Origin of the sequence: Acinetobacter wuhouensis (genome assembly GCF_001696605.3) — a bacterium.
Taxonomy (GTDB): domain Bacteria; phylum Pseudomonadota; class Gammaproteobacteria; order Pseudomonadales; family Moraxellaceae; genus Acinetobacter; species Acinetobacter wuhouensis.
On sequence record NZ_CP031716.1, the window covers coordinates 3,745,559 to 3,803,229 of the forward strand.

The 57,671-nt window shown below is 38.7% G+C and carries 51 protein-coding genes, 2 tRNA genes, 3 rRNA genes and 1 pseudogene (2 of these 57 running past the window's edge); 31 read left to right on the forward strand and 26 right to left on the reverse strand.

The window, feature by feature from the left end:
• Positions 1-430, forward strand: partial view of a DUF523 domain-containing protein gene (locus BEN71_RS18555; protein WP_068975548.1) — the 3' portion only. 41 nt of this gene lie to the left of the window's left edge; the window shows 430 of its 471 coding nt (coding positions 42-471); the start codon falls outside the window, past its left edge; it ends in the stop codon at positions 428-430.
• 49 nt (positions 431-479) lie between these two features.
• Here the strand turns inward: BEN71_RS18555 and BEN71_RS18560 are convergent, their stop codons facing one another.
• From BEN71_RS18560 to mhpT, 3 genes are all read right to left on the reverse strand, one after another.
• On the reverse strand, positions 480-1,433 hold the full coding sequence (locus tag BEN71_RS18560) for a bile acid:sodium symporter family protein (RefSeq protein WP_068975547.1): 954 nt from the start codon (positions 1,431-1,433) through the stop codon (positions 480-482).
• An 81-nt stretch (positions 1,434-1,514) separates the two neighbouring features.
• Positions 1,515-2,159: a bifunctional nicotinamidase/pyrazinamidase gene (pncA, locus tag BEN71_RS18565; RefSeq protein ID WP_068975546.1), complete on the reverse strand. Its 645-nt coding sequence runs from the start codon at positions 2,157-2,159 to the stop codon at positions 1,515-1,517.
• A gap of 191 nt (positions 2,160-2,350) precedes the next feature.
• Entirely contained in the window at positions 2,351-3,574 is a 1,224-nt protein-coding gene (mhpT, locus tag BEN71_RS18570) for a 3-(3-hydroxy-phenyl)propionate transporter MhpT (RefSeq protein WP_068975545.1), read from the reverse strand.
• Between the two features lie 634 nt (positions 3,575-4,208).
• Between mhpT and dapA the strand changes: the two genes are divergently transcribed.
• The 5 genes and pseudogenes from dapA to BEN71_RS18590 all read left to right on the forward strand — a co-directional run bounded on the left by dapA (position 4,209) and on the right by BEN71_RS18590 (position 8,125).
• A complete protein-coding gene (gene dapA / locus BEN71_RS18575) occupies positions 4,209-5,105 on the forward strand; it encodes a 4-hydroxy-tetrahydrodipicolinate synthase (RefSeq protein ID WP_068975670.1) in 897 nt (298 codons plus the stop codon).
• Positions 5,106-5,121: 16 nt separating this feature from the next.
• Complete coding sequence (locus BEN71_RS18580; protein WP_068975544.1) at positions 5,122-5,730, forward strand: lipoprotein-34 precursor (NlpB); 609 nt, start codon at positions 5,122-5,124, stop codon at positions 5,728-5,730.
• A 37-nt stretch (positions 5,731-5,767) separates the two neighbouring features.
• Entirely contained in the window at positions 5,768-6,487 is a 720-nt protein-coding gene (purC, locus tag BEN71_RS18585) for a phosphoribosylaminoimidazolesuccinocarboxamide synthase (protein WP_068975543.1), read from the forward strand.
• A 615-nt stretch (positions 6,488-7,102) separates the two neighbouring features.
• Positions 7,103-7,243, forward strand: a pseudogene (locus tag BEN71_RS19470) (GIY-YIG nuclease family protein); the annotation flags it as partial.
• A gap of 75 nt (positions 7,244-7,318) precedes the next feature.
• Positions 7,319-8,125 (forward strand): GIY-YIG nuclease family protein, encoded by an 807-nt coding sequence (locus tag BEN71_RS18590; RefSeq protein WP_068975669.1) that lies wholly within the window; start codon positions 7,319-7,321, stop codon positions 8,123-8,125.
• A gap of 80 nt (positions 8,126-8,205) precedes the next feature.
• Here the strand turns inward: BEN71_RS18590 and BEN71_RS18595 are convergent, their stop codons facing one another.
• Positions 8,206-9,345: a fatty acid desaturase family protein gene (locus BEN71_RS18595; RefSeq protein ID WP_068975542.1), complete on the reverse strand. Its 1,140-nt coding sequence runs from the start codon at positions 9,343-9,345 to the stop codon at positions 8,206-8,208.
• A gap of 116 nt (positions 9,346-9,461) precedes the next feature.
• Positions 9,462-10,481, reverse strand: a complete 1,020-nt coding sequence (locus tag BEN71_RS18600; RefSeq protein ID WP_068975668.1) for a ferredoxin reductase — start codon at positions 10,479-10,481, stop codon at positions 9,462-9,464.
• Positions 10,482-10,686: 205 nt separating this feature from the next.
• Between BEN71_RS18600 and BEN71_RS18605 the strand changes: the two genes are divergently transcribed.
• From BEN71_RS18605 to BEN71_RS18615, 3 genes are all read left to right on the forward strand, one after another.
• Entirely contained in the window at positions 10,687-11,343 is a 657-nt protein-coding gene (locus BEN71_RS18605; protein ID WP_068975541.1) for a TetR family transcriptional regulator, read from the forward strand.
• A gap of 130 nt (positions 11,344-11,473) precedes the next feature.
• The gene (locus BEN71_RS18610) at positions 11,474-12,055 is read left to right on the forward strand and encodes a TetR/AcrR family transcriptional regulator (protein ID WP_068975540.1); all 582 of its coding nucleotides are present in this window, start codon (positions 11,474-11,476) and stop codon (positions 12,053-12,055) included.
• 103 nt (positions 12,056-12,158) lie between these two features.
• Entirely contained in the window at positions 12,159-13,331 is a 1,173-nt protein-coding gene (locus BEN71_RS18615) for an MFS transporter (RefSeq protein ID WP_068975539.1), read from the forward strand.
• A gap of 139 nt (positions 13,332-13,470) precedes the next feature.
• On the opposite strand, the gene BEN71_RS18620 is transcribed toward BEN71_RS18615, so the two are convergent.
• Positions 13,471-14,088 carry a thiol:disulfide interchange protein DsbA/DsbL gene (locus BEN71_RS18620; RefSeq protein WP_068975538.1) on the reverse strand — a complete coding sequence of 206 codons (618 nt, stop codon included), beginning with the start codon at positions 14,086-14,088 and terminating at the stop codon, positions 13,471-13,473.
• Between the two features lie 184 nt (positions 14,089-14,272).
• Between BEN71_RS18620 and ubiG the strand changes: the two genes are divergently transcribed.
• The 8 genes from ubiG to argA all read left to right on the forward strand — a co-directional run bounded on the left by ubiG (position 14,273) and on the right by argA (position 20,617).
• Positions 14,273-14,989, forward strand: coding sequence for a bifunctional 2-polyprenyl-6-hydroxyphenol methylase/3-demethylubiquinol 3-O-methyltransferase UbiG (ubiG, locus tag BEN71_RS18625; RefSeq protein ID WP_068975537.1), 717 nt, complete (start codon positions 14,273-14,275; stop codon positions 14,987-14,989).
• Complete coding sequence (locus tag BEN71_RS18630) at positions 14,986-15,657, forward strand: HAD family hydrolase (protein WP_068975536.1); 672 nt, start codon at positions 14,986-14,988, stop codon at positions 15,655-15,657. Before ubiG ends, BEN71_RS18630 begins: the two co-directional genes overlap by 4 nt.
• Positions 15,658-15,783: 126 nt before the next feature.
• Positions 15,784-16,530 carry a YciK family oxidoreductase gene (locus BEN71_RS18635; protein ID WP_068975535.1) on the forward strand — a complete coding sequence of 249 codons (747 nt, stop codon included), beginning with the start codon at positions 15,784-15,786 and terminating at the stop codon, positions 16,528-16,530.
• Between the two features lie 182 nt (positions 16,531-16,712).
• Complete coding sequence (locus BEN71_RS19250) at positions 16,713-16,868, forward strand: hypothetical protein (protein WP_165382038.1); 156 nt, start codon at positions 16,713-16,715, stop codon at positions 16,866-16,868.
• A gap of 287 nt (positions 16,869-17,155) precedes the next feature.
• Complete coding sequence (locus BEN71_RS18640) at positions 17,156-17,557, forward strand: RcnB family protein (RefSeq protein WP_068975534.1); 402 nt, start codon at positions 17,156-17,158, stop codon at positions 17,555-17,557.
• A 419-nt stretch (positions 17,558-17,976) separates the two neighbouring features.
• Positions 17,977-18,360 carry an RcnB family protein gene (locus tag BEN71_RS18645; RefSeq protein WP_068975533.1) on the forward strand — a complete coding sequence of 128 codons (384 nt, stop codon included), beginning with the start codon at positions 17,977-17,979 and terminating at the stop codon, positions 18,358-18,360.
• 380 nt (positions 18,361-18,740) lie between these two features.
• Positions 18,741-19,118 carry an RcnB family protein gene (locus BEN71_RS18650; protein WP_068975532.1) on the forward strand — a complete coding sequence of 126 codons (378 nt, stop codon included), beginning with the start codon at positions 18,741-18,743 and terminating at the stop codon, positions 19,116-19,118.
• Positions 19,119-19,264: 146 nt separating this feature from the next.
• Entirely contained in the window at positions 19,265-20,617 is a 1,353-nt protein-coding gene (argA, locus tag BEN71_RS18655; RefSeq protein ID WP_068975531.1) for an amino-acid N-acetyltransferase, read from the forward strand.
• Positions 20,618-20,840: 223 nt separating this feature from the next.
• Here argA and BEN71_RS18660 read toward each other — a convergent pair.
• Positions 20,841-21,931 (reverse strand): IS4-like element ISAba1 family transposase gene (locus tag BEN71_RS18660; protein ID WP_100249713.1). Its coding sequence is split into 2 segments (ribosomal slippage): positions 20,841-21,391 and positions 21,391-21,931, totalling 1,092 coding nucleotides; the frame shifts between segments, so codons are not numbered across the junction.
• A gap of 209 nt (positions 21,932-22,140) precedes the next feature.
• Here BEN71_RS18660 and BEN71_RS18665 point away from each other — a divergent pair.
• The 6 genes from BEN71_RS18665 (at position 22,141) to BEN71_RS18690 (ending at position 27,953) form a co-directional block, all read left to right on the forward strand.
• On the forward strand, positions 22,141-23,103 hold the full coding sequence (locus BEN71_RS18665) for a sulfonate ABC transporter substrate-binding protein (protein ID WP_068975691.1): 963 nt from the start codon (positions 22,141-22,143) through the stop codon (positions 23,101-23,103).
• A 91-nt stretch (positions 23,104-23,194) separates the two neighbouring features.
• Complete coding sequence (locus tag BEN71_RS18670) at positions 23,195-24,127, forward strand: sulfonate ABC transporter substrate-binding protein (protein ID WP_227542691.1); 933 nt, start codon at positions 23,195-23,197, stop codon at positions 24,125-24,127.
• Between the two features lie 46 nt (positions 24,128-24,173).
• A complete protein-coding gene (gene ssuD / locus BEN71_RS18675) occupies positions 24,174-25,343 on the forward strand; it encodes an FMNH2-dependent alkanesulfonate monooxygenase (protein ID WP_068975689.1) in 1,170 nt (389 codons plus the stop codon).
• Positions 25,340-26,161 carry an aliphatic sulfonate ABC transporter permease SsuC gene (gene ssuC / locus BEN71_RS18680; RefSeq protein ID WP_068975688.1) on the forward strand — a complete coding sequence of 274 codons (822 nt, stop codon included), beginning with the start codon at positions 25,340-25,342 and terminating at the stop codon, positions 26,159-26,161. The genes ssuD and ssuC overlap by 4 nt, the downstream gene beginning before the upstream one ends.
• A gap of 9 nt (positions 26,162-26,170) precedes the next feature.
• A complete protein-coding gene (locus BEN71_RS18685; RefSeq protein WP_068975687.1) occupies positions 26,171-26,968 on the forward strand; it encodes an ATP-binding cassette domain-containing protein in 798 nt (265 codons plus the stop codon).
• A 367-nt stretch (positions 26,969-27,335) separates the two neighbouring features.
• A complete protein-coding gene (locus tag BEN71_RS18690; RefSeq protein WP_068975686.1) occupies positions 27,336-27,953 on the forward strand; it encodes a TetR/AcrR family transcriptional regulator in 618 nt (205 codons plus the stop codon).
• A gap of 70 nt (positions 27,954-28,023) precedes the next feature.
• On the opposite strand, the gene BEN71_RS18695 is transcribed toward BEN71_RS18690, so the two are convergent.
• Positions 28,024-28,587, reverse strand: a complete 564-nt coding sequence (locus BEN71_RS18695; RefSeq protein WP_068975685.1) for a 5'-methylthioadenosine/S-adenosylhomocysteine nucleosidase family protein — start codon at positions 28,585-28,587, stop codon at positions 28,024-28,026.
• 236 nt (positions 28,588-28,823) lie between these two features.
• Here BEN71_RS18695 and BEN71_RS18700 point away from each other — a divergent pair.
• A protein-coding gene (locus BEN71_RS18700; protein ID WP_223155595.1) for an IS3-like element ISAba14 family transposase occupies positions 28,824-29,956 on the forward strand; the annotation gives its coding sequence in 2 pieces (ribosomal slippage) (positions 28,824-29,076 and positions 29,076-29,956; 1,134 coding nt in all).
• A gap of 80 nt (positions 29,957-30,036) precedes the next feature.
• Positions 30,037-30,579: an NADPH-dependent FMN reductase gene (locus BEN71_RS18705; protein WP_068975183.1), complete on the forward strand. Its 543-nt coding sequence runs from the start codon at positions 30,037-30,039 to the stop codon at positions 30,577-30,579.
• 271 nt (positions 30,580-30,850) lie between these two features.
• On the opposite strand, the gene BEN71_RS18710 is transcribed toward BEN71_RS18705, so the two are convergent.
• The 13 genes from BEN71_RS18710 to BEN71_RS18770 form a co-directional block, all read right to left on the reverse strand.
• The gene (locus BEN71_RS18710) at positions 30,851-31,342 is read right to left on the reverse strand and encodes an NF045616 family extracytoplasmic (lipo)protein (RefSeq protein ID WP_068975184.1); all 492 of its coding nucleotides are present in this window, start codon (positions 31,340-31,342) and stop codon (positions 30,851-30,853) included.
• A gap of 139 nt (positions 31,343-31,481) precedes the next feature.
• Positions 31,482-31,748: a PAAR domain-containing protein gene (locus BEN71_RS18715; RefSeq protein WP_068975185.1), complete on the reverse strand. Its 267-nt coding sequence runs from the start codon at positions 31,746-31,748 to the stop codon at positions 31,482-31,484.
• Positions 31,749-31,794: 46 nt separating this feature from the next.
• Entirely contained in the window at positions 31,795-32,550 is a 756-nt protein-coding gene (locus BEN71_RS18720; protein WP_068975186.1) for an OmpA family protein, read from the reverse strand.
• A 1-nt stretch (position 32,551) separates the two neighbouring features.
• Positions 32,552-33,514, reverse strand: coding sequence for a type VI secretion system-associated protein TagF (tagF, locus tag BEN71_RS18725; RefSeq protein WP_068975187.1), 963 nt, complete (start codon positions 33,512-33,514; stop codon positions 32,552-32,554).
• Between the two features lie 34 nt (positions 33,515-33,548).
• Positions 33,549-37,460 carry a type VI secretion system membrane subunit TssM gene (tssM, locus tag BEN71_RS18730; RefSeq protein ID WP_227542692.1) on the reverse strand — a complete coding sequence of 1,304 codons (3,912 nt, stop codon included), beginning with the start codon at positions 37,458-37,460 and terminating at the stop codon, positions 33,549-33,551.
• A gap of 36 nt (positions 37,461-37,496) precedes the next feature.
• Positions 37,497-38,888 carry a hypothetical protein gene (locus BEN71_RS18735; protein WP_068975189.1) on the reverse strand — a complete coding sequence of 464 codons (1,392 nt, stop codon included), beginning with the start codon at positions 38,886-38,888 and terminating at the stop codon, positions 37,497-37,499.
• On the reverse strand, positions 38,889-39,881 hold the full coding sequence (gene tssG, locus BEN71_RS18740) for a type VI secretion system baseplate subunit TssG (protein ID WP_068975190.1): 993 nt from the start codon (positions 39,879-39,881) through the stop codon (positions 38,889-38,891). It lies immediately after the preceding gene.
• Entirely contained in the window at positions 39,845-41,653 is a 1,809-nt protein-coding gene (tssF, locus tag BEN71_RS18745; RefSeq protein WP_068975191.1) for a type VI secretion system baseplate subunit TssF, read from the reverse strand. Before tssF ends, tssG begins: the two co-directional genes overlap by 37 nt.
• A gap of 20 nt (positions 41,654-41,673) precedes the next feature.
• Positions 41,674-42,147: a type VI secretion system baseplate subunit TssE gene (gene tssE, locus BEN71_RS18750; RefSeq protein ID WP_068975192.1), complete on the reverse strand. Its 474-nt coding sequence runs from the start codon at positions 42,145-42,147 to the stop codon at positions 41,674-41,676.
• Between the two features lie 62 nt (positions 42,148-42,209).
• On the reverse strand, positions 42,210-42,713 hold the full coding sequence (locus BEN71_RS18755; protein ID WP_068975193.1) for an Hcp family type VI secretion system effector: 504 nt from the start codon (positions 42,711-42,713) through the stop codon (positions 42,210-42,212).
• 47 nt (positions 42,714-42,760) lie between these two features.
• Positions 42,761-44,245: a type VI secretion system contractile sheath large subunit gene (gene tssC / locus BEN71_RS18760; RefSeq protein ID WP_068975194.1), complete on the reverse strand. Its 1,485-nt coding sequence runs from the start codon at positions 44,243-44,245 to the stop codon at positions 42,761-42,763.
• Positions 44,238-44,747, reverse strand: coding sequence for a type VI secretion system contractile sheath small subunit (gene tssB / locus BEN71_RS18765; RefSeq protein ID WP_068975195.1), 510 nt, complete (start codon positions 44,745-44,747; stop codon positions 44,238-44,240). Before tssB ends, tssC begins: the two co-directional genes overlap by 8 nt.
• Before the next feature lie 32 nt (positions 44,748-44,779).
• Positions 44,780-45,370, reverse strand: a complete 591-nt coding sequence (locus BEN71_RS18770) for a hypothetical protein (RefSeq protein ID WP_227542638.1) — start codon at positions 45,368-45,370, stop codon at positions 44,780-44,782.
• 421 nt (positions 45,371-45,791) lie between these two features.
• Between BEN71_RS18770 and tssH the strand changes: the two genes are divergently transcribed.
• Genes tssH through BEN71_RS18800 form a run of 6 tightly spaced genes read left to right on the forward strand, consistent with a single transcriptional unit; the run spans position 45,792 to position 53,347 of the window.
• Positions 45,792-48,470: a type VI secretion system ATPase TssH gene (tssH, locus tag BEN71_RS18775; protein ID WP_068975197.1), complete on the forward strand. Its 2,679-nt coding sequence runs from the start codon at positions 45,792-45,794 to the stop codon at positions 48,468-48,470.
• A 17-nt stretch (positions 48,471-48,487) separates the two neighbouring features.
• Positions 48,488-49,594 carry a type VI secretion system protein TssA gene (gene tssA, locus BEN71_RS18780; protein ID WP_068975198.1) on the forward strand — a complete coding sequence of 369 codons (1,107 nt, stop codon included), beginning with the start codon at positions 48,488-48,490 and terminating at the stop codon, positions 49,592-49,594.
• A gap of 6 nt (positions 49,595-49,600) precedes the next feature.
• Complete coding sequence (gene tssK / locus BEN71_RS18785) at positions 49,601-50,965, forward strand: type VI secretion system baseplate subunit TssK (RefSeq protein ID WP_068975199.1); 1,365 nt, start codon at positions 49,601-49,603, stop codon at positions 50,963-50,965.
• 13 nt (positions 50,966-50,978) lie between these two features.
• Positions 50,979-51,779 (forward strand): type IVB secretion system protein IcmH/DotU, encoded by an 801-nt coding sequence (gene icmH / locus BEN71_RS18790; RefSeq protein WP_068975200.1) that lies wholly within the window; start codon positions 50,979-50,981, stop codon positions 51,777-51,779.
• Positions 51,780-51,794: 15 nt separating this feature from the next.
• The gene (locus BEN71_RS18795; protein WP_068975201.1) at positions 51,795-52,367 is read left to right on the forward strand and encodes a hypothetical protein; all 573 of its coding nucleotides are present in this window, start codon (positions 51,795-51,797) and stop codon (positions 52,365-52,367) included.
• Positions 52,364-53,347 carry a M15 family metallopeptidase gene (locus BEN71_RS18800; RefSeq protein ID WP_068975202.1) on the forward strand — a complete coding sequence of 328 codons (984 nt, stop codon included), beginning with the start codon at positions 52,364-52,366 and terminating at the stop codon, positions 53,345-53,347. The genes BEN71_RS18795 and BEN71_RS18800 overlap by 4 nt, the downstream gene beginning before the upstream one ends.
• A gap of 364 nt (positions 53,348-53,711) precedes the next feature.
• On the opposite strand, the gene rrf is transcribed toward BEN71_RS18800, so the two are convergent.
• From rrf to BEN71_RS18825, 5 genes are all read right to left on the reverse strand, one after another.
• Positions 53,712-53,826: ribosomal RNA gene (rrf, locus tag BEN71_RS18805) — 5S ribosomal RNA — on the reverse strand.
• A 196-nt stretch (positions 53,827-54,022) separates the two neighbouring features.
• Positions 54,023-56,914: ribosomal RNA gene (locus BEN71_RS18810) — 23S ribosomal RNA — on the reverse strand.
• A gap of 374 nt (positions 56,915-57,288) precedes the next feature.
• Positions 57,289-57,364: transfer RNA gene (locus BEN71_RS18815), tRNA-Ala, on the reverse strand.
• 73 nt (positions 57,365-57,437) lie between these two features.
• Positions 57,438-57,514: transfer RNA gene (locus tag BEN71_RS18820), tRNA-Ile, on the reverse strand.
• A gap of 59 nt (positions 57,515-57,573) precedes the next feature.
• Positions 57,574-57,671: ribosomal RNA gene (locus BEN71_RS18825) — 16S ribosomal RNA — on the reverse strand (it continues 1,441 nt past the right edge of the window).
• The 16S, 23S and 5S rRNA genes sit together here with 2 tRNA genes alongside, the layout of an rRNA operon.

A 57,671-nucleotide genomic window follows, 5' to 3' on the forward strand; every position in this document is an offset into this window, starting at 1 on the left:
TGTCCGCTACGATGGCAAAAACTGCTTACAACAGCAACTCAAACAACTGATTGAAACAGGTCAAGCTGTGACGATCTGTCCTGAAGTTTCAGGTGAATTGAGCACGCCTCGTCCTCCTGCTGAAATTGTCGGTGGTGATGGTTGTGATGTTTTAAATCATCGAGCGAAAGTAATGGATGCACAAGGCAATGATGTCACGCAAGCCTTTATTTTAGGTGCAGAAAAAACTTTAAAACTTGCGCAAAAATATCAAGTCACCCATGTCATTCTCAAAGCCAATAGCCCATCTTGCAGTTCAAACATGATTTATGATGGAACATTTACAGGACAAAAGACTCAAGGCGTAGGCGTCACCACAGCATTGCTTGAACAACACGGTTTTCAAGTCATGACTGAGGATGCGTTTTTAAAACAACTTGAGAATAAGTGACTGTAAATTAAAAAGAGTGCCTAAGCACTCTCTGGAAAATTTGAAAATATTATTCTTTATTTTCAGCCATTTTATCCGCCTTTGCCGCCCAATAGGTTGCCAAAGCAGGTCCTGAAATATTGTGCCAAAGACTAAAAATTGCACTCGGAACCGCTGTTACAGGTGAAGCTGCAAAATGAATCGCGGCGAGCGTTACGCCTAAACCTGAATTTTGCATACCCACTTCAATCGATACTGCTTTCGAGTCAGGATAAGACAGTTTAAACAAACGACTTGCCCAATAACCGAGTAAGAAGCCCAAACCATTATGTAGCATCACAACACCAAGAATCAGCAAACCCGACTGTAAAATCGATGCCTTACTTGCTGCAATAATCGCAGCCACAATCACCACAATCGCAATTACTGAAATCAAAGGCATGATTTGAATATATTGTTCTGTTTTTTGTTTAAATGCACTGCGTAGAATCACCCCGAGAATGATTGGGAAAATTACCACTTTTAAAATATCAATAAACATCGAGCCTGCATCAATCGGAATCCATTGACTGGCCAAAACATAGAAAATTGCAGGGGTCAGAATCGGGGCTAAAAAAGTTGAAACCGTCGTACATGCGACAGATAAAGCGGTATTTGCCTTCGCCATATACGCAATCACATTGGATGCTGTTCCACCAGGACAACAGCCAACGAGGATGACACCAACAGCAATTTCAGATGGAAGTCGAAATAATTGACAAAGTAAATAGGCAAGCCCTGGCATGATCACAAACTGTGCAACCACACCAATCAACACCGCTTTGGGGCTTTGCAAAACGCCTTTAAAATCATCCACAGTCATGGTCATGCCCATACCGAGCATGATAATCCCCAAAACCCACGGAATATAAGCTTTCATCCATACAAAAGCATTTGGGAAACACAATGCAATAAAGGCAAAGACCATGACCCAAAGTGCAAACGTCTTTTGTACGAATTTGCTAAACGCTAAGATTGCCGACATCGTCCCTACCTGAATACATTTTTACCCCTGATCAGGCTAATTTTAATCGAACTTAGACAAACGGATTGTATTTTTGTGATGTTACTGCGGTTTTTCTACATTTAAAATTTGATTTGCCACCACACGTTTGACCCCAACAGCAAGCATTTCCTGCCATGCATGTTGTAAAGAACCTTGTAAATCAATCGCTTTGGTTGCATCGGAAATCACAAAAGTTTTAAACCCTAACTTGGCAGCATCCATTGCTGTCCATGCCACACAAAAATCCGTCGCAATACCAACAATATAGACAGTATCAATGCCACGTTCTTTTAAATAACCTGCTAAACCCGTCGTGGTCTTATGATCCGCTTCCATAAATGCTGAGTAACTATCAATTTGTGAATGGAAGCCTTTACGAATAATCATTTGCGCAGTTGGAATATCGAGATCGGGATGAAACTCAGCATCCTGTGTCCCTTGTACACAATGCGATGGCCACAACACTTGCATGCCATAATCCAACTGAATCATGTCATAAGCTTGATGATCAGGATGATTTTCAACAAAGGAAATATGATTTTCAGGATGCCAATCTTGGGTCAGGATAATATTGTCAAAATGTTGTGCCAATTGATTAATGGTCGGAATAATTTGCTCTGCATGGGCAACTGCTAAATTTCCACCTGAGGTAAAACCATTTTGGACATCGACCACGATTAAAGCACTGCGTTCTGACTGTGACATTTCCCTACCCTGATTCATAAGCCTACTTCATCTAGGCTATTTTAATTTTGAAAATAAAAATACCAATGACTCAACATACAATAAAAAAGCCCGCAAATGCGAGCTTGTGATAGAAATCAATAACTAAGCCTTGAAATCCACTTTTAAAATCAGGTTTTCAAAAACCAAAGATAAAATCAAATGAATCAATACTATGCAGACTCTAAACGACGCGTTAATAACACCATGATAATCGCTGAAATCACAATACATGGAATCGCGGCACTGATCACCCCTGTTGCACCACTGCCCATTGCCAAAAGTTGCCCTGCGATAGCAGGTCCCATCATTGCACCAATACGTCCAACAGCCGAAGCCGCACCGACACCCTGACCACGCAAATGAGTCGGATAAACAAAACTACCAAAGGCATACAACACACCCTGACCACCGATTGTGAAAGTTCCCATGATCGCAGCCGCAACAAACATCAAATTTAAAGTGGTTGCTGAATTTAAACTGAATAAACCAATCAAAATACCCACATACATCAGAATAATGACATAGGCTTTATTGCAACGGTCAATCAACATTCCTAAAACCACTGTGCCAATCGCAGCGCCAATTTGGAAATACACCATCGCCATACTGCCATCTTTACGGCTAAAGCCAAGCTCAGTGAATAGAGATGGCAACCAACTCAACATGATGTACACCACCATTAAGGTGAAGAAATAACTCACCCACAACAACAGCGTGCGTGGTGCATATTCACGGCTGAACAAATCCTGATAAGATAATGGTTTTTGATCTGTATTTTGCACAGCTTGTTGTGCTTTTAAAAACTCACGTGACTCAGGTAAAAACTTGATCATCAATGGCACAACGATCAAAGGAAGCAGACCACCCACATAGAAAATTGTTTTCCAGCTGCTCGCCAAATCTGTCGAAGCCAACTGCGCTGCCAATAAAGAGACAATAATCGCCCCAATCGGCATACCACAATACATCAAACCTACCGCACGACCACGATTTTCAGGTGAGGTTGATTCGGATGCCAAAGCAATTAGATTTGGCATTGCAGCCCCTAAACCTGCACCTGCCAAAAAACGCACCAATAATAAAGAATAAAAGCTATTGACCCATACTGTACCTAAAGTAAAAATTGCGAAAATTGAAACGGATGCGATCAATACTTTCTTTCGACCAATACGATCTGCATAACGCCCACCCACCAATGCGCCAGGCAATAAGCCTAAAATCCCTGCACTGAAAAATAGACCCAGTTGCGTCGCATCCAAAGCAAAATATTCTTTAATCCCTGCTGCCGCTACCCCAGCGGCTTGAATATCAATACCCTCGATCACGGCGATCAAAAAGCAAATCAGCACAGTCACTGTGGCATGCTTTTTATCTAAAGAAACTGATCTATCCATTATGGAATATCCTTTTACGCGATATGAACAAAGGCGAATCTTCCAACAGTCAGAATAGATAGATAACTATCAAAAGGTGGTAGAAAATTGATGATGCTTAAAAGCTATATTGGAAAATTCTCACTTTGTTGAATGAATAAATAAGTGTTAGAACCAATTATTCGGTATAAGTTTCTACGTTTTTGGTCAGGAATATTGAAAATAGCGATGACTATTCTCACACAATAAGAACTGATTTCTGACTTCTATATATAAAAAAACGATTAAAAAATGAAAATTTATTTATGAAAAGAAATTTGTAGATCCTATTTTTTAAGAACATTTGCGTCTTTTATCATTCTAAAAAACACTAAATCCTTACTGTCCAATAAAACATCGGCATAGAACACTCAAAAAAAGCCAATAACAGAAAAATATGACGCTGATTCTGTGGATGATTTGTTGCTTTTGTTAAAGAATTTCCTAGCTTTGGCGAAAGTATATTGTTCTGTCACGCTGAATCAGTCATAATTTGCATAAGCATTATGCAATCCTCAATACGATTGTTTTTTGCTCAAATCAAAATACTGCAACTATCCCCAATCCTTGTTTACTCAAACGCATGGTGGATGGTCAAATAGGATGTTTTTTCAAAATGACTCAGCAAGCACAGACCATTCAAGGCTCAATTGTCGCAATCGTCACCCCCATGTTTGAAGATGGCAGCGTAGATTGGAAGAGTCTTGAGAAGCTCGTTGAGTGGCACATAGAACAAGGCACTAACAGTATTGTTGCTGTCGGTACAACCGGTGAAGCATCTACTCTTAGCATGGCAGAACACGCTGAAGTAATTAAAGAAATTATTCGTGTTGCCAATAAACGTATTCCAATTATTGCCGGTACTGGTGCGAACTCAACACACGAAGCGATTGAACTCACCAAAGAAGCAAAACAACTCGGCGCAGATGCCGCTCTTCTCGTGACCCCTTATTATAACAAGCCTACGCAAGAAGGTTTATTCCAACACTATAAGGCGATCGCTGAAGCAGTTGATCTTCCGATCATTCTTTACAATGTCCCAGGTCGTACAGGTGTAGATATGCACAACGACACTGCGATTCGTTTAGCGGATATTCCTCAGATTGTCGGTATCAAAGACGCAACGGGCGATATTCCTCGTGGTCAAGAATTGCTTGAAGGTTTAAAAGGCAAAAACATGGTCGTCTATTCAGGTGACGATGCCACTGCTGCTGAACTCATTCAACTTGGCGCACTGGGTAATATTTCAGTGACTGCCAATGTCGCACCTAAAATCATGAGCGAATTATGCGCTGCTGCATTACAGGGTGATGTTGCTACTGCAAAAGAGAAAAATGACCAAGTTGCAAAATTAAACAATATTTTATTTTGTGAATCGAACCCAATTCCAGTGAAATGGGCACTTCATGAAATGGAATTAATTGGTACAGGCGTTCGTTTACCATTAACTCCACTCGCAGAACAATACCGTGCTCCACTGCGTGAAGAACTCAAAGCAGCGGGTCTCATTTAATTAAGAGCTTATAATTATGCAATTACGTTTAGGTTTAGCTTGTGCCCTTTCAGCTTTAAGTTTGGCGGGTTGTAGTTCACTTGGAATCAACAATGGTTCTTTAGACTATAAAAATACAACCTCTGTAGAGCCGCTTAAATACCCTGAAGGGTCAACAGTTAGACCTGCAACGCCAATGTATCCTGCTCCGATTGTTGATCCACTTGCATTGAAACATGCACCAGTGTTCGAAAATAAACGTGGAAATCGGTATGAAGTTCCGCGTCCTGAAGTTGAAAAATCACGTGCAACTGCCAGTGAGACAGCAACATCCTCTGAAAGCGTCGGTCGTCCGCAACTTTTAACCGATGGAAATGGCAATCCATTGATCAAAATCGATGGAAATTCTGCTACAATTTGGCAGTACACACTTGCAACCCTCAGTAGTCTCAATCACAAGCTAATCGGTAAAAGCAAAAACGCCAATGAGGCGACTGTGAAAATCGACAATAGCACCTATGTGTTGAAACTTAGCTCCGTTGGTTCAAGTAACACGATCGCCGTGTTTAACGCCGATAATAGCTTTGCAGATAAAGAAAAATCTGCACAGTTATTAACCCAGATTTACCAAAACTGGCCAGCCTAGTCGTTCTAGGCAATTTTTTTTTGCAAAAGGTTCCCCCATGTTAAAACAAACCTTGCTCTATACTGGTAAAGCGAAATCCGTTTATGAAACAGATAGCGCTGATCATCTAATTCTAGTTTTCCGTGACGATGCTTCTGCATTCAATGGCGAAAAAATAGAGCAACTAGATCGTAAAGGTAAGGTGAACAACCGTTTTAATGCCTTTATCATGGAAAAATTGGCTGCGGCTGGTATCGAAACTCACTTTGAAAAACTTCTTTCTCCAACTGAAGTTTTAGTGAAAAAATTACAAATGATCCCTGTAGAGTGCGTAATGCGTAACTATGCAGCAGGTTCATTGTGCCGTCGATTAGGTGTTGAAGAAGGTTTAGAGCTTACTCCACCTACTTTTGAATTGTTCTTCAAAGATGACGCTTTAGGCGATCCTATGGTGAACGAATCTCAAGCGATTGCATTGGGTTGGGCAAATGCTGAACAATTGGCTCAAATGAAAGAACTTACTCAAAAAGTAAATGTCGTACTTAAAGACTTGTTTGCTCAAGGCAACATGCTTCTTGTTGACTTTAAACTTGAGTTTGGTGTGTTCCATGACCGTATCGTATTGGGTGATGAGTTCTCTCCAGACGGTTGCCGTTTATGGGATAAAGATACTAAGAAGAAACTCGACAAAGACCGTTTCCGTCAAGGTTTAGGCGGTGTTGTTGAAGCTTATGAAGAAGTTGCTGCACGTATTGGTGTAGATCTTTCAGACATCTAATTTTAGAATTTGATGCTTCTAAAAACCGAGTTAGAAATAACTCGGTTTTTTATTCTCAATAAAATTTTTTAAATTTAAATTGATGCGATAACTTAATTCAGTTGAAATAAAAAAGCCCAACATCCTGTTGGGCTTTTTTACATATTTGATGCTTGCGGTATAACTCCTGTCGTACCTCACATTCCTTGTTCTTCCTTTTCTTATTTTTGTCTGGAGCTTCCTGCTCTCTATGTGTTCATAATATGAAATTCTAAATAGTTCGTATATCGGCTAAACCCGCAAATCTTTGTACGTTTTGGCTTACAAACGTTAAGTCGCAGATTGTTTTAAAAATGGGATCTCTGAAAATCAAAATTTTCTCACCCAAATATTAATGAAAGCTATTCAGGTTAGCGACAAAATATGTCGCTTTAATTATGTTTGATTACTTTTCACCCTGATAAACTATTGTTTTTATTATAAATTACCTAAGAACACAGCTACTTAAGAAAATTAATGATGAATAATTTTGCATCTTTATTAGAACTTAGAACTGATTTAAAAAATCTGAACATGAATCAGAATACTTCTACTGAAGATATTGAAATTCGCTTTATTGAAGCAATGCACGATAAAATGATTTCAAACTATCAAGAAATTTTATCTATATATAATGAAATAGATGAAAAAGTAATTACTAACTTTAATCAAAATACAATTTTAGCATTTCTAACCTCAGCTATACGCACTGATCGGTTTAAGGAAGGAATGCTTTCTAATACTTTGCGTTCAGGTCTGGTTTTATTTGCTTTAGAAAAACTAAGTGAAATTTTGAACACTGAGAATAAAGTCATGCTAAATGACATATTACAAATTAAAGAACTAGAAAATGTTAAAATCAGACTTAACTTTGACTATGGTCCAGCAAATTGGAATGTTATAGAAGCCTTTAAAAATGGGGATATTGCAGGTCTTCTTAACGGGCACTATTGGAATTACAAAGGAAAAAAGTCCTACAAACAAAATCAGACAACAATTGGGCTACTTAGAATTAAACCTAAAGAAGATCTATGGTTGTTGTTTCATATTGGAAAAGTCACAAAAGATTTAAATCTACTAGAAGCAATGGGATATGAGTTTGAAACTCTAACTGAATATAACAAATTCGTAGGGCGTGTAATTGTAAAATATAAAAACACATCACAATCAGTTGTCCGAAATGCTAACTCTTTGATTAACCAGTGTGAAGTCTATCAAATACTCCCAGATGTCTTTGATAATGATATTTTTCCAGGCTATGAAAATGTCAATATTTCATGGAATGAACTCTCAAGAGTTATTGATAAAGAATCATGGAAAACAGCATTACAAAATCAAAAAGCCGTATATTTAATCACAGATATTTCCAATGGGAAGATGTATGTTGGTTCAGCATATGCTGAAAATATGTTGCTTAACAGATGGCAAAATTATGTTAAAAGTAGGCATGGTGGCAATGTCCAACTAAAACAACTCTCTCAGGAGCATATTGAAAATAATTTTAGATATTCAATACTCGACATTTTCAAATCAACAACAGACGATAAAGTAATATTAAGTAGAGAAAGTTGGTGGAAAGAAACATTACTTACACGGAAATTTGGCTATAACTCTAACTAAAAAATTTCCACTGTTAATCAAAAAGCCCAATATTCAAATTGGGCTTTCTCTCGTCAGAAGTCAAATTTCACCAAGAATGGCTAAGCAAAAATCCCCTTCACTTTTTGCACTGACTGCATAATTTTGGCAGTCATATTATTCGGCAAAGAACACTTCGCTAAACGCACCCACACACTACCAAACTGCTGAAAGAAATTCGCTTCATTATAGTTGATGCCATATTCTGCACATAAAGCTTTGATCTTTGGTGCAACTTCCGCATAACGATTGGCAGGCATATCAGGGAACAAGTGATGCTCAATTTGATGGCTTAAATTACCACTTAAAATATGTAGCCACTCTGTGCCTGTAAAATTACTCGAACCACGAATTTGACGTAGATACCACTCAGCACGGGTTTCATTTTCAATATTATCCACTTCAAAAGTTTCAGCATCTTCAGTGAAATGACCATTAAAAATCACCGCAGAAGCCCATAAGCTACGAATCACATTGGCAACAGCATTGCCTGCCAAAACTGGCAAAGCATTCGGCCCAGCGATCACAGGAAAAAATACATAATCCTTTAAAATCTGACGACGTGCTTTCTTGCGGAATTTGCTTGCATCCGCCCAGACTTGTTTCCACGTTTTGGTTTTATATACCAACGCATCTTCCAAATGTAGATTTTGCACCCCGACATACCATTCAAAAAACACCATCAACTGAATCGCCAAAGGAATATTGAACAAGAAGCGGGGTTCCCACTTTTGCGATTCACTGACACGCAATAAACCATAGCCCACATCATGATCCATACCGACAATATTGGTATAAGTATGATGCACATAGTTATGGGTATATTTCCAATCATCGCCAGTCGACATCGTGTCCCAGTCATAATTCGCGCCATTCAAACTTGGATCATTCAGCCAGTCGAACTGTCCGTGCATCACATTATGACCAAGCTCCATATTTTCCACGATTTTAGAGATACCCAATAACCCTGTACCGATCACCCAAACAGGTGGAATCCAACCACCAAACATCAACATACCACGGGAGGCGATTTCGCTATAACGGACAAAATTACGGATTTTATAAATATACTTAGCATCTTGTTCGCCTATACTTTCCATCACTTCACGACGGATTTCATCGACACGGCGACCAAATTCTGCAGTTTGTTCAGCGTTTAAATGTTTTGATTTACTGTTTGGAAAATTCACTGACATATTCATTGTTTTACTCCTCAGCACTTCATATTCAGAAGCCTTTGCTGAATTTTGGGTACAACTTCCCTCTCTTGACTCAATCGATCAAGAAGTTGTTTGAATGTAGTTAAAAAGACTTTAGTTTATAAATTAATGGTGACTGGACTGACTGCTTGACTGATACACAACTTAATTTGGGTATTGCTGTCATGGTCAATTTCACCGGTTAGCATATTCTTGGTCGAGCCACTGACTTTGGTGCAGGTACAGGTATTGCACATGCCCATACGGCAACCATGTGTTGGCTTTAAACCCGCCTGTTCAGCACTTTCAAGCAAGCTGGATTTAGCTTCAAATTCTTGCTGTGAACGTAAGAACACTACGGGTTGTGTTGCTAAATTTTCATCCACTGTGATTTGGAAATATTCCTGTTTCAAGCGATCTGCAATGTCCAAGTCTTGGAAAATTTGCTGAGCACTTTTCATCATCGTAGACGAACCACAAGCATAGCTTTGAGCTTGTGCAAAATCAGGCACTAAGTTTTGTATCAATTCCAAAGTCAAATGCTGTTTCTGTTCCACTGTATTGATGTAGTGATAATGGAACTGAGCATTTTGTTGATGCAATTGTTCCAAATCTGCGTGAAAAGCATGATCACGACTGAAATAAATCAAATTTACTGGACGATTTGAATGGGTCAATGTTTCCAGCAATAAGGAATAAATTGCGGTAATTCCACTGCCTGAAGCGATCAATAACAATGGTGCTGTACTTTGCTCTAACACAAACTCGCCTTGAGCTTGAGACAATTCGACAACATGACCAAAGCTTAACTGGGTTAAGGCATTGGATACTTTACCCTGCTGTTTCACGGCAATGATGATGTCACCATTGTCCAAAAACTTCACCACAGAATAACTACGCTGTTGGCGTACCCCTGCAATTTCTACAGTAACCAGAACACTTTGCCCTGCTTTAAACTGTTGATGTTTAAAGTTGCGATTTGGACGTAATTGAATTTGATAAAAATCATCGCTTAAAGCGCGTGTTTTAATCACAACCGCTTTAACTCTTTTCCAAGCCCAAACAGGATTGATTTTTTCAGCGATAAAATCGACAAAATCCTCACGTACCCATTGTGGCTGATATTGCATATTACTCATGGCAGCAATTTGACTCATGTGACGTTCCTCTTTGTGCTTGCTATTTATTGAGTGAACAAATGTTCTTTTAGTGAACACTCGTGCACTATAATTATTTTTATAAACTCAGTCAACACCTGTACACTGACATTCGTCGCTTAATTTAATGTGATTTTGTTGCGCTATTTTTGATAGACTCATCGCAACAATTTTTTCGGACAGCAATATGTCGATACGCGATGAACGTAAACAACAAAGTCGTCAGGCTTTACTTGATGCTGCTTTAAGCTTAAGCACATCAGGTCGTTCATTTTCGAGTATTAGCTTGCGTGAAATCGCACGTGAAGTCGGTTTAGTACCGACTGCCTTTTATCGCCATTTCCAAGATATGGATGAGCTAGGTAAAGAGCTGGTTGACCAAGTTGCGCTGTATCTAAAAAATGTCTTACATCAACTCGGTAAAGGTTTGGCGCATCCTGAAGCCAAGACCAAAACCAGTATGGAGTTGTTCTTTGAAGCTGTAGATACTAGCCCTCAACAATGGATTTTTATGATTGCAGAACGTTGGGGCGGTTCAGAGGTGGTTCGTCGAGCGATTGCGCTTGAAATAGACTTTTTAAATGATGACCTCGCCAATGATCTTAAAAAGTTTGAAGTCATTAAAAATTTTCAAAATCAAAATGACCTAAAAGCCATTACCAATATTTTGATTAATCTCTGTTTTACTTGGGCAATGTCTTGGATAAGCTTGTCACGTCAATATTCAGGCATCGAGCTTGAATTGCAAAAAATGGTGTTAAAAAAGCAAGCTGTAACGCAAATCCAACTTATTTTTAAAGGTATAAATCATTGGGAAAGTTCGCCTGATCTTTCTACAAATTAAATATAACAACTCTTTTTACAATACGTTCCAGTACAATTTGACCTCTCTATAAACTTGGATTATTATTTTTTGGAACATTCATTCCAGAATAACCTTCCTCAAATAATCTTTCAAAAAGACATCGACTAAAATGCGTAAAAAAGAATTTCAACCTGATGAAATCGTACAAGCTGCCATGCAGGTATTTTGGGAGCGTGGTTATGAAGCAACCTCTATCCAAGATCTCGTAGAAGGCACTGGATTATCCCGAAGTAGTTTATACAACACCTTTGAAAGTAAACATCATTTATACCTTGATGCTTTAAAATGCTATTCCTCAGTGACAGCAGCCAATATTGCTATTTTGTCAGTGCAAGGTCAGGCACGTGATCTGATTGAACAGGTTTTGATGAATATCCTGCATGATGAGTTAAATCCAAACCCTTCACGGGGATGTTTTGCTGCCAAAGCAAGTCTAGAAATATCCGCACAAGATCCTCAAATTGCGAGTGTATTGCAACAAAATTTTCAGTCACTCCGCCAAGCCTTTGCACAATTAATTTCTCGGGCACAAAGTACAGGTGAAATATCAACCCAACAAGATCCTGATGCTTTGGCACTATTTTTTGTCAATACCATGCAAGGGATGCGAATTCTAGCCAAGGGTACTGCTTTGCCTCAACGTCAAGAACATTTACAGAACGTGATCCAAACCGCACTCAAATTACTCTAAACATGCCTGCTTAAACATAATGCTGGAATTTTAGATTTAAATTTTTTTACTTATTTTTGGAACAATCATTCCAATATAATTTTCTGTAACAGGACATCCTGATATGACCCATACCGTTCAGAAAGAATCACTGCCTTATCTACAGCTGATTGCTTTTGCTATGGCAAGCTTTCTCGCCATTGTGACTGAAACCATCCCTGCTGGTTTGTTACCGCAAATCAGTCAGGGACTGCATATCAGTGAAGCACAAACAGGACAGATGATCAGTATTTTTGCATTTGGAGCGGTCGTCAGTGCTATTCCATTGATCACATGGACGCGTAATCTAAATCGTCGTCCAGTATTTATTAGTGGCATTGCTGGACTGCTAATCTTTAATCTATGTACTGCTTTTTCGACTAATTATTACTGGATTCTACTGTTTCGCTTCCTTGCTGGGGTATCTACAGCCTTAATCTGGGGACTATTTGCAGGCTATGCTCGCCGTTTGGTACCCATACATTTACAAGGTCGGGCGCTTGCGATTGCATGTGTAGGACAACCACTTGCGCTGTCATTGGGCATCCCTTTGGGCAACTGGTTAGGCAAACTGTTGGCATGGCAAGACATTTTCCTGATTTTGGCAGGCTTTGCCTTGTTGTTAATGTGTTGGATACGCCTCTTCGTGCCTGATTTTAAAGGGCAAACTGCTGAACAACAAAAATCTCTTTTCGAGGTTCTACATTTACCTGGTATCGCCTACATTCTTGCGACGCTTTTCTTGTGGATTCTTGCGCATAATATTGTCTACACCTATTTAGCACCCGTACTGATGAATGCAGAGATGACGACATGGATCGGAACAGCATTTATGATCTTCGGCGTAGCTTCCATTGTTGGGATTTGGATCACAGGTGTACTCACTGATCGTTGGCTCAGGAAACTTACCCTGATCAGTTTGCTCTTTTTTGCCGTGGCAATGCTGATTCTGCTACTGTGCGTGCAAACATCTTTTTTAATTTTTCTGAGTCTTGCGATTTGGGGCATCACATTCGGGGGAGCGCCAACCTTACTACAAACAGCGCTTGCTGATGCAGCAGGTCAAGATGCCGATGTTGCACAATCTATTCTAGTCACTGTCTTTAATTTTGCCATCGCTTGTGGCGGTTTTACGGGTGGCATTATTCTCAATACGTTTGGAGCATCTTTGCTCAGTTTTAGCACGTTGCCCTTTATTGTAATCGCCCTGTGTTTAGTTTGGTTCAGTCATTCTGGATTCAAGGCTGGAGCACGTTGAGTCAACGTTTTTAGCATTGACTCAAATCATTCTGAGATGCTCTGGGTGTATAAATCAAACGCCTTGATCCATTCGAAAATGCAAAATCATCAAAGCATAAAAAAACCCGCATTTAGCGGGTTTTCTACAACTTAAAGGCTTATTTTCCGCCTTTACGCTCTTTATTGATCAGGTAATCAACCACTTGTGTCACTTTACCATCTTCACCCTGAACCACATATTTACCATTTACAACCACCGCAGGAACACCTGAGAGTTGATATTGCGCAGCCAATTGGTTTGATTCAGCAACTTTTGCAGTGATCGCAAAAGAACTATACATACTGTTAAATTTCGCTTCTGGTACACCATAACGTGTATAGAATTTTGCAAATTGGTCTTTTTGTAGAATTTGCTGACCATTACCATTAGCATGGAATAATGGTAAATGCGCACGTTTACGCACACCTAGCGCTTCAGACACATAATAAGCACGCGCACCTTGTTCCCAAAGCGGATTCATCGCAGCAGGTGTACGCAAGAAATTCACATCCTTTGGAATTTTCTTCAACCATGCTTGCATATGAGGTTCAAGTACAAAACAGTGTGGGCAGCCGTACCAAAAGAATTCACGTACTTCAATTTTGCCAGGAACTGCAACTTTTCCAGGATTTTGCACCACGGTATAGTCTTTACCCGCAACAAAATCAGCAGCCATCGTATTTGCAGAAAATGCCATGACCATTGCGGTCATGCCACCAATAATAAATTTTTTCATTGACTGTTTTGTCCTCGAAGTCATTTTGTATAGCTTATGCACTAACTATAAAACAAATATGGGAAAATCGTTTTCCTTCTGTGAAGATTTTTACACGATTCATCGCTTTTTTCATAATTATGGTTACACTAGCATAGATGAACTTAATTTTTGATTAAAACAATTTAATTTAGAGGTGGCTGTTATGTCGCAACTTAATGTTGATCCACAAGAAATTGCTAAATTTGAAGCGCTTGCCGCTTTATGGTGGGATCAACACTCTGAGTTCCGACCATTACATCAAATTAACCCACTGCGTTTAAACTGGATTGATGAACATTCAGGTGGCTTAACGGGTAAGAAAATTCTCGATGTCGGCTGTGGTGGCGGAATCCTAGCAGAGAGTATGGCACGTCGTGGTGCAAATGTTCTTGGGATTGACATGGGTGCAGCACCACTCAATGTTGCACGTTTACATGCAGAGCAAGAAAATGTTCAAAATATTGAATATAAACAAATCCCTGTAGAGCAACTCGCAGAAGAACAAGCAGGTCAATACGATATCGTCACTTGTATGGAAATGCTCGAACACGTACCAGATCCTGCTTCGATTATCCAAGCTTGCCAAAAACTGGTGAAGCCGAATGGTCATGTGTTTTTCTCAACCATTAACCGTAATCCAAAAGCATATTTATTCGCGATTATTGGTGCGGAATATGTGTTGCGTTTATTGAAAAAAGGCACACACGATTATCATAAATTTATTAAACCGTCTGAACTTGCCCATGACATTCGCAATTCAGGTTTAAAACTCAAAGATATGACAGGTTTACATTACAACCCGCTCACTAAACATTATTGGTTAGCGCCCAATGTTGATGTGAACTATATGGTCTATACCATCAATGAGTCTGCACAATGAAAGCCGTACTGTTTGACCTCGATGGAACTTTAATCGATACCGCAGCTGATTTTATTCGCATTATTCAAGACATGTGCCGTGAAGAAGGTCGTGCGATTGTGGATGCAGATTTGATCCGCACTCAAGTATCTGAGGGTGCACGTGCGATGGTGAAGCTGGTTTATCCTGAGCTTGAAGTCGATGATCCAATTTTCTTAGCCCATCGCCAACGCTTTTTAGATCTTTATGGTGATGATATTGCAGTCGATACAGATCTATTTGACGGCATGTATCCACTTTTAGAGGATTTAGAAAGTCACCATATTCCTTGGGGCATTGTGACCAATAAACCACGTTGGCTGAGTGAGTCTTTACTCAAAGCACTTAATCTCACTGAACGTTGTGCAGTTTTGGTCTGCCCTGAAGATGTGAAACATACCAAGCCTGATCCTGAGCCAATGTATTTGGCTGCCAAGCAAATTGATATTGCAGCTGAACAATGTATCTATGTGGGTGATCATCCACGTGATATTGATGCGGGTCGCAATGCGCAGATGTATACCATTTTGGCAGCGTATGGCTATTTACCTTTGCAATACAAAGATGATCTCAAGGCTTGGCAAGCAGATTGTATTGTCCACAATGTTGCAGAATTACATCAGCTTGTTAGAAAGTTGGTCAATATTTAAAGCACAAAAAAATCATTCATTCTGTGTGAATCGTATGATACAAATGATGAAACATCTTGCATAAGGTGTTTCACTGTTTTTATATAGAAGCTTATACAACATCATAACAACGATAGGAGGTCTCCCATGAAATATTCAGAATATCAACCTCGTCCAGATTTATTGAAGGATAAAATTATCCTGATCACAGGTGCGGGAGACGGTATTGGACGTGCGGCAGCTTTAAGTTATGCCTTACACGGCGCAACCGTGGTTTTACATGGTCGTACACTCAATAAACTTGAAGTAATTTATGATGAAATCGAAGCTTTAGGCGCACCACAGCCTGCAATTCTACCTTTACAACTGTCTACAGCAACGTCGCATGACTATGAACTTTTGGTCAATACACTCGAACAACAGTTTGGACGTCTCGATGGGATTTTGCACAATGCAGGCATCTTAGGTGAACGTGTTGAATTAGCACATTATCCAGAAGAAGTTTGGGATGATGTCATGGCTGTGAATTTACGAGCACCTTTCGTCCTCACTCAAGAACTTCTTCCCCTACTACAAAAATCTGAACATGCTTCTGTGGTCTTTGCCAGTTCTGGTGTAGGGCGTGAAGCGCGTGCTGAATGGGGTGCTTATTCTGTTTCAAAAATTGCGATTGAAGCAGTCAGCACAATTTTTGCCAAAGAAAATACCTATCCAAATATTCGTTATAACTGTATCAACCCAGGTGGTACTCGTACAGCGATGCGCGCCAAAGCCTACCCTGCGGAAGATCCAAAAACATTACCAACACCTGAACAGATCATGCCTGCATATCTGTACTTGATGGGTGAGGACAGTTTGGCACTGAATGGTGCCAGCATTGATGCCCAAGACTAATCATTCCCCATTTCCCCTCTCTTGATCGAGTATTGAAGTACAACTTTAAGATCAGATACAAGAGAGTCAGGAAATAGAATCGCATTAGCCAATAAAAATAATGATTTTATTCAGTTTTTCAAATCATCGAATCAACTTTATAGTATGTTCTACCAGCTAGACATTACTAAAAGGCATCACTCATGGCAGATCAAAAACTGAAAGTAGAAATGATTCGTTCGATTGAACAATTACAACTTTCGCATCAACTCATTCATGCTTTAGATGATGCCCAACAAGCTGAAACGGTCGTAACAGCAGTCAACTGCTTAAAGCATTTCACTGAACAATGGCATTGACAGACCGTTCAAACGATTTTTTGTACCATAGCTTTACATTCCGCATCAAAGAATAGACTGAGTATTTTAATGTCTTACACTTTGAGTGACCTGTGAATGAGTCGAACATAGATGTTTGTTATATCTGTTTGCATAAGACTTTGGATACAGTCTTTCATCCTGATCAAAAATATGTTCTCATTATGTCTGTATTTTTAAATGAAAAACTGAACTTTCTTCACAGTTTCTCTGCATTTTAACGGTACATTAGTGGTGTAAAAAACAACACTTAGCAAGCGAGGGCTCCTATGAAAAAGATTTTAGCGATCATCGCGATCTCTTTATCAACACTGATGACCATGCAGATCACCAGTGCAGGACCTCATTTTGACAACGATCGAGGTTATGATCGCGGAGATAGAGGCGAACGCGGTAATCGTGGTCGTCAGTTCCGTGACAATGATGATGGCGATGGCATTCAAGAACAACGTCGAGAGCGTGAACAACGTGGTGTAAAACGTTTACAGCAACATAAATGGCAAACAGGTTATGTGATGCCACAACACTACCGTGGCAATAGTTACAAAGTGGATTATAAAGATGGAAACCTGCCTAAACCATCGCGTAACCAACAATGGTACAAAATCAATAACGATTACATCTTAGTTGATTCAGACAGTAACAGTATTCTCAGCATTCGTGGTATGTAATATAAGACCACATCGCTATTTTGAATTAAAATCGCTATACTCAAGTTTCATAAGCTCAAACACCTATTTAGTTTGAGCTTTTTTTTTGCTCAAATTTCAGAATTTCCGTTTTTTAAATGTAATCATGAAATTCATAGAAGCTTATGAGCATGAATCTTCAAACAAAGCACCACTTCATCCTGTTCCAGAACTCATTCAATAGAGTAAATTATAAAAAATCATTAACTTGGTTAGTCTATGTATCAAAAGTAGACATCATTTTAAGGTTTTACTCAAAACATCTCAGAGATTCAAAATTTACAGTCCTCCATCAAGTCTTCATACATTTCACAATTCAACTAAATCCTCCTCACCATTTATCTCCAATTGTTGCGTAAATTGATTTCATCGAAGGATAAAATACAATTTAGGTGAATCAGATGAAAAAAGTATTAACCGCAATTACATTAGCGATGAGCGCACTGGTTGCAACTTCAGCAATGGCTGACTCACGTTATGACAACAATCATCGTTATCAGCAAAGCCATTGGGATCATAAAAATGACCATCGTTGGAACAAAAATGACCGCTATGATCGTTATGACAATAAACGCTATGATCATAACTATCGCGTAAACCCAAGCCGTGACTGGCGTTCAGGGCAGTATTTACCAAGCCAATTCAGCTCATCACGCTATCATGTGAACTATAAAAACTATCGCCAACTGCCAAAACCAGGCAAATATCAGCAATGGTATAAAGTGAATGGTGACTATGTATTGGTGAATGAGCGTAATAACCGTGTGATCCGTGTGATTGGTTAATCAATCTAATTATAAAAAGCCCATATATTGGTAATGCTGATCAGTTAAGCAAAATTATTGCATAAACTCCTAAAATCTCCCCTAACCCCTCTTTGAAAAAGAGGGGAACTTCTTGTAACTAAAATGATTTCAGCAATGAAAAGCTCCCTCCTTTGAAAAAGGTGAGGAACATGTTCCGCAAGGGGAGGATTCAAGAATCTCTTAACTGACTGGCATTACATATATTGGGCTTTTTTCATTTTATGATAATTTAATGAAATTAAAATGAATTATTAAACAAAATAAATCACATATTTTCATAGCAGCTTCATTGTTTCTCTACATTTTCCAATTAAATTAAAAACATCAGATATAGATACCTTATTCCATAGGCGCTCAACATGAAAAAATTACTTTCAGCAATTGCAATCTCAGTCAGTGCAATCATGGCAGCTTCAAGTGCTTTTGCAGCGCCAGAACATGCTCAAGGTCACCAGCCTGCACAACAGCAACACGTACAACAACATCCCAACAATCATGGCAATGCTGTAAAACATGTTGTAAGTAATCACAAAACACCCAATAAAGCTGCGCAAAATCAGTGGAAAGCTGGGCATAAATACCCAACTCAATACCGTGGTGCAGGCTATAAAGTGGACTACAAACACCACAAAAACTTGAGCAAACCAAGTAAAAACCAACAATGGTACAAAGCAGATGGTCACTATATTCTTGTCAATACAGCCACTTATGCAATCATCAAGGTGCTCGGTCTATAATTTAAGCCTGTCACTCAACCGTTAATTCGAAATACCCTCTTTGCACTCGTCCTCCCACGTTCGAGTGCTTTTTTTATTTAAACTATTCCCCTCGTCTTTTTTTGTTTAGAATCTCAGTAATCGCAATCATCTATACCGAGATCGGCATGCAAAATGACTATCCAGAAACAACTCAAAGCACAGCGCAACAATATGTGCATTGGTTTCGTCATTCTGCGCCTTATATCAATGCCCATCGTGGTAAAACCTTTGTTTTGATGTTTGGTGGTGAAGCGGTAGAACATGAAAATTTTCAACATATTATTCATGATATTGCGCTGCTACATTCTCTGGGGATTCGTTTAATTTTGGTGCATGGTGCTCGCCCGCAAATCACTGAAAATTTAAAAGAAAAAAGGATTCAAAGCCCAATTCATATCAATCGTCGAGTCACGACACGTGAATCACTGCCTTGTGTGATGAATGCTGTGGGTTCGATTCGTCTGCAAATCGAAGCCTTATTATCAATGGGTCTCGCCAATTCTCCAATGTTCGGCGCACGTATCGATGTCGTTTCAGGAAATTTTGTCACGGCGAAACCTTTTGGTATCCGTGATGGTGTTGATTTTCAACTGACGGGTGAAGTACGCACCATTGATACTGAAGCCATTCAACGTCATTTAGACAATCAAAATATTGTTCTATTGGGTCCAACAGGTTATTCGACTACAGGTGAGGTATTTAATTTGTTGGCAGAAGAAGTTGCCACTAAAACAGCGATTCATATCAAAGCTGATAAACTGATTTTCTTAGGCAATCAGCAAGGTTTGATGGATGAATTTGGGCAATTACTCCGTGAAATTACCCCACATCAACTTGATACACATATTGAAAAATACCAAGATTCAAATTTTGAAATCGCGCTGCATTTGCACAATGCCAAAGAAGCTTCGCTCAAAGGCGTACATCGCGTACATCTCTTGTCCTATGCCTATGACGGTGCATTGATTGAAGAATTATTCACGCGTGATGGTCATGGGACGATGATTACTGATGCACATTATGAAGAAGTACGTATGGCAAATATCGGTGATGTCGGCGGCTTGATCAATCTCTTACGACCACTCGAAGAAGAAGGGATTTTGGTCTACCGTTCACGCGAGCTTCTGGAAAATGAAATTGGTCAATTTGCAGTAATTGAACGAGATGGCACCATTCTCGCCTGCGCGGCTTTGTACCCAATTCCTGTGACAGGTACAGAAATTCAATCTGCAGAAATTGCTTGCGTTGCAGTACATCCAAGTTATCGTAAGTCCAATCGCGGTAGCCAAATTTTGCATTTCCTTGAAGAAAAAGCACGTCAAATAGGCATTCAACAATTGTTTGTTTTGACCACACGTACTGCACATTGGTTCTTAGAACATGGCTTCGAAACTGCCAATGTCGATGCTCTTCCTGAAGCACGTCAGGCTTTATATAATTACCAACGGAACTCAATGGTCTTTAAAAAACTCATTTAATCGACTTTGGTTTTGCTTGATTAAGCTTGAATTATCACAATTATCACTAAACTTATCGCCATAGGTTATAACATGGAGAACTTTCTATATTCTCCGTGTTGCAATCTATATCTCCATGACAGATATATAAAATAAAGTCATGTTTTTCATATAATTATAAAATTATAATTTTATAGAATATAAATTACTTATTTCTATTTTTTAGCTCTGTACACGACAAATTTCACAGAACCCTTATCCTATCAGGCTTCTGCCTTCTTAAAATTGCCAAAATCTCCTTAAACTCTTCTTTTTTCCCAAAACCAATTAAACGCTGAATCGCCATTTGAACATAGTCTAAACCATAGCGAAATAAACTCATTGAGAGTCGTCCATGCTTCTTTATTTTTATCGCTTTTTTTTGATCATGTTGCCATTCACCCGTTAAGTAACACCAACAGAAGCTTATAGCTAACACCGCAATCAATTTTTTCACTCGTCTAGCGTCTGTCAAGCGCGTATTTTCAAGATTAAACCCGCGTCCTTTGAGACAACTGAATAAGGTTTCAATTTCCCAGCGTAATGCATAATCCTGAATAGCATTGGCATTAAACTGAGGAGAAACGACGAGTAAAAGCTCTCCATTTTCTAACTGTAGTGCACTTATATATAGTTTCACCCGACCAACCAAAATCCGTCGTTTACGACATTCAATTTGACCAACTTGAAGATGGCGAAATAAATCACTAATTTTATGATTCTTTCCTAAATGATTGGTGACAATGAAGTTTTTTTAACACGAATGCAGAAGTTGATGTCTTGTTCAATTAACCATGTAAACCACTGCTCACCGATAAACTCTCTGTCTGCGAACACATTCACAATACGGTCTTTACCAAAAATGGCTATAAAGCGTTGAATCAAAGCAATGCGCTCTTTCGTATCTGAATTTCCACGTTTATTAAGTAATGTCCAAAGGATAGGTATCGCTATTCCACGATAAACGATCGCAAGCATCAGGATATTAATATTTCGTTTTCCCCATTTCCAATTGGTTCTATCTAAAGTCAGTTGCACTTTGTCGAATGAAAACATATTGAAAATCAACTGAGAAATTTGACGATAATCAAAATACTGACCTGCAAAGAAGCGCTGCATACGTCGATAAAATGATTGTGGTAAGCACTTGATGGGCAAGGCTTTAGATGCAGAAGAAAGATTACATGTTTGCTTTAAAATAATCACAAGCATGATGAGCGCAAAGCACTTTAAATGTGACTTGTTCCATTTTAGATATTTGTTTAAGATAAGATATAGCTCATTGAGATGTGTCATAGTATTCGTCGTTAGAAAACAATTATTATGACATTATTTCAATGAGTTATCTATTTTTGTCGTGTACAGAGATTTTTTAGATAAATTTAGCACTTTATGTTTTATCTTTTTTTTTCATTAGCAATCATATAAATCTTATTTTTTTGAAAATAAAAAGCCTTTTAAGCTGATGCTCATTCATTTTTAACTCTTTTAGGGCATCGTTCGTCATGGCGCATTTATTTCAACCGTCTTGGAAAAAAATCACAATTCTTAGTGCAAGCCTTGCAACGATCATGATGCTTTCTGGATGTTCAAAACAACAAGAGACCACGACCTTAAACATTGGCTTTCAAAAATACGGCGTCTTACCAATCGTTAAGGCACGTGGTGACTTAGATAAAGTACTGAAAGAAAAGGGCGTGACGGTGAAATGGGTTGAATTCCCTGCGGGTCCTCAACTCCTAGAAGGCTTGAATGTCGGCAGTGTGTCGTTTGGTGAAGCAGGTGAAGCACCGCCAATTTTTGCACAGGCAGCCAATTCAAATCTGGTCTATATCGCCAACCAACCCGCAGCACCTTTGGCTGAAGCATTAATTGTACCGAAAGATTCAACAATCAAATCAATTCAAGATTTAAAAGGCAAACGTGTCGTATTGAATAAAGGGTCAAACGTTCACTACTTATTATTGAAAGTTTTGGAAGCCAATCATCTCAAGCTTGATGACATTCAAGTGGTGTACTTACCGCCTGCCGATGCACGTGCCGCTTTTGAAAAAGGCGCCGTGGATGCATGGGTGATTTGGGATCCGTTCTTTGCTTCAGCTGAAAAACAACTCGGTGCAAAAGTTTTAGCGACTGGACAAAATTTAGTGAATAACCACCAATTCTATTTGGCAGATCGCAAGTTTGCAGAACAGCATCCTGATGTTCTAAAGGCAGTGGTAAATGAATTGAACACCACCACGCAATGGGTATCTCAACATCAGACTGATGCTGCAAAACTTTTAGAAAAACCAACAGGCTTGCCTTTAGATGTGCTGAACACGTCTATTTCACGTATGGGCTTTGGTGTAACCCCTATTTCCAGTGAGGTTGCCAAGCAACAACAATATGTGGCAGATGCCTTTTATCAACAAAAACTCATTCCCAACAAAATCAACATTCAAGCAGCGATTCTAGCCAATCCATAAGCCTAGAACACTCATTACAGAGGACATCAAAATGACCCAACATCACACGAAAATAAAAGCAACATCATGGTTCAAACTCCCTCATCATACGATGACCACCATGTTGATCTGTAGTGCAATGTTGGGCGCAACTTCTGTTTGGGCGGTTGATCCGAATGTCAAAGAACTCAGAATCGGCTTTCAAAAAAGTTCAATTAACTTCGCCATTGCCAAACAACAAAAGCTCTATGAGAAAGAATTTCCAAACGCCACTATTTCTTGGAATGAATTTCCTGCAGGTCCACAAATTTTAGAAGCTTTAGCAGTCGGTTCAATCGATGTTGGTGTCACGGGTGATACACCACCTGTCTATGCACAAGCTGCCAATAAACCGCTGTATTACATTGCTTATGAAGCAGCAAAACCTTTAGCATCGGCAATTTTAGTTTCTAAAGACTCCAAAATTACCAAACTCAGTGAATTGAAAGGCAAACGTATTGCCTTACAAAAGGGCTCTAGTGCGCATTATTTACTGGTACAAGCAGTGCGCAAAGCAGGCTTGCAATGGACAGATATTCAACCCATTTGGCTCACCCCTGCTGATGCTCGTGCAGCATTTCAAAAAGGTGCTGTAGATGCATGGGCAATTTGGGATCCGTTCTTTGCTTCCGCACAAGTTGAAGATCACGCCCGTGTTTTAGCGTCTGGACAAGGTTTAAGCCCGAACTATACCTTCTATTTGGCTTCACCTGATTTCGTGAAGAAAAACCCAAAAGCCGTCAAAAGTATTATCCAACAAATCAATGTTGCCGATAAATGGGTTCAAGCCAATCGCACTGCAACAGCACAAGCCATTGGGCAAAGTACAGGTTTAAAACCTCAAGTCAGCCAAGTCTTTATTGAACGGCGTCCAAAGCCATCTGGTGCCGCGCCACTGTCCGCAAAAGTCATTTCCGATCAGCAACAACTGGCAAACCGTTTTACTGAATTGAAAATTATTCCAAACCGCATCGACATTAAACAAGCCGTTTGGACTGCGAAATAACCTTGAACATATTTGATGTTTTAAAATTTTATACAGGATGAATGAAATGAAAATCTTCTGGTTTATTCCCACTCATGGTGACAGTCGCTATTTAGGCACGAGCAAAGGCGCACGCCAAGTAGATCATGCTTATATGAAACAGATCGCTGTTGCTGTCGACAATTTGGGCTATGAAGGTGTACTCATCCCCACTGGTCGTTCTTGTGAAGACCCATGGATTACGGCAGCAAGTTTGATTGATGCAACTAAAAATCTAAAATTCCTCGTCGCTTTACGCCCAGGTGTGACCACGCCTGCTTTGGCAGCGCGTATGGCAGCAACATTTGACCGTCTTTCAAATGGTCGTGTACTGCTTAATCTTGTAACAGGCGGTGATGAAGAAGAGCTTAAAGGTGATGGCTTATATGAAGACCATGCAACGCGTTATAAAACTGCGGCTGAATACACCACCATTTGGCGTGAAATTTTAAAACGCTCACATACAGGGGAATCATTTACATTTCACGGTGAGCGTTTAAGCGTGGACAATGCCAAACTACTTTATCCACCTGTACAAGAACCGTATCCACCACTTTGGTTCGGTGGCTCTTCAGAAGATGCGATTGAACTGGCTGCGGATCAAGTCGATACCTATCTCACTTGGGGTGAGCCACCTGCTGCGGTAAAAGAAAAAATTGCAGTTGTCAAAGCACGTGCGGAAGCCAAAGGACGCCAGTTAAATTATGGTATTCGTTTACATGTGATTGTTCGAGAAACCAATGAACAAGCATGGCAAGCTGCCGAAGAGCTCATCCAATATGTCGATGATGCAACCATTGCAGCAGCACAGAAAAAATTCAAACAAATGGATTCAGTTGGTCAACGTCGCATGGCTGAACTGCATAACGGCGATCGCAGCAAACTCGAAGTTTCCCCAAACCTTTGGGCAGGTGTCGGTTTAGTCCGTGGTGGTGCAGGTACAGCATTAGTCGGTGATCCACAAACTGTTGCAGATCGTATCCAAGAATATGCTGATTTGGGAATTGGTACTTTCATATTCTCAGGCTATCCACACTTAGAAGAGTCTATTCGTTTTGCCGAACTGGTCTTCCCATTATTGCCTTTAGAAACTCGTAAAAAGCTGACTCAACCAAACTTAACAGGTCCATTTGGTGAGATTGTGGCAAACAATTACACCCCAGAGGAACACAAGGATCCTTTGAAGGAGTCTGCATGAATGCCACAGTTAAAAGCGCTCCCGCTATAAAAAGTAATGCTGTTTCACGTGGAACTCAAAAACTTGGGCAGCGCTTGCTGCCTTGGATTGTCCCACTGTTACTGATTGTGATTTGGCAAACTGCATCAAAAACTGGCTTATTGGAAAGTCGTGTATTACCAGCACCCACAGCCGTGGTTTCAGCATTTTGGACTTTGCTCATCAGTGGCGAGCTTTGGCAACATGTCAAAGTCAGTGCTGGACGTGCCTTACTTGGACTTTTAGTGGGAGGTGGACTCGGTCTACTTTTAGGATTACTGAATGGTTCATCAAAAGTCGCATCTAACCTACTCGACACGACGCTGCAAATGATTCGAAATATCCCAGCTTTGGCTTTAATTCCACTGGTGATTCTATGGTTCGGTATTGATGAGTCTGCAAAACTTTTCTTAGTTGCGGTCGGAGTATTTTTTCCAATTTATATCAATACCTATCACGGCATTCGTTCTGTTGATCCCCAATTGATTGAAATGGGTAAAAGCTACGGCTTAAATCAATGGCAATTATATAAAGACATCATTTTACCTGGAGCAATGCCATCAATCCTTGTCGGATTACGCTTTTCACTCGGTTTAGTATGGGTATTGCTCATTGTGGCTGAAACCATTTCTGCACAATCAGGTATCGGTTATATGACCATGAATGCCCGAGAATTTTTACAAACAGACATCGTTTTAGTCGGCATCTTACTTTATGCCCTTTTAGGTAAACTTGCCGATGTATTTGCACAATTTTTAGAAAAATATCTTTTGCGTTGGCACGCAGGTTATCAAAAATAGGAGCCTAAAATGACCGATTTAAGTATTAGCCAATATGCCAATGATCTTCTCCCAACAACTGAAAATGTTGAAGAAGAGCAAGCAAAAATTGGTGCAGAGATCTCTATTGAACAACTTCACAAATACTATGGTGATGTGAAGGTTTTAGAAGATTTAGATTTAAATATTGCAGCGGGTGAATTCATTGCCATTGTAGGTCGCAGTGGTTGCGGAAAAAGTACCCTACTGCGTTTAATTGCGGATCTCGAACAGCCTAGCTATGGAGAGATTAAATTTAAATCTCTATTGAACTTCCGTGAAGGCATCATTGCTGACGATATTCGAGTCATGTTCCAAGATCCACGTTTATTGCCGTGGAAAAGCATTTTAAAAAATGTGCAATTGGGTTTAACGAAAGATCAACATGCCAAAGCTGAACAACTACTAGAAAAAGTAGGGCTCAAAGAAAAGTCGGGACTCTGGCCATCTCAACTTTCAGGTGGGCAGCGTCAACGTACTGCCCTAGCACGCGCATTGTCACATACACCACGCGTGCTTTTATTGGATGAACCTCTAGGCGCTTTAGATGCCCTCACACGTCTGGATATGCAGAACCTGATTGAAAAGCTTTGGTTGGAACAAGGTTTCACTACGATTTTAGTCACACATGATGTCAGTGAAGCAGTACAACTGGCTGACCGCATTATCCTTTTAGATAAAGGACATATTGCACAACAGTTCAATGTTGACTTAGCACGCCCTCGACAAAAAGGGGTTAAATTTGCAGAACTCGAACAACAAGTTCTTGAAGCAGTATTGGCAACCTAAAATAGAGCAAATAAAATGTGACTTCTTTTAGCAAGTTAATTTATATTCACAATATCTATTAATTTTTTAAATGAAGTCTATATATTTTGATTTATTATCAGTAAAACATTATTTTTAATTTCAGATTTAAAATCATAATGTAATAGAAATGTCACAAAGTTTAAATCAAATGTAATAAATGACATGATTTTTAAATAAAAATTGCGCTAGTTTAGTGCATGATTAGATAATAAAGTTCACAATTTGATTTAATAATATAACTTCATAATTATTTATCAGAAATATTCCAAAATAATGCTGCTTTCTGTGCACAAATCAAACATTTTACCGTACAATTTAATGATCAGTTTTTTGATTTAAAGATGCGATGGAACAAAAAAAGAGTGCCCAGAAGCGGCAGCAGCTACTCAATGCTGCACTTGATGTATTTTCTCTCTATGGATTCAATGGTGCGAGTCTTGATGAAATTGCGCAGTTAGCAGATATGCATAAATCGAATATTTTCTATTATTATGAAAATAAAGAAGCGCTCTATGTCGAAGTACTCACCACAGTGATGCAGAAATGGTTAGCGCCTTTGCAATCATTAGAATCTGAGCTTGAGCCCACTGAAGCTTTGTCACATTACATCATGACAAAAATCGAAATTTCAAGAACTCAGCCGAAAGCATCAAAACTTTTTGCCTTAGAAATTATCCAAGGTGCGCCGCATATTTTGGCGATTTTAAAAGGCCCATTGAAGAAATTATTTAAACGCAAAGCCAAAGTCATTTCGATGTGGCAAGAGCAAGGTAAAATTTCAGATCAAATTGATCCAGAGTTATTGATTATTAATATTTGGGGATTAACTCAAAATTATGCTGATTTCAGTACTCAAATCGAAATGGTCACTGGAAAAACTTTACGCAATAAAAGTATGTGCCAACGTGCTATTGAACATACCATTCATATGATTTTATATGGTGTATTACCTCGTAGTGAATAATCCAATCATGGTATTGAATTATTTTGGCAAACGACCATAGAAGTCTATGGTCGCCAAAACCTTTACCACATTAAATAGATTGATACAGTTTTAGTAATTTTTTTGCACCTAATAATAAATTTTCTTCCCAATCTAAATGTGCAGTGTCATTTGCACCATCACTGATATATTTCACCGAAATTAAGCGCACATCGAGTTTTTTACATACTTTGGCTAAAGCATAGCCTTCCATATCAACCAAATTACACGATACTTTAGGTTGACCCGTTTCAAAACTATCCCCTGTTCCACAAATCCCTTGTGAAAGATGTGTGAAATAAGAGTCTAAATCAATCGCTTCAGGATAATGTTCATCCATCGGAGTGACACCCACTTCAAAGCCGAGTGGTGACACATCCATATCACGCTGCACAAAAGTTTTAACTTCAACCAATTCATGTGCATTGAAATATGAACTCCCTGCACTACCGAGGTTAAGAATGGTTTTACAGCCTGTTTTTTGAATCACATCAAATGCTGTAAATGCCGCATTGATTTTACCAATCCCACTGTAGTGAACTGTAATACCAGCTTGTTCAAATAAATCTTTAGATTCACTCGGTAGAGCCATAATTAAGGCAATATCATTTTTCATATAAGCTCAAAGATAATATCTATGGGGAAACATAGGATTTATATTTTAGATCCACCTTTAACTCAAGGTCGAATCAAAAATTTAAAATCCTATACACATGATACAAACATTTTACATTATGATTTATGCAGTATTAAACGATTAAAAAAGAGATGGATCCGTAAATTTGAACAACTCCTATAAGTGATATTCTGCTCCTCAAATGATGTTATAAACATCAATATATGGAGTATTTTATGGCACGTAGACCAAGAAGAAATCATTCAAATGATTTTAAAGCTAAGGTAGCACTTGCTGCGATTAAAGCAGAAAAAACACTTGCTGAATTGAGTGCTGAGTTTGATGTTCATCAAAACCAAATTATTGACTGGAAAAATCAATTGATCTCAGCTTCCTCGCAAGCTTTCGATCAATCAAAAGCTCCAACAGAACCACCCATCGATCTAAAAAAACTACATGCAAAAATCGGTGAGCAGGCATTAGAAATTGATTTTTTAGAAGGTGTGTTGAAGAAACTGGGCCGCTTCAACCACAAAAGTTAATCGACGACTCACTTCAGATTTCAGTATCTAAGCAAGCTAAGCTGCTGAAAGTCTCCCGTGGTTGTTATTACTATCGCCCAAAACCTGTGAGTGCATCAGATCTGAAGCTGATGCGATGTATTGATGAATTACATATGCAATATCCTTTTGCAGGCAGTCGTATGATGCGTGATTTGTTGAATCGTCAAGGACATCATATAGGACGACGTCATACACGTACTTTAATGAAGAAAATGGGTATTCAGGCGTTATATTGCAAACCAAATTTAAGCCAGGCTAATCAAGCTCACCGTAAATATCCATATCTGCTCAAAGGGTTGGCTATTCAGCGCAGTAATCAAGTGTGGTCTACGGATATAACGTATATCCCTATGGCAAAAGGCTTTGTTTATTTATGTGCTGTGATTGATTGGCATAGCCGCAAGGTACTTGCGCATAGGGTATCGATTAGTATGGAGGTGGATTTTTGTATTTCGGCTTTAAATGAAGCGATTGAAAAATATGGTCGACCTGAAATATTTAATACAGACCAAGGCAGCCAGTTTACCAGTGATGCATTTATTGATGTATTGAAATCAAATGGCATTCAAATCAGTATGGATGGTAAAGGTCGATGGGTAGATAATGTGATGGTTGAACGATTATGGCGGAGCGTTAAATATGAAGAGGTGTATCTCAAAGCTTATAGCAGTGTCACAGATGCGAAAAAGCAATTAAGTGCATATTTTGAGTTTTATAATTTGAAACGACCTCATTCGAGTCTAGACAAAATGACACCAAATGAGTTTTACTATGATCAGCTACCCCAACAAAACAAGGTGGCTTAACTAGAGCGGAATATCACTTATAAATACGCTTTTAGTTGTTCAAACAAGTGGGACCACCTCTAAAAAGAGAGCAACAACAAATGAATATTCATATTATTGTCGGTAGTATCCGTGAAGGGCGTGTAGCGATCAAAGTTGCAGAATGGCTACTTAGAGAAATTAAAAAGCTAGAATTTAGTACTTTAAATATTGAAATCGTCGATTTGAAGGAATGGGATCTACCATTCTTTGCAGGTAAAAATTCCCCTGCGACTGGAATTTATGATCAACCCAAACAACAAGAATGGGCAAAAAAAATAGATTCAGGCGATGCGTTTATTTTCATTACCCCTGAGTATAATCATGGCTATAGCCCTGTTTTGAAGAATGCGATCGACTTTGTATACAAAGAATGGCAAGCCAAGCCTGCTGCTTTCGTCAGCTATGGCGGAACCAATGGTTCTCGTTCAATCGACCAAATTAAACAAGTTTGCTCGTTTATTGGCATGATCGACTCCAATGCTGTGATTGAATTACGCGATATTTTTAGTCGCAGCAAAACTGAAACCTTTGAAGGCAATGAATTTGACAATAAAGCCGTTAAATCTGTTGTAAATAAACTGATTCAATATGCCAATGTTTAAATCTAAATCTTCAATTTTCAATACGTAAATTTGTACGTTTTAGCTTACATTACATGCTTCAATTTGCGACTTGGTGACCCTTAGAAAATTCTCTATTCTTTAGTCATAGGGAACAGGAAGTTTCCCAGACATAAAACAACAATAATCGGTCTGAGCATCAGGAAGTGAGGTAGAACAGGAGTTTACCTAGCTAACCAATACGAAAAAGCCCCGTCAGGATGATGGGGCTTTTTTTTATTCTACTATTTTTGCAAATTCCTTTATCGTTTGTTTAACCAAATAATCTAGCGAGGATTTCTTTTATTTTAGCAAAAATTCTATCCAACAAAGATTGAGCCTTTTGTTCTTTAACTTCATACAATTCATTTGAGCACTTTTGAGACTGATCTACCCGATAAATTTGGTTTTTGTCACTGATACAAATTCTGAATGAATAGGTTTTATCTAATTCAATAAAAATGTCATGGGGCTTATTTCTTTCTATATGATCTAAGGGAATCGAAATACAATTTTTAAAACCTTTAGGTATTTCAATATTATAATAAATCTTCTCATAATCATCTGAACGAGAACTCAGTTCGTCTAAATTTGTGGTATAGACATACGCCCTATTTTCATAACCCAGTGATGCTTTATCATCTTGAATAAAAATACATAATTGATTATTTTTCATTTGTGCAAATAAAGGCTTAGTTCTAGGTAAATTCGCATTTACTGTAGGTGCGAGAAGTAAGGAAATAAGTAGAATATATTGCTTGTTCATATTTACTTTCTTTATGAATTAATTGTAACTTTCTCTGTATTATCTATCTGCACAAAACTTACAAACATAACTCAAATCATAAAAAACCCCGTCAGGATGATGGGGCTTTTTTTATACATGATTTTGAATTAGACAGAAGCTAATTCTGTCCAACATTTAAAGACTGATTTGCAATGCATTTACAACCACATGATAAAGGCGAATTATGCTGCGCCGCAGGCTTGCCCATAACGGTCATATGATTATCACCAGACACTATGGTTGAAACGCATTTATGCTTTGGACAAGTCGCCTTATCACCCACACATGCCACAGGCTTCCCTTCAATCGTAAAAGTCGACTGTGCTGAAATCACAGTACCCCCACCTGTTGTTGGGGAACCCAAAGTAATATATGGGAGTGCCATGCGCCGTTCCTCTTATTTTTATTCAATTAATGACCGTTAAAATCTGTTATAAAACATCAAATTCAATACGGCGGTTTTTCTTACGACCTTCTTCTGTCGCATTGTCTGCAACAGGCTTGGTTGAACCTAAACCTTCAGCTGTTAAACGCGTGGGTGCAATCCCTTTCGCAACTAAATATTGCTTCACTGCTTCCGCACGTTGCAAACTCAAAGGCTGATTTTTTTCAGGATTACCTTGGCTATCAGTATGCCCGATAATTTTTACATTTTTACCTTGAACCTTGTTTAAAGCAACCACCATCTCGTCTAAGATTTGTGTACCGACAGGCGTCAAAACTGCTTTACCTGATTCAAACTCAATAATACGATTCTTCAGTGCATTATCAATCACTGACTGCTCTGCTGCATTGACTGAAATCTGAGGATTAAAACGATATGGCGCTTGGACTAAGGATTGAAATAATGCAGTTGTAGGTTGAATATCCGCTTGAACACCCATTTTCCCTGTCAAATCAACCTGTGTACCACGAACAGACAACTTACCCTGACTGATTTTTTTAAGATCAGGGGTAATCACTCGAGTAACTGAATCACTCCACCCATTTGGTGCGGATACAGGGCGGATTTGGATTTTATCGACCACTTGATCATTGCCATACACTGATCTTAATTTGGCAAGAATGGCTTGTTTGGTCATATCATTGGGCACAGCACCCTCAACAATGATTGGGGCAGCAAATGCGTGCAAAGAAAAAAATAAGCTTGAAATAACCGTGATGCTTTTTAATAATTTTATCTTCATATCATCTTTCTTCTATAAATGTTTGCCTAAAAATCTTCATGCCTTGTGTCAAGCTCAATTGACGCTCACATAAAGATTGTTCTAGCGCAGCCAACCCAGCATTCTGTTCTAAATAGGCATCTACCCATTGAGGTTGAAGCAATGATACCCAATGATCATTTTGCATATTTTGATTAAAAATATTGCTCAATGCGGTGATATCCGCACCCTGAAAACCAAACAACAAAACTGGAGAATCTTGATGCAAAATACCCATTAAAATTTCAGTATTACTTTTTTCTAAGAATCGCCCAATTAGATTGACCCAAAACGCTGCTATCTCATAACTATAACTTGGATTATTAATCGGTAAAATCAGTACTTTAGATAACTTACTAGTACCATGCTTGAGTACAGGTTGAAGTAATAAGCCTAAGCCCATCATACTTTGAGCCAACTCGTATGGCGTCACTTTCATCATTTGAGCAAACGAATGCATCGTATGATGTTCGAAAAAATCCTGCGTCTTTATTTCAGGAAGCACTTGAATCTCATGATCAATATTACCCAATTTTGTGAGTAAAATTTCAGGATCATTAATCGTTCTAAATACACGGTTTTTCTGAAATAAATCAATCAGCACAGGCTTATACTTATAAGGAGCGTATAACAAGTTTTGAAATGGTTGGTCAACTTCTAAAAGGTGACTCAACACCATGGGGAACTGACGACCTGAACTGTCTTCACTGGTCACCATATTGGCAACCAAAAACATTCTTTCCCGAGGATTTGCAATAAAGAAATCTAATGGTGCGAGTGTTTGATAAGCCTCATCAAAATTAGGTTCACGCATTGCAATTTCTAATGCCTCAGTAATCCATTGATCCAAAACCTGAATCAATGAATATTGTCCTTTGGTTTTAAGGAAATCTCCGCGAGCAGGGCATTTTCCATAATACAATGGTGTCGACTTTATCATTTGCATACTTGAATCCCTCTTTCTGAATAATTTCCTTTTATCATTGAGTTACCCCACCATGATTTGCTGTAGTGTTTGCAGCAGGTGCTGTGGATGGTGATGCAGGTGTCGCTTGAGGTTTTGCTGTACTCGGTTGTGTAGGTGCAGATGGTGATGTTGCTGTACCACCAAATGGTGAAGCTGCTTTTGGATTCGGTACTGCACTTGCTGGTGCTTGTTGTGCGGCAACAACAAGTTGTGCTTTTGGACTGGTGACACGATCAACCAACTTCAATCCGACATAGCCACGATTTGAACCAATCGGATTTGATGCATTACCACTAATCAAACGGAATTGAAGTTTGACAAATAAGTCCGCATTTTGTCTGCTTGCCCATGTCATTTCAAAACTGCCATTCAATGGCTTACGTTGTGCACTATCAATCAGCTTGTTAATACCATATTCACCCGGTTCTTCGAAAATAGTGTGTGTCTGTCCGTCCAAATCAATCGCAGTAATTCGAGCGCCTGGAATAGAGTTTGGATTTGGCCAAATAAAGTTCACCCATTGTTGCACGCCATTTTCATAAACCAAACGTTGTCCATCAATATCAATGGTATAAGACAATAGTTTATTGTTTGGTAAAGGATAGAACTGGAAGTTTGACTGATTGGTCGGTGCAGGAGTACCACCTCCTCCTGCTGTAGCAGTGCCATTCACAGGTGTCGTATATTGTTCAAAAGCAGTAACAAACTCTGGATTTAAACCGATCCCCATGTTCTTCCATGTTTTAGAAGACAAGGTATAACCACGGCGAATCACAAATGGTTCGAGTGTTTCTTTGACGAATCTAGAAATACTTCCGTTATCCCCAAAAATCTGACCAATTTCATTACTGGTGGCTTGAATTGTACCTGATGAGTTGAATGGTACTTTTTGTGCAAGCGTTTGATTAAATGGTTGATACGCTTGAAGTGACCACAGTTTATTAATTTCATCCTGTGCAGGAACCAACAAACTATCAAAGGATTGAGTTAATGGGCTTACCAATAACTTTTGTACCATTTGCTGATCTAATTCTCCCAAACCAACGGTTAATTTTTCATCAACCACTTTTTGCGTTGCATTAAATACAGAACTTTGATCATTAATAGTTGCTTTCGCCAATGCCAAAGCACTTGGTCCAAAATCGCCTGCACTGCGTAAATCATTTAACTTACTTCTCACCTGAGCCATATTTTGTAAATAGTCATCAAGCAAAGATTTGTCTTGTAAGTCATCACGTTTACGGATCAGTTGATAGAACACTTGGAACTGTTGAGAAATTTCTCCTTGTTGTTGATTTGATGCACGTTGAACATCCTCAGTTTTACCTTGCCCTAAAACTTTACGTTTAAACCAAGCAATAAAACCTGTTTGTGGTGCTGCCAATTCAGCCTGAACCACTGGATTGTCCCAGCTGGTTTCTTTAGCTACACGGTCTATATAAGTACGAATTGGAGAGTTTTGTGGCTCACCTAACACATCCATGATCTTGGTTTGCTGAGCAAAGTCAGGACCTTTGGCATAGTGCGTTGCATTGATAAATTTTTTCCATTCAGCAATATATTCTTGCTTATATAGTTTTGTCAGTTGTTTACGGATTTGATCTGGACTGCCACTAAATGTTAAGTCATCAGACTGTGTACTATTTAATACCCAATCTTTAGTATCTGTAGGTCTGTTTGCAGCTTCTTCAATCGCTTTATCAACATATTCATCCCATGCTTTTTGTGAGAACACACCAGGTAAGGCATATCCTCCTAACATGACATTACGATTTGCTTCACCCACGATCTGCGCCACAGTAACCGCTGGATAACGTACCGCAGCACGCATTTTAATTTCGTTATAGACACGATCACGCGCAGGCATACCACGAACAACAGAAAGCAACACTTGGCGAGATTGATCTACCAATTGAGCATCTGATTCCAATACTGGGAATTTTTCATCATTCGCCAAAGTCATTGAATAACTTAAAATCTTTTCCGCTTTCTGCATCATTTCACCACGTGGCATTTGACCACGGTTGGCATCTAACCATGAACGCCAGAAGCGAGTGACTTGATCACTTAAATGACTTGCATCCATATATTGTGGATTACTCATCATCAAATAAGCTTTCAGTGCATTGTATGCATCTTGTGGATTGGTATCTAAAGGTTCAGAAGCAATTTGACTCGATGAAGTTTGCTTAATTTCTACATTGACATGATTTTGTTTGAGCACTTGTTCATTGTTTTTAACACGCTGTAAAAACTGAGCTATATTCTGCTGACTTGGTGTAAGTACAATTTGTTTAACACCTTTTAGATATTCAGCTTTTAACTTTTCTCTTAACTCATTACCCTGATACAGACCAAATGAAAACTTCAATGGGCGATGTGCATCGAAATCATCCAATTGCTCTAAACGTTGTTGCAAGATCAATAAAGAATCTATTTGAGTAGACAGCTCTTGACCTGAACTTTGCTCCATTTGCACAACTTTGTTTAAATCTGCTTGAACATCTGCAATCAACTGTTGATTGTTACGATATGACCAAACCCATAAACCAAGGATAATCGACACCCCTAACAACGCCGCAATAAAACCTAAATAACGCTTACGTTTCGTCGTAGGGTTAATATGTTGTTTCACCAAGTTTTTATCTTTCAGAATCACTTCTGAGAATAAACCTTTTAAGAAATAACCATGGTTTTGAGAAATAGAATTTTGCGGAATGCCGTGTTCACTATTTGGAATTTTAGACAGTTGAAAATCGTCCACAATCTGTTCCGTCATTGGGCTTTCAATCACACCTTCTTGTAAAGCACTGGTGAAATAGAAACCACGGAATACAGGTTTAAATTGGTATGGATTTTCTTCGAATAAAGTCCCAATAAAAGTTTTTAAAACAGGCTTTAGCGTCTTAAATTCCAGCGGGAATGTCATCACGCTTGGAGAGATATTCTGTGCATGACGACGGCTTAAATGCGTCGTACTCACCCCTTTTAAACCATCATATAAAATATTGTAGTGCTTCTCGAAATGTTCCACGGCATTATTCGATGACTCAGGGTCATAAGGCAGTGTTGCACCCCAAACCTGATCGAACTCAGCAGCTTCATAACATTCAAAAAATTCTGTGAATCCAGCAATCAAATCCATTTTTGAAAAAACTAAATAAACAGGTGCAAAAATTTCTAAACGTTCGGTTAAATCTTGAATACGTGCTCTTAAGCTTTTTGCCAATTTAATTGATTTTTCAGGACTTTGACTAACCAATTCAGCCACACTCACAATCACAATTAAGCCGTTGATCGGAGCTTTAGAGCGGTTCTTTTTGAGAATACTGAGGAAACCCAACCATTCTGAATGATCTTCCGAATAGACTGAATAACGACCAGCTGTATCCAACAACACCCCTTCTGTTGAAAAGAACCAATCACAATTACGTGTACCACTTAAACCTGATGAAACTACTTTTTGATGGGTTTCTTCAAATGGGAACTTTAAGCCCGAATGGTAAATCGCAGAACTCTTCCCTGCCGCTGGGTTACCAATCACCATATACCATGGCAACTCATAAAGCGCCGCATTACCACTTTTATCACCCAATTTTGATTTACGAATCAATTGGATAGAATCTTTCATTTGCTGATTAATCAGCGTTAATTCTTCTTTATCTTTTTGCTTACCGTATTCAGCCGTATTGTCTTGTTCAATCGCTTCAGCTAACGCTTCACCTTGTTCAGCATGTTTACGGCGTTGAAATAACCAATAGATCCCATAAATGATCAACCCCAGTACATAGGCAGCCATCATCATCACAAAATATTTACGTGGTACGGCACTGTACGAAGATACGATTGCAACAAATATCGACAGCGCAATAATCGCTTTCGGATTTGTTACGTACTGCCAAACATAACCTAATATTGTATATATCATTTTCTCTATTTCTTTCTAAATTATCTGTAATGTCTATGCAAACTCAGTCCCAACCACAACTTGAGTCTGTTGATGATCTGCACTATATACATAAGCAAATAAAGCCTCATCTAACTGTAAACTCAACATAAAGCTGAAGATTTTAGATAATGCTTGGGTATGCCCTAAACTCTCTTTACTATAAATATAATGATGTGCTTCGATCGCTGTATCCGCGAAGTTTTGTTCCAATTTCTTTAATTGTTTAAAATCGGTCTGATCATCCAAAACCAAAACAAATGGCTGCTCTTGATCAAACTGTTCACTCAGGTCTAAATTTAAATGTTTTAATGTTTTTACTGCTTGATTTGAATTTAAAGTAATACGAATCGATTTACTGACCTGTATATTTTGTAATTCAACCTTTGAATTACCAATACAACAGGTACTAATATATTCTGACGGAATATATTTTTCACTCATCCAAGTACGATCATCGACCGTTTCTTGGTCAATTTCTGAATCTATAGCAATCAACAATGATACTTCTGAATCCTGCGATTCAATTCTTTTCAATAATTTAATCCAATCTTGATAAGCTGTTGTCTCTCCCCAATAGTGATATTCCGTATCAAACTGTTGATCGATAATGCCCAGTTCAGTTAAGTAATGATGGATCAGCTCTGATCCTTCTGTTTCATTCCACGCATGAAATAAATTTTCAGGCAAAATTAGATGGACATTTAAACGATTTAATCGTGGAACTGCTTCAACTGTAGCTTGTTCTGTAGTTTCGTCATCATATTCTTGATTTGGGTTTATCCAAGCCGGATGCATACGATATTCAAGTGCCAATTTAGCATCATAAAACATCGCTGAATTTTTGAGTTGTTCTGCGATTTGATACAAGGTTTCAGTATTTTGTTCTAACTGTTGCTGAATCAGTGTGGTCATCCGCTTTTGGCGATTCGATATACTGGATTCAACATCTTCCAAATCATCTTCAATTTCTTGAATTCGATAAGACAGAATAGGTAGCCCATAACCATTGACTAGTTTTTGATCCAGCTCCGCACTTATACCCTCTTTTAACTGGTGCAGATGCATTTCATTTTCACCTAAAGCACTCAGGCTCGAAGCGGCATATACTTTTAAAGTCACCGATTCTATTTCTTCCTCAGTGATCTCTTCAACTTCTTGTTGTTGCTCTGAACGTTTTTGCTCTTCTAATTGTTGTTGCTCTTTCTTTTCTTGACGACTGCTATACCATTTTTTGATAATGACAGGTGCTATAACCAACATCGTGATGCCAAGCGGGATTAAACCAAAGAAAATAAGAAAATCTGACCCACTTGGATCATATTTGGTATCACGCCAATAAAACACCACAACCAATGAAACCAACACGAGCATGCTGATGAAGGTTCCAAGAATTAATTTAATCATCTATGACACCCCAATGAGCGAATAGCACGTTTCATCATTATCACTTTGTAGTTTAGGCATCACAAAAGCACCTTGTGCCAAACCCACTTGAGTCTTAGAACTCAACTGCAAAGGCTGAACTTCTTCTTTAGCCAGAATCAATCGAAGATCAACCAATAAAGTTGGGCTACACCAACTTTGCAAAATTTTCTTTAATTTTTTACTGTGTTTTTTCTTTGGTAAAAAGTCTAAATACTGGGCATAACTCAAAGGACCGATTTGAATTTCAATCTTGCCGTCAATTTGACGAATGGTTTCACCACAAAAAGTATTTACCCCCAGTAAAAAAGGCTGCTGACCACCCAATTTGGTTCTTTGCTCATCGCCTAACTTAAATTTTTCAGGAATATATTCTTTGACTTCTACCGACTCATTAAAAACACAGCCAAGCATCGTTTTCAACGCATGTGCTGTATTATTTTGCCCTTGCATCAAGCCTGCAAATTCAGCGAAATAATCATCTAAATCATCTTGTTGATGCTGATTACGAATATAGCCATTCAGCGCATGCAAAATATCTAAATAGTGATTTTCTTTTTCTACTTCATATCGCACAGGCAAGTTATAACTCAGACTAGCATCGACAAACTGAGCAGTGAGCTTATGATTGAATAAACCTAGAAATTTCTGTACCTCAACACGCTGCTTACGTGGTGCCTGTTTAACTTTATTGGTATAGGTATAAGGCATCGCACCCTGCATACCTGTTAAACCTACAATCAGATTGGTGATCTGGATCTTTTCATCATCTTGTAGCAAAGACTCAACTTCATGCTTTGGAAAATTGAGGTTCAGTGAACATTCAAATTGAAAGTCATCAGACCAATTTTTCAGTGTCGAAACTTGAGGAGCATGTCGTAACAAACGCGTGGTTTGAACAAATTCGTAGGCTGTAGGTGTTTTAAAAAGCTCATCAACTACAGAAGCTTCTTGCCACCAACGTTCTGTGCGCATTGGTATAACTCCTGTTTAGTATTATGATCTCGGACAAAAACATCCACAAAACTGTTCATTTGTACTTTTAAATTGAAAATATGACTGATCAACTGGCTGAAAATATACAAACTATGCCCACGGAAAACTTGAGCATCAATATCGATTAGAACTTTGACGCCTCGAACAAACATCGGGAACGGTTTTGCTTCGACTAACTTATGAGTAATCTCGAATTCAATGGTTTTAATCGCATCAATAATTAAATGATTTTCTTTAGATTTTGGTAAGTTATAAAGTTCTAATAATTCTTTAATATGACTCACTGCATCGCCTTTCATCAGCGCCAAAGTATTTAAAGAAAGATGCGAAATAATGCGCCATTGTTCATTTTTATTTTTTTCAAATTGAAATGGTTCTGTCGGTCTTTTCAAGACCAACGCACGGCGAGCAATGGTACTGTCATTCAAATTCAAGACATTATTCGACTGCCCCAATGCTTCATGTGGTAGATCACGATTTGAGCACAATAGCTTACAACTCACAAAATCAGACTTAATGCTTTGTGGCTCGAGATCTTTAGAGATAATTGAATAACCTGTTTCTACGAACTGATTTTGTAAAATCGTTGGATTCAGTGCATAAAAAAACTGAACATCATCGCCATGATAATGACTCATTGCAAAAAATGGTAAGATTGGATAAATCACCTGATCTTGATTACTTTTCTCACGAATCAAATTCATCTCGACAATCGAATAAACTTGATAAAACTCAGGGTGATGTGCATCTGTAATTAAAGGATATTCTAAATTTTTATGATTGATTTTTTGTGGTTCAGCTTGCTTTTCAAATAGATTGACAACTGGGCTCGTAAACAATTTAAAATTCGCCACATTCAATTCTGAATAATTACGAATAATCGCTTGATCATTTAAATTGAGTTTTAAATGGATTTGAATTTCAAAATTTTGCTGTTCAGATTTCAAGTGCTTAAGAACATCTAAATTCAAATTTAAATAACTGAATTTTTCAGGAAAGCAAAAATATTCAATCAACAAACGATAAGCATGATGTGTATGCTGATCGATAGGCAATATACTTTCATTTTCATCAAAACCCATGACTTCAAATGGATTTTTAATTGAAATGACTTTTTGATTTATCCGCAGACTAAAACTGGTATCCTTATGAAAGATATGATCTAGAACTTGTAGCGGAAAATTTGAAATTGCATCTAAATAAATGGGGAGCTTCTCAAGCTTTAACCAATTCTTAGCAGGATTTAACAAATCAAATTTTAAATTTAAAGTCGCATTTTGATTGAGGTGAATATGCGCACTCGGATTGGTTTGAAAACTTAAACTTTCTAATTGGATCGGTAAAAGGCGGACTTCAGCACTCGTCGTAAACTCGCATTGCACACCTTTAAAACTTCTAGACTTTAACGACGTTCCTTTAGCAATTACATGTGCTTCTGTAAGTTGTTTTTGTTTATTAATATCTTCAAAGCTGACAACAGAACAAGCTGGAAAATGGCGTAAATATTGAGGGAACATCACCTCAAATAAAGAACGAGTAAAAATATCATAACTATCGGCTAATTTTTTATCGATACGCGCAGCAATTAAGGAAAAGGCTTGAATCAAACGTTCGATATGAGGATCATCAATTTGTTCTTGGTTTAATGATAATCGCTGTGCAATTTTAGGATATTTATCTGCAAATAAACGGGACTGCTGTCCAAATTCTTGTAGTTGCTTTTCATAATACGGTAAAAGTTCTTCGATCACGACATACCCACTTTATATTTTTAAGATTTTGCTGAAATTTCATATTGTTGTGTTGTTGGTTTAAGTAAGGCATCAAAAATTACGGGTTCATACAGTGGGTGGATATTTAAGTAAGCTTGAATACTTAAACATAAAGACCCTACATTTTGGTCATCTAATTGCATTTCTACTTTAATTTGCTTTAATCGGGGCTCATGTGCGGCAATGGATTGTTCTATTGATTGGCAAATCGTATCTCGGTCTGTTGGATTTGCAGTAGAAAGTCCTACAAAATCAATAATTCCAAATTGAACAATTGACTTTTTTGCCTGAGGATAATCATCAAAATCTGTATCAAGTTTGGCTATACGTGTATTCAGTAAGTCTTCTAAATCTTGAGCAACGGAATCTCTCAGCTCTTTTAATGAAAGCCCTTTGCTATACTCATCTTCAACGATTAAACGATCAAATAATGTAGATCGAAATCCATAGGGGTAAAGTTGATCTAAATTCATAGATTAAATTCTTATGTAGAGTAACAGAAGGGACATTGATGCCCCTTCTGTCTTACATCTAATTACGCATTGAATGCTGCAGTATTTGTAGATAGAGACCATTTAGAAACAACAGTACCTTTAGCATTTCCGCTAATATCTTGTTGTAAATAAGTCCATTCTACTGCTGCATATTTCAAACCAAATGATTCAGTTGGTACACCTTCTTCATTTACAGAAGGAGTTACACTTGAAATCAGTACATGTTTCAATTTGATTTGAAGATATTTGATACGCTTTTCACCATTTGCACGATAAAAATCAACTTGTACTTCATCAAATGTATAACCAGCAGAAGAAGCTTCCCAAAGTTTTGGACTTGTTGCATCCAAATCTTTAACGAAAACCATATCTGAATGCTCTACACGTTCAGCAGTATGACCACCAACGCTTGATGAAGTAGCAGATTTTGGTTGACGAATATTATGAGACCAAGAATTAACTTCTAGCCAATTTTTGTGCTCAGAATCACGCGACTCGCCATCTACTTTGTATTTACCTTGAAAACGAACGTATATATCTTTCATTGGAATTACCCTTATTTTTTAAAGTTATTATTTAGCTACACTCTAATTTAATTCGAGGACTGAGGTAACTCAGTAACAAGTCGCAATGAAACCGACAACTCATCCAGCTGGAAATGTGGTCTTAAAAAAACCACAGACTTGTAGTGGCCTGGCTCAGCAGGATTTTCTACAACTTTTACAGAAGCCTCACGAAGCGGATATTGCGCTTTAGCTTCCTGTGAAGCTCCATCATCTAGGAGTACATATTGTGACAACCACTCATTCAGGAAAGCCTCAATATTTCCCGCAGATGCAAAACTACCGACTTTATCGCGCATCATTGCTTTCAAATAATGTGCAATACGAGAAACAGCCATAATGTATTGAATCTGACTCGACAACGAAGAATTCGCATTGGCTGTATCACTATCATATTTCTTCGGCTTTTGAGTCGATTGCGCACCAAAAAATGCAGCGTAGTCCGTATTTTTACAGTGAACTAACGGAATAAAACCTAGATCGCTTAATTCTTTTTCACGTCGATCAGTAATCGCTATCTCAGTTGGGCATTTAAATGCAACTTCACCATCATTAGTTTTGAACGTATGTACTGGTAAGCCTTCAACCATGCCACCACCTTCAACACCACGAATCGCAGCACACCAACCATGTTGGTCAAATGCATTAGTTAAGCGTGTACCAAAAGCATATGCAGCATTCATCCATAGATATTCATCATGGTTTTGACCTGAAACATCTTCTACAAAATTAAAGCCTTCCGTTGCCCAACCTTCTTTAGGATCATAAGGCAAACGTCCTAAAACTCTCGGCATCGTCAAAGCAACATAGCGAGAGTCATCACTTTCACGGAAAGAACGCCATTGTACGTATTCTGCTGTTTCAAAGACTTTTGAAACATCACGTGGACGATCAATATCGGTAAATGACTCTAATCCCAACATATTACTACTTGCAGCCGAAATAAACGGCGCATGGGCGGCAGCAGCTACATGTGACATTTGTTCCAACAGATACATATCTGAAGGCGTACGGTCAAATTCAAAATCACCAATTAATGTTGCGTATGGTGCTCCACCAAATGAGCCATATTCTTCTTCATAGACTTTTTTGAATAACGTACTTTGATCGAAATCTGTCGCACCTTGGAAATCTTTCACCAACTCTTTTTTCGTTGTATTCAACATACGAATTTTAATTAAAGGATTCGAAGGTGATTCTTGACAGAAATAATATAAACCGCGCCAAGTCGATTCAATTTTCTGAAATTGTTCGTGATGCATGATTTGGCTGAGTTGCTTTGAGATTAATGCATCAATTTCAGCGATACGTTTATCAATCGACAAAGACATATTCTCAGAAACAGTAATTGTTCCCGCCATCACCTCTTTGGCTAATTCACCAATCAAGCTTTTGGCACGATCATGCTCTTCATCATTACGTGCAATTCGACTACGTTCTACAATTGAATCAAGTAAACCAATCTCTTCTACAGCTGTATCTTGTTGTGCATTATTTGCCTGTAAATTACTCATGATCAGGACCCGCCTCTGCACTTAATTTACGAATCTGATCAGTGTTTTGCAAAACTTCATCAAGCAAATCTTCTAAACGTTCACTATTCGAAATTTTATTTCTCAAGTCGGTTAAACGCTCACGTGCCTCAACCAATTTTTTCAGAGGATCTACCTGCTGTACAACATTCTCAGGTCTAAAATCTGCCATTGATTTAAATGTCAAATCAACTGACATACGGCCACCTTCTTCAGTCAACGTATTTTCAACTTGATAAGCTGCTCGTGGAGACAATGATTCCATAACTTCATCAATATTTTCTAAATCAACATTGACGAATTTTTTATCTTTTAGCTTAGTTTTTTCTAATTCAGATGCTGCTGAGAAATCGCCCAACACACCAACAACAAAAGGAAGCTCCTTAACCTCTTTCCCATCACCAACTTCTACATCATAAGTAAGTTGCACACGAGGTGGCCTAATTCGTTGTAATTTTTTCTGTACACTTTCACGTTTTGCCATTTTTGTTATCCATTAAATACTAATAAAGAAAATTACATTGGGAAGTTTGGTCGCGTTGTTGTAGCAGGTTTTGGTGCTACAGGTGTAGTTGCTGGTGGCGTCGTACGTACTGGAGTCGCTCTCACTGGAGTTGTACGATTTTTTACTGTACGTACTTTTGCTGGTTTTGTTGTCTTGGTTACTGAAGATGCTTGACTTTCCTGTTTTTCAACCAAAATAGCTGCTGGTGCTGCACTTTTAACAGCATCAACGAAACTCTTTGCTACAGGATAGGTTTTGTCTTCAGTTAAATACCTAACTTCGGTATTGATCATTTTATTCAAAGCATCCTTTGCAAGGCTAATGCCTGCAAGAAATTTAACATCAGTCAGTGTTGTGCTTTGTATATTTTGACCTTCCAAAAAATTCACGAGTTGTAATGCTTTATCATTTTTCCCAAGTTGCTGAAATTTTTCAGCAGCTGATACCAAAAGCATGTCCTTATTATCTTTGTTTTTCTTATCACAAACTTGAGCATAGATCGACAAGAGCTCTGGGCTCGTTTCACCTGCCACGACTGGATAATCTTTAATACACGATTTTTTTAGTTTGATTTCATCATCTGCGTAAGTGAAACTAGTCACAAGTGATGCTCCAAGAACTAAAAAGCATGAAATAAAATTCTTATTCAAAACTAACCTCAATATTCTCATAATTTCAGTTTTTCAATGATTTACTATAGATGTTTTATAGGTTTGTATATTTAAAACTGCTATGTTTATTTTAAAATTTCTTCAAAATAAAACTAAAAAAAACCTAACCCGTCAAGTTAATTTTCGTATCAAGAATATAAATTATTAATTTTTAATACTTTTTATGAAAAATAAATAATATACACAATATGACACCTTCACAAAAATTATTTTTTATGTAAAATATTTTTTAGACGAATTTTGAAAATTATTAAGTCTTTGATTTTTATATACTAATATAAATTTAAAGTATTACCAGTTAGAAAATTTATAATTTAGTCACTAGAAAACAGTGTATTCATGAGAGAAAAAAATGACAGATTTAAAAGTTTTAATTAAAAAACTATCAACTTCATCTCGTACTTCATTAGAACAATCTGCAAATTTATGTGTAAATCATCAAAATTTTGAAATCGAAATTGAGCATTTTTTTGTCAAATTATTAGAACAACCACAAAATGATATTGAAATATTACTAAACAAATACAAAATCTCTAAAGATGGTTTAGTTGCCGATTTACTTGAATGTATTTCGCAACTCCCAAAAGGAAATACGCGTACTCCTATCTTTTCAAAATCTATAGTTCGGCTGTTAGAACAAGCATGGTTATTAGCTTCAGCTGAACAAGATCCAGTCATCCGAAGTGGTCATTTGTTGATTGCCCTTCTTACAGCATCTGATCTTTATCAAATTGCGATTCGGGCATCTAGTTTATTTGATCTGTTCCCGATCGATACAATGAAGCATAAGTTTCTAGAAATTTGCTTGAACAGTTCTGAAAATATTCAAGTGAATAATCAAGAGAATAATGCACAAGAAATAGCTGTTAATACTGAATCAGATAATGTAACTAAAAAAACACCAGCATTGGATCAATTCACGATTAATTTAACTGAAAAAGCCAAAAAAGGGGGCATTGACCCTGTCATTGGCCGTGAATATGAAATTCGCTTAATGCTCGATATTTTAATGCGTCGACGTCAAAACAACCCGATTTTGACAGGTGAACCTGGTGTTGGTAAGACTGCTGTTGTTGAAGGCTTAGCTTTAAAAATTTCCCAAAACCAAGTCCCTGATGCATTAAAAAATGTGCAAGTACATTCCTTGGATATGGGACTGTTACAAGCAGGTGCAAGTGTTAAGGGTGAGTTCGAAAATCGCTTAAAACAAGTCATTCAAGAAGTCCAACAATCAGCACATCCGATTATCTTATTTATCGATGAAGCACACACTATGATTGGTGCTGGTGGGCAAGCTGGGCAAAATGATGCAGCGAATTTATTAAAGCCTGCGCTTGCACGTGGTGAGTTAAGAACAATCGCGGCAACAACTTGGGCTGAATATAAACAGTATTTTGAGAAAGATGCAGCTTTAAGTCGTCGCTTCCAAGTGGTTAAAGTTGAAGAACCCACTGAAGAAGTGGCAATTGATATGCTACGTGCCATGATCCCAGTCATGGCAAATCATTTTAATTTACGTATTGATGATGAAGCGATCGTAACAGCAGTTCATTCCTCACATCGTTATATCAGTGGTCGCCAACTACCAGATAAAGCAATTAGTGTACTTGACACAGCTGCAGCCCGTGTTGCACTCACTCAAAATGCTCAACCGGTGAAACTAGATCAGCTTAAAGCACAACAGCATAATTTGTATCTTGAATTAAACATTATTGAAAATGAGCACTTGCATAATCCTATTCATGACGAGCGCTTAACTCAACTCAAAGCATCTTTGGATGTTCTCAATCAAGATATTGAAAATACTGAAAAGCAGTGGCAAACCGAGCTTCATTTTATTCAACAAATTCAAAGCTTAGAACAAAGCGAAACTGCTGCCCAACAAGCTACAAAGGATGAAATTCTAAAAATTCGTTCGCAGCTACACGCATCCCAAGGTCAAGAACCTCTTGTTTTTGAACGTGTTAATGCACATATCATCAATGAAATTATTTCAGATTGGACAGGTATACCTGTCGGAAAAATGGTCAATGATGAGATCAAACAGATTTTAAGTTTAGAAGAAAAACTTGAACAGCGTGTGATGGGACAAGACTATGCACTTCATCAACTGGTTCAAGGTATTAAGACCTCAAAAGCTCGTTTAGAAGACCCGAATAAGCCACAAGGTGTATTCATGCTTGTCGGTCCGAGTGGTGTGGGTAAAACAGAGACTGCTTTAGCACTTGCAAATGAACTCTATGGTGGTGAGTCACACCTCATCACCATCAATATGTCTGAGTACCAAGAAGCACATACAGTTTCATCCTTAAAAGGTGCGCCTCCAGGCTATGTCGGTTATGGTCAAGGTGGTGTACTGACAGAAGCTGTGCGTCGTAATCCGTATAGTGTTGTGCTATTGGACGAAATCGAAAAATCTCACAGTGACGTGCAAGAGCTTTTCTATCAAGTATTTGATAAAGGCACACTTGAAGATGGCGAAGGTCGTGTGATTGATTTTAAAAATACCACGATTTTACTCACCTCAAATACTGGCTCAAATGCCATTATGCAAGCTTGCCTTAACCAGCCTGTTGAAGAGTGGCCAAATGCAGACGAACTGATCGAACAGCTTAAACCAAGTTTATACAAACAATTCAAACCTGCTTTCCTTGGTCGTATGCGAATTGTGCCGTATTTCCCACTTCATGATGATCTTTTAGTCCGCATTATCGTGCATAAATTAGGCAAAATTACTGCGCGTTTAGAAAAACAATATGAAACAAAGGTTACGCATAGTGATGATTTAATTGAATTGATTTTAAGTCGTTGCACTGAAGTCGATAGTGGTGCACGTAATGTAGACAATATTTTAAACTCTACAGTACTACCCGCTTTAGCCACTGAAATCTTGGTTGCATTGGCTGAGCAAAAACTTCCAAAGACAATTCATATCGATGTGAAAGATGATGAAATCATTTACCTTTTAGATCCACAAGACAAAGTCGCTAAGAAAAAAACCAGTAAAAAGACAAAGAGTGTGGAAGCTTAAATATACGAGTATAGAAAATGGATATTAATTTAGACGCATTATTAGAACCCATATCAGAAGAACATCCATGTGGTGATGATTTATCATTTTCTAATGATTTTCATGACATTAAAAAAGCACGCACGCATGATGATCCTTTGCTTGACCAAGGCGATTGGGTTGCCGAGCCGAAACAAGCAGATTGGTCATTTGTAGCAGACAAAACCGTTCAATTATTGTCAGAAAAAACCAAAGATATCCGTCTACTTACGTGGTTGACGGAAGCTTGGGCGAATTTATATGGTTTTGAAGGTCTAATTAAAGGGCTTGAACTCAGTCACCGTATATTGGAACAATATTGGCTCAAGCTTCATCCTGAAATTGAAGATGACGATTTAGATCAACGACTTGGTTTATTACAAGGGTTTACAACCCAACTTCCGAACTTAATTAAGAATGTTCCACTGATTAATATTCAACCATTCTATTCTCTTGCGCAGTATGAAAGTTTTTTACACTTACAAAATACTCGACGCAAACAAGCTGAAGATTCAGATAGTGTAGAAGCTTCTGTAGAATTGGACCAATTCAATCAAGCACTTTTTAATACTTCTCGTACCTTTCAATACCAAAGTTATCAGCAATTTCAAGAAATTTTGCAGCACTGGAATATTATTAAACAAGTCCTTGACGCTTTAATGGAGTTAGAAGCGCCTAGTTTCGCGAGTATTGATTCACAACTTGAAAATATTCAAATGAATCTGAAAAAAATCTATAAAGCAGAATCATTTGGAAGTACGACTCATGTCGCGGCTACTGAAGATAATCCCGTACAAGCTAATCCTGTAGCAACCAATGAAAACCATGTGCATCCTATTGTTCAGCAAGCTCAAGGCTTTCAGCCTCAACCGCAAAGCCATTTACAAAATCGTGAACAAGCAATGCGTGTTTTACAAGATATTGCAGATTATTTTCAAACCAATGAACCACATAGCCCAGTCAGTTATATGCTACAAAAAACCATTAAGTGGAGCCAAATGCCTTTGCATGAATGGTTAACTCAAGTCATTAAAAATGAAAACCCTCTTGATTCTATTCAAGAATTGTTGGGTGTAAACCAAAATAATGAATCTTCAGAGTGGTAATAATTTATGTTTAAAGCAGAAAAAATACTTTGGGGTGAAGGTTTATTTTTAAGACCACAGCATTTCCAATTACAAGATAGCTATCAAGAACAACGTTTAAATCATACGATTCGCTCAACAATTCCATATCCTTACGGCATAAAAAATTTACGCTTTGATGAAACTCAGCTCGGTACACATATCCTTGCTTTAGAACAGATCGACATGATTTGGCAAGATGGTGAGATTTATCAAGCACCTGCTAAAGATTTATTACCACAGCCAATCTTATTGGATGAGCTAAATTTACGTGGTGAAATGGTCATCTATTTGGCATTACCGTTGTTACAGCCAAATAAGAAAAATCTTTCAGATGATCTGGATAAACAGCCTGCACGTTATCATTCCTATCTCAATGAAACGCATGATTTATTTACTGATGCGACACCAGCTGAGATTACATTCCTCAGACGTCGTACTGAATTCAAACTTTTTGATGTCCAAGCTGATCCGAATCAAGACTTGGATGGTTTTTTATATTTAGCAATTGGTAAAATAAAAAGACATAGTTCTGGCAGTTTTGAATTAGATACCAAATATATTCCACCGATTTTACATATCCAATCTAACGAAACATTGCTGTCGAATCTAAAACGTACGTTGAATGTCGTTCGTGCAAAAATCAAAATGATTCAAACCAATAATCGTGAAAATGAACAAAAGCTGATTGAATTTCGTTCTGGTGATATTGTTTCTTTCTGGTTGGTCAATGCATTAAATACAGCACATGCAACATTAAACCATCTATTACAGAATCCGCAAATTCACCCAGAAAAATTATTCTTTGAATTATTACGTTTAACAGGCTCTTTGTTAACATTTTCAACGGCATATGAAGTTGAACATTTACCTCAATACCAACACCATAATTTACAAGATAGTTTTACCCAGCTCGATAAAATTTTACGTGAACTTTTAGATACGATTATCTCGAGCCGTTATATCAGCATTGCACTAAAAGAAATTCGTCCATCTTATTGGGTTGGAAGTCTTGAAACAGATAAAATCACCAAAGAAACTAGGCTGTATATTGCTGTATCTAGCAGTATGATGCAAACCCATGAACTGATTCAGATTGTTCCATTACGCTTTAAAGTCGGTAATACCGTCGATGTTGAACAACGTGTTGTTGCTGCACTACCTGCAATTCCAATTCATCATTTGGTTCAGATTCCAACCGCAATCCCAGTACGTTCAGGTGTGAGTTATTTTGAAATAGAACCACATCATGAAATGTATCAACGCATGCTTGATTCAGAAACAATCTGTATCTATGTCCCTGCAGGATTCCAAGACATTAGTATTGAATTAATCGCTGTGATGAATGGTTAAGGAGAATAATTAAATGAATCAAAATAATGCAGCTCCTTCACTATTCGATGATGGACAAATTGGTATCGGTTCTTTACCGCAGCAACCTAAAAATACGCAAGCAACAAATTTGGTCGACTTGCTACATGATGGTTTTTATATCGTATTCCTTATCAAAAATCAGTATGTCCCTGAGAATGCCGACCGTTTTAAAGAGAAAATTTTAGATTTACTTAATCGTTTTGAACATCAAGCGAAAAAACTACAGTTTTCACCTGAAGATATTCATGATGCGAAGTATGCCTATTGTGCACTACTTGATGAAACTATCGTGACACAACAAGATCCTGCATTTTTTAATCTGCAAAACCATTGGTTGATTAGCCCACTACAATTGACTTTGTTTGGTTCACAGCTTGCAGGTTATCGATTTTTTGAGTTTTTAGAACTGATTCGAGGACGAGGTAAAGAACGATTGGCTTCAATGGAAGTATTTCATTATTGCTTACTACTTGGTTTTCAAGGTAAATATCGAATTGAATCCATTGAAAGTTTGAATCATTTGGTTGCACGGGTTGGTGATGAAATTGACTATTTGAAAGGTAAAAAAACTGCTTTTTCACCATTTGCAGCACTACCAGATCAAATTAAGAATATTATTCATAAAGAATTACCATTCGCTTGGATTCTCATTTTTCTATTGATCTTTGCCTTGCTTACATTTACAGGGTTGAGATTCATGTTAAATAAAAATGAAACCTCCTCTCTCGCCAAATTTAATAATGTGATTTCAGCACCTGCGGAACAAGCCAATATTACGATTCACTTGCCTTAATGATCGGGTAATATCATGACACAAGAAAAACAAACATCGATTAGAATATTACAAAGTAAACCTACAAAGAAGACTTTAGGTAAATCTACGATTTTTTTATTAGGATTACTGACTGGTGTTATCATCGCCAGTATTTTTTTCTTAGCTTTTATGCAGATCAATTCGACAAAAAACTTAAATACAACAGCAATAACGGATTCCTCATCAGAAATACAACAATCCAATGAATCTCGTGATGAAGAGAATTCAGCATCACATCATGATGAAAGTTCTGTCGCTTATAAACAGCATATGGATGATAAAGATTTTAATAAAATGTTTAAGCATGAAAATAAATCTACAGAACAGAAAAATCCGAGCGGTTCTCCATTTGAACAAATTATAAAACCTGAAGTTAAACAACTTCCCCCTACAATTCATAAACCACAAAGTACAACCATAAAGCCGACTACAAATCAGGTAAAACCAAAACCTGAGGCTAATATCAAAGTTGCTGCAAAAGAGATTAAGCCAGAACCAGAAGAAATTTCACCAGAAGGTTCCGTGAAAATGTCGATTGAAAAAAAGGTTGTTGAAGACAAACCATGATTTTGTTTGTTGTTTGTTGTTTTATTTTCCTTGTACTCTGCCTTAGCTTTTTAATGTCTTATGAGCTACGGCATAAAACAATAGACTTTTTTAAATCTTTAATACCGCATGGAAAAAGTAAGTTTGACTCAGCAAAAAGTTTTGCTGAGCAAATGAATCAGGCTGCATCAGCAAATCAAACGCAAACACATTGGCATCTACAGCAGTGGTGGATCTTGATTGCTGGCTTTTTCTTATTATCAAGCATCCTAGTTTTTGCATTTACTCGTCCCATTGATCCAACTAAAGTGGAAGCTGAATATTTAAGAAAAACTGACCCACAAATTTACGCCTTACTCAACGGTGAAATTTTGAGTCCGCCGCCAGAAGTAGATGAAGGTTTAATTGATGCCGCAATTATACAAGCTCAAATATTAGAAGGACAAAATCCCGTACCAAGTCTGCAAATCCCAGCTGGCAATCCAACTGTTATTAACAACGAAGAATTTGGGGACCAGCGTAGTAGCTTTGATACAACAATGATTGACCGTAAATGGGACAAAATGCACCCAAGCTATAAACAGCGATTACTCATGGTCTTTAAAATTATGAAAGAACGACACGGTTATGAAATGGTTCTCCTCGAAGGTTATCGTAGTCCTGAGCGCCAAACACGTTTATCTGGAAATGCAGCAACAACATTAGCAAAAGCCTATCAAAGTTATCATCAATTTGGTTTAGCGGCTGACGTTGCATTTAAACGTGATGGAAAAGTTGTTATTTCTGAACGTGATCCTTGGGCATGGAAAGGCTATCAACTTTATGGTGTTGTTGCTGAATCTGTTGGCTTAACATGGGGAGGACGTTGGACACGTATTCATGACTATGGTCATACAGAATTCCGCATGCCAGGACTTCGTAAAAACCGTGAATCAGCGGAAAGATTGATAGCAGAAGCTCAAGGACAAGGTTTAATGGCGAACAATATTAGTCCGAATTGATTATCTATTTAATTTCGCTTTAATGTACGCTATAACTTACACAATGTGACGAAATCTGCATCTTTTCACATTCTTCAAAATCACCTATTCTAGTTGCATAGGGAACTGGAATTTTCCAAAATAAAAACAATAGTTTATAAAAATAGTATAAATAGATGTATCTATAAATAAGTAGTAGACAGGCAGTTTACTACAATAATGAATACAAGAAAGCCTCGACAGGATGTCGAGGCTTTCTTAATTATATATTTCAGCGCCTTGAGTGATGGAAATGTAAACCTAAAAATACTGCCACTTCGTACATATATTTTCCGCCCAATAAAAAACACCCCCTTCCTTATCAGAAGAGGGTGTTGAATTTAAAAGCTGGCGATGACTTACTCTCACATGGGTAACCCCACACTACCATCAGCGCTAAGAGGTTTCACTTCTGAGTTCGGGAAGGGATCAGGTGGTTCACTCTTGCTATTGTCGCCAGCAAACTGTTTATGATTAATCACTTGGTCTTATTTAACTGTATTTACAGTGTGTGCCTAGCTTTGGTCAAATGAGTTATTAACAGAATAATTTGAGTTGGTAATTGTATCTAGCTTTTGAACTAAATCAAGATCAATCATTGCTGATTGTTTGGTTTTGAATCGATTGATGCATACAACACAACTGTTTGGGTGTTGTATAGTCAAGCCTCACGAGCAATTAGTATTGGTCAGCTTCACATGTCACCATGCTTCCACATCCAACCTATCAACGTCGTAGTCTTCAACGGCTCTTTAGAGGACATAAAGTCCTAGGGAAATCTTATCTTGAGGTAGGCTTCCCGCTTAGATGCTTTCAGCGGTTATCCCTTCCGAACATAGCTACCCGGCGATGCGACTGGCGTCACAACCGGTACACCAGAGGTTCGTCCACTCTGGTCCTCTCGTACTAGGAGCAGATCCTCTCAAATTTCCAACGCCCACGGTAGATAGGGACCGAACTGTCTCACGACGTTCTAAACCCAGCTCGCGTACCTCTTTAAATGGCGAACAGCCATACCCTTGGGACCTGCTTCAGCCCCAGGATGAGATGAGCCGACATCGAGGTGCCAAACACCGCCGTCGATATGAACTCTTGGGCGGTATCAGCCTGTTATCCCCAGAGTACCTTTTATCCGTTGAGCGATGGCCCTTCCATACAGAACCACCGGATCACTAAGACCTACTTTCGTACCTGCTCGACTTGTGGGTCTCGCAGTTAAGCGCGCTTTTGCCTTTATACTCTACGCGTGATTTCCGACCACGCTGAGCGCACCTTCGTACTCCTCCGTTACTCTTTAGGAGGAGACCGCCCCAGTCAAACTACCCACCAGACATGGTCCTCGTCCCGGATAACGGGACAGAGTTAGAACCTCAATATTACCAGGGTGGTATTTCAAGGACGGCTCCATGGCAACTAGCGTCGCCACTTCAAAGCCTCCCACCTATCCTACACAAGTAAGATCAAAGTTCAATGTCAAGCTGCAGTAAAGGTTCACGGGGTCTTTCCGTCTAGCCGCGGGTACACCGCATCTTCACGGCGATTTCGATTTCACTGAGCCTCTGCTGGAGACAGCGCCCCCATCATTATGCCATTCGTGCAGGTCGGAACTTACCCGACAAGGAATTTCGCTACCTTAGGACCGTTATAGTTACGGCCGCCGTTTACTGGGGCTTCGATCAAGAGCTTCGCTTACGCTAACCCCATCAATTAACCTTCCAGCACCGGGCAGGCATCACACCCTATACGTCCACTTTCGTGTTTGCAGAGTGCTATGTTTTTAATAAACAGTTGCAGGGGCCTGGTTTCTGTGGCTGTCGTCAGCTCAGGAAGCAAGTTCCATCACCAACAACAGCGTACCTTCTCCCGAAGTTACGGTACCATTTTGCCTAGTTCCTTCAGCAGAGTTCTCTCAAGCGCTTTGGTCTACTCGACCTGACCACCTGTGTCGGTTTCGGGTACGATTCCTGTGTAACTGAAGCTTAGAGACTTTTCTTGGAAGTATGGTATCAGCCACTTCGCTAGTAAACTAGCTTGCTATCAGTTCTCAGCATAGAGCACCCCGGATTTGCCTAAGATGCATGCCTACTACCTTTCACCTGGACAACCAACGCCAGGCTGACTTAACCTTCTCCGTCCTCTCATCGCATTACACAGAAGTATTGGAATATTAACCAATTTCCCATCGACTACGCCTCTCGGCCTCGCCTTAGGGGTCGACTCACCCAGCCCCGATTAACGTTGGACTGGAACCCTTGGTCTTTCAGCGAACGGGTTTTTCACCCGTTTTGTCGTTACTCACGTCAGCATTCGCACTTCTGATACCTCCAGCATGCTTCTCAACACACCTTCATCGGCTTACAGAACGCTCCCCTACCACTTACACTTACGTGTAAATCCGCAGCTTCGGTACTATATTTTAGCCCCGTTACATCTTCCGCGCAGGCCGACTCGACTAGTGAGCTATTACGCTTTCTTTAAAGGGTGGCTGCTTCTAAGCCAACCTCCTAGCTGTCTATGCCTTCCCACATCGTTTCCCACTTAATATAGATTTTGGGACCTTAGCTGGCGGTCTGGATTGTTTTCCTCTTGACTACGGACGTTAGCACCCGCAGTCTGTCTCCCGGATAGTACTCATTGGTATTCGGAGTTTGCATCGGTTTGGTAAGTCGGGATGACCCCCTAGCCGAAACAGTGCTCTACCCCCAATGGTATTCGTCCGAGGCGCTACCTAAATAGCTTTCGGGGAGAACCAGCTATCACCGAGTTTGATTAGCCTTTCACCCCTATCCACAAGTCATCCCCTGGCTTTTCAACGACAGTGGGTTCGGTCCTCCAGTTAGTGTTACCCAACCTTCAACCTGCTCATGGATAGATCACCCGGTTTCGGGTCTATACCCAGCAACTATGCGCCCTATTAAGACTCGATTTCTCTACGGCTCCCCTATACGGTTAACCTTGCTACTGAATATAAGTCGCTGACCCATTATACAAAAGGTACGCAGTCACCGAACAAGTCGGCTCCCACTGCTTGTATGCATGCGGTTTCAGGATCTATTTCACTCCCCTCACAGGGGTTCTTTTCGCCTTTCCCTCACGGTACTGGTTCACTATCGGTCAGTCAGGAGTATTTAGCCTTGGAGGATGGTCCCCCCATATTCAGACAAGGTTTCACGTGCCTCGCCCTACTCGTCATCATTATATGTGCCCTTTCGTGTACGGGACTATCACCCTCTACGGTAGCACTTCCCAGAGCTTTCCGCTAAAACACATATAACTTAATGGGCTGATCCCCGTTCGCTCGCCGCTACTGAGGGAATCTCAATTGATTTCTTTTCCTAAGGGTACTGAGATGTTTCACTTCCCCTCGTTTGCCTCGTAACACTATGTATTCATGTTACGATACCTATCTTATGATAAGTGGGTTCCCCCATTCAGAAATCTCCGGATCACAGGATATTTGCCGCCTCCCCGAAGCTTATCGCAGGCTATTACGTCTTTCATCGCCTCTGACTGCCAAGGCATCCACCACATGCACTTAATTACTTGACTATACAACCCCAAACAGTCGTTAACCCTTACAAGTAAGGTTAAGACAGATCGTGATTCTCACCACGCTCCACAGTTCGTTGTCCGTGCACCTAAGCACCGTACAGCTTCAATCTAAATTCATATACCAAAACGCTTGATTCAGTTTAATCGCTAGTAACTCAATCTCTCTTATTCATTCAAACATGTCACTTGCGTGTCATATTCTTATGTTTAATTGAAATGAGTATGAACAATTTATTTCAACTCAAATATATTCTGTTAATGATTAACTGCGTCTTCGTCAGATCGCAGCAAACTGTGATAAATCACAGAACTTAATAAGCTTATACTTACTAAATTCTATAATCTATTTAGCCCGTACTCTTTAAAGTACGTGGTGGAGACTAGGAGAGTCGAACTCCTGACCTCCTGCGTGCAAAGCAGGCGCTCTACCAACTAAGCTAAGTCCCCAGCTTAAGACCAATATATCTAATTTTCTGTATTCTATATTTAAACTCTCATTCAAATATTTCGTTAGTCAGAATGGTGGGTCTGACAAGACTTGAACTTGTGACCCCACGCTTATCAAGCGTGTGCTCTAACCAACTGAGCTACAGACCCTCAGATACATCAATGAAGAACAACTTGTTGTGGATTCTTACCAATCGTCAATCTTTCGTTAAGGAGGTGATCCAGCCGCAGGTTCCCCTACGGCTACCTTGTTACGACTTCACCCCAGTCATCGGCCACACCGTGGTAAGCGTCCTCCTTACGGTTA

Bases quoted from the DNA above. Each gene is read 5' to 3' on its own strand.
- BEN71_RS18720 (WP_068975186.1), bottom strand. From the start codon at position 32,550: ATGAAGATAAAATTATTAAAAAGCATCACGGTTATTTCAAGCTTATTT.
- BEN71_RS18685 (WP_068975687.1), top strand. From the start codon at position 26,171: ATGACCGATTTAAGTATTAGCCAATATGCCAATGATCTTCTCCCAACA.
- tagF (WP_068975187.1), bottom strand. From the start codon at position 33,514: ATGCAAATGATAAAGTCGACACCATTGTATTATGGAAAATGCCCTGCT.
- tssE (WP_068975192.1), bottom strand. From the start codon at position 42,147: ATGAATTTAGATCAACTTTACCCCTATGGATTTCGATCTACATTATTT.
- BEN71_RS18690 (WP_068975686.1), top strand. From the start codon at position 27,336: ATGGAACAAAAAAAGAGTGCCCAGAAGCGGCAGCAGCTACTCAATGCT.
- BEN71_RS18795 (WP_068975201.1), top strand. From the start codon at position 51,795: ATGACACAAGAAAAACAAACATCGATTAGAATATTACAAAGTAAACCT.
- BEN71_RS18635 (WP_068975535.1), top strand. From the start codon at position 15,784: ATGAAATATTCAGAATATCAACCTCGTCCAGATTTATTGAAGGATAAA.
- BEN71_RS18710 (WP_068975184.1), bottom strand. From the start codon at position 31,342: ATGAACAAGCAATATATTCTACTTATTTCCTTACTTCTCGCACCTACA.
- ssuD (WP_068975689.1), top strand. From the start codon at position 24,174: ATGAAAATCTTCTGGTTTATTCCCACTCATGGTGACAGTCGCTATTTA.
- BEN71_RS18715 (WP_068975185.1), bottom strand. From the start codon at position 31,748: ATGGCACTCCCATATATTACTTTGGGTTCCCCAACAACAGGTGGGGGT.
- ubiG (WP_068975537.1), top strand. From the start codon at position 14,273: ATGTCGCAACTTAATGTTGATCCACAAGAAATTGCTAAATTTGAAGCG.
- BEN71_RS18705 (WP_068975183.1), top strand. From the start codon at position 30,037: ATGAATATTCATATTATTGTCGGTAGTATCCGTGAAGGGCGTGTAGCG.
- BEN71_RS18640 (WP_068975534.1), top strand. From the start codon at position 17,156: ATGAAAAAGATTTTAGCGATCATCGCGATCTCTTTATCAACACTGATG.
- BEN71_RS18615 (WP_068975539.1), top strand. From the start codon at position 12,159: ATGACCCATACCGTTCAGAAAGAATCACTGCCTTATCTACAGCTGATT.
- BEN71_RS18670 (WP_227542691.1), top strand. From the start codon at position 23,195: ATGACCACCATGTTGATCTGTAGTGCAATGTTGGGCGCAACTTCTGTT.
- BEN71_RS18610 (WP_068975540.1), top strand. From the start codon at position 11,474: ATGCGTAAAAAAGAATTTCAACCTGATGAAATCGTACAAGCTGCCATG.
- tssG (WP_068975190.1), bottom strand. From the start codon at position 39,881: ATGCGCACAGAACGTTGGTGGCAAGAAGCTTCTGTAGTTGATGAGCTT.
- BEN71_RS18665 (WP_068975691.1), top strand. From the start codon at position 22,141: ATGGCGCATTTATTTCAACCGTCTTGGAAAAAAATCACAATTCTTAGT.
- BEN71_RS18595 (WP_068975542.1), bottom strand. From the start codon at position 9,345: ATGAATATGTCAGTGAATTTTCCAAACAGTAAATCAAAACATTTAAAC.
- tssA (WP_068975198.1), top strand. From the start codon at position 48,488: ATGGATATTAATTTAGACGCATTATTAGAACCCATATCAGAAGAACAT.
- BEN71_RS18735 (WP_068975189.1), bottom strand. From the start codon at position 38,888: ATGATTAAATTAATTCTTGGAACCTTCATCAGCATGCTCGTGTTGGTT.
- BEN71_RS18600 (WP_068975668.1), bottom strand. From the start codon at position 10,481: ATGAGTAATATGCAATATCAGCCACAATGGGTACGTGAGGATTTTGTC.
- BEN71_RS18605 (WP_068975541.1), top strand. From the start codon at position 10,687: ATGTCGATACGCGATGAACGTAAACAACAAAGTCGTCAGGCTTTACTT.
- BEN71_RS18650 (WP_068975532.1), top strand. From the start codon at position 18,741: ATGAAAAAATTACTTTCAGCAATTGCAATCTCAGTCAGTGCAATCATG.
- pncA (WP_068975546.1), bottom strand. From the start codon at position 2,159: ATGTCACAGTCAGAACGCAGTGCTTTAATCGTGGTCGATGTCCAAAAT.
- argA (WP_068975531.1), top strand. From the start codon at position 19,265: ATGCAAAATGACTATCCAGAAACAACTCAAAGCACAGCGCAACAATAT.
- BEN71_RS18645 (WP_068975533.1), top strand. From the start codon at position 17,977: ATGAAAAAAGTATTAACCGCAATTACATTAGCGATGAGCGCACTGGTT.
- tssH (WP_068975197.1), top strand. From the start codon at position 45,792: ATGACAGATTTAAAAGTTTTAATTAAAAAACTATCAACTTCATCTCGT.
- BEN71_RS18580 (WP_068975544.1), top strand. From the start codon at position 5,122: ATGCAATTACGTTTAGGTTTAGCTTGTGCCCTTTCAGCTTTAAGTTTG.
- ssuC (WP_068975688.1), top strand. From the start codon at position 25,340: ATGAATGCCACAGTTAAAAGCGCTCCCGCTATAAAAAGTAATGCTGTT.
- mhpT (WP_068975545.1), bottom strand. From the start codon at position 3,574: ATGGATAGATCAGTTTCTTTAGATAAAAAGCATGCCACAGTGACTGTG.
- BEN71_RS18590 (WP_068975669.1), top strand. From the start codon at position 7,319: ATGCTAAATGACATATTACAAATTAAAGAACTAGAAAATGTTAAAATC.
- BEN71_RS18560 (WP_068975547.1), bottom strand. From the start codon at position 1,433: ATGTCGGCAATCTTAGCGTTTAGCAAATTCGTACAAAAGACGTTTGCA.
- tssK (WP_068975199.1), top strand. From the start codon at position 49,601: ATGTTTAAAGCAGAAAAAATACTTTGGGGTGAAGGTTTATTTTTAAGA.
- dapA (WP_068975670.1), top strand. From the start codon at position 4,209: ATGACTCAGCAAGCACAGACCATTCAAGGCTCAATTGTCGCAATCGTC.
- BEN71_RS19250 (WP_165382038.1), top strand. From the start codon at position 16,713: ATGGCAGATCAAAAACTGAAAGTAGAAATGATTCGTTCGATTGAACAA.
- BEN71_RS18620 (WP_068975538.1), bottom strand. From the start codon at position 14,088: ATGAAAAAATTTATTATTGGTGGCATGACCGCAATGGTCATGGCATTT.
- BEN71_RS18695 (WP_068975685.1), bottom strand. From the start codon at position 28,587: ATGAAAAATGATATTGCCTTAATTATGGCTCTACCGAGTGAATCTAAA.
- tssC (WP_068975194.1), bottom strand. From the start codon at position 44,245: ATGAGTAATTTACAGGCAAATAATGCACAACAAGATACAGCTGTAGAA.
- BEN71_RS18800 (WP_068975202.1), top strand. From the start codon at position 52,364: ATGATTTTGTTTGTTGTTTGTTGTTTTATTTTCCTTGTACTCTGCCTT.
- purC (WP_068975543.1), top strand. From the start codon at position 5,768: ATGTTAAAACAAACCTTGCTCTATACTGGTAAAGCGAAATCCGTTTAT.
- BEN71_RS18630 (WP_068975536.1), top strand. From the start codon at position 14,986: ATGAAAGCCGTACTGTTTGACCTCGATGGAACTTTAATCGATACCGCA.
- tssB (WP_068975195.1), bottom strand. From the start codon at position 44,747: ATGGCAAAACGTGAAAGTGTACAGAAAAAATTACAACGAATTAGGCCA.
- icmH (WP_068975200.1), top strand. From the start codon at position 50,979: ATGAATCAAAATAATGCAGCTCCTTCACTATTCGATGATGGACAAATT.
- BEN71_RS18755 (WP_068975193.1), bottom strand. From the start codon at position 42,713: ATGAAAGATATATACGTTCGTTTTCAAGGTAAATACAAAGTAGATGGC.